General features: G+C 68.7%; 54 protein-coding genes and 7 pseudogenes (2 of these 61 running past the window's edge). 16 read left to right on the plus strand and 45 right to left on the minus strand.

What is annotated here, in order from left to right; translation table 11 throughout:
• The 13 genes and pseudogenes from ACH4U7_RS46405 to ACH4U7_RS46465 form a co-directional block, all read right to left on the minus strand.
• Positions 1-294 (minus strand): annotated as a pseudogene (locus tag ACH4U7_RS46405) (SpoIIE family protein phosphatase) (it extends 2,187 nt beyond the left edge of the window).
• A 102-nt stretch (positions 295-396) separates the two neighbouring features.
• On the minus strand, positions 397-1,533 hold the full coding sequence (locus ACH4U7_RS46410; protein WP_398533802.1) for an XdhC family protein: 1,137 nt from the start codon (positions 1,531-1,533) through the stop codon (positions 397-399).
• Between the two features lie 39 nt (positions 1,534-1,572).
• Positions 1,573-2,343 (minus strand): Asp/Glu racemase, encoded by a 771-nt coding sequence (locus tag ACH4U7_RS46415; RefSeq protein ID WP_398533803.1) that lies wholly within the window; start codon positions 2,341-2,343, stop codon positions 1,573-1,575.
• A gap of 299 nt (positions 2,344-2,642) precedes the next feature.
• The gene (locus tag ACH4U7_RS46420; RefSeq protein WP_398533804.1) at positions 2,643-2,912 is read right to left on the minus strand and encodes a hypothetical protein; all 270 of its coding nucleotides are present in this window, start codon (positions 2,910-2,912) and stop codon (positions 2,643-2,645) included.
• 8 nt (positions 2,913-2,920) lie between these two features.
• The gene (locus ACH4U7_RS46425; protein ID WP_398533805.1) at positions 2,921-3,793 is read right to left on the minus strand and encodes an alpha/beta fold hydrolase; all 873 of its coding nucleotides are present in this window, start codon (positions 3,791-3,793) and stop codon (positions 2,921-2,923) included.
• Between the two features lie 17 nt (positions 3,794-3,810).
• Positions 3,811-4,485 (minus strand): isochorismatase family protein, encoded by a 675-nt coding sequence (locus ACH4U7_RS46430; RefSeq protein WP_398533806.1) that lies wholly within the window; start codon positions 4,483-4,485, stop codon positions 3,811-3,813.
• A complete protein-coding gene (locus ACH4U7_RS46435) occupies positions 4,482-5,120 on the minus strand; it encodes an SRPBCC family protein (protein WP_398533807.1) in 639 nt (212 codons plus the stop codon). The genes ACH4U7_RS46430 and ACH4U7_RS46435 overlap by 4 nt, the downstream gene beginning before the upstream one ends.
• On the minus strand, positions 5,111-5,650 hold the full coding sequence (locus ACH4U7_RS46440; protein WP_398533808.1) for a (2Fe-2S)-binding protein: 540 nt from the start codon (positions 5,648-5,650) through the stop codon (positions 5,111-5,113). The genes ACH4U7_RS46435 and ACH4U7_RS46440 overlap by 10 nt, the downstream gene beginning before the upstream one ends.
• Positions 5,647-8,019 carry a xanthine dehydrogenase family protein molybdopterin-binding subunit gene (locus tag ACH4U7_RS46445; protein ID WP_398533809.1) on the minus strand — a complete coding sequence of 791 codons (2,373 nt, stop codon included), beginning with the start codon at positions 8,017-8,019 and terminating at the stop codon, positions 5,647-5,649. Before ACH4U7_RS46445 ends, ACH4U7_RS46440 begins: the two co-directional genes overlap by 4 nt.
• Complete coding sequence (locus tag ACH4U7_RS46450; protein WP_398533810.1) at positions 8,016-8,864, minus strand: FAD binding domain-containing protein; 849 nt, start codon at positions 8,862-8,864, stop codon at positions 8,016-8,018. Before ACH4U7_RS46450 ends, ACH4U7_RS46445 begins: the two co-directional genes overlap by 4 nt.
• A 59-nt stretch (positions 8,865-8,923) precedes the next feature.
• Entirely contained in the window at positions 8,924-10,327 is a 1,404-nt protein-coding gene (locus ACH4U7_RS46455; protein WP_398533811.1) for an MFS transporter, read from the minus strand.
• Between the two features lie 119 nt (positions 10,328-10,446).
• Positions 10,447-11,718, minus strand: a complete 1,272-nt coding sequence (locus ACH4U7_RS46460) for an FAD-dependent monooxygenase (protein ID WP_398533812.1) — start codon at positions 11,716-11,718, stop codon at positions 10,447-10,449.
• A gap of 32 nt (positions 11,719-11,750) precedes the next feature.
• Positions 11,751-12,782, minus strand: coding sequence for a hypothetical protein (locus ACH4U7_RS46465; RefSeq protein WP_398533813.1), 1,032 nt, complete (start codon positions 12,780-12,782; stop codon positions 11,751-11,753).
• 663 nt (positions 12,783-13,445) lie between these two features.
• On the opposite strand from ACH4U7_RS46465, the gene ACH4U7_RS46470 reads away from it, so the two are divergent.
• The 3 genes and pseudogenes from ACH4U7_RS46470 to ACH4U7_RS46480 all read left to right on the plus strand — a co-directional run.
• Positions 13,446-13,745: a nitrilase-related carbon-nitrogen hydrolase gene (locus ACH4U7_RS46470; RefSeq protein WP_398533814.1), complete on the plus strand. Its 300-nt coding sequence runs from the start codon at positions 13,446-13,448 to the stop codon at positions 13,743-13,745.
• Positions 13,706-14,764, plus strand: a complete 1,059-nt coding sequence (locus tag ACH4U7_RS46475; RefSeq protein WP_398533815.1) for an integrase core domain-containing protein — start codon at positions 13,706-13,708, stop codon at positions 14,762-14,764. Before ACH4U7_RS46470 ends, ACH4U7_RS46475 begins: the two co-directional genes overlap by 40 nt.
• 83 nt (positions 14,765-14,847) lie before the next feature.
• Positions 14,848-15,361, plus strand: a pseudogene (locus ACH4U7_RS46480) (integrase); the annotation flags it as partial.
• A 307-nt stretch (positions 15,362-15,668) separates the two neighbouring features.
• On the opposite strand, the gene ACH4U7_RS46485 reads toward ACH4U7_RS46480, so the two are convergent.
• The 4 genes and pseudogenes from ACH4U7_RS46485 to ACH4U7_RS46500 all read right to left on the minus strand — a co-directional run.
• Positions 15,669-16,127, minus strand: a complete 459-nt coding sequence (locus ACH4U7_RS46485; protein ID WP_398533816.1) for a DUF4279 domain-containing protein — start codon at positions 16,125-16,127, stop codon at positions 15,669-15,671.
• Between the two features lie 57 nt (positions 16,128-16,184).
• Positions 16,185-17,381, minus strand: coding sequence for an IS110 family transposase (locus ACH4U7_RS46490; RefSeq protein WP_398533817.1), 1,197 nt, complete (start codon positions 17,379-17,381; stop codon positions 16,185-16,187).
• A gap of 206 nt (positions 17,382-17,587) precedes the next feature.
• On the minus strand, positions 17,588-17,848 hold the full coding sequence (locus ACH4U7_RS46495) for a hypothetical protein (RefSeq protein WP_398533873.1): 261 nt from the start codon (positions 17,846-17,848) through the stop codon (positions 17,588-17,590).
• Between the two features lie 49 nt (positions 17,849-17,897).
• A pseudogene (locus tag ACH4U7_RS46500) lies at positions 17,898-18,578 on the minus strand (integrase); the annotation flags it as partial.
• Between ACH4U7_RS46500 and ACH4U7_RS46505 the strand changes: the two are divergent.
• Positions 18,495-18,725, plus strand: coding sequence for a hypothetical protein (locus tag ACH4U7_RS46505; protein WP_398533874.1), 231 nt, complete (start codon positions 18,495-18,497; stop codon positions 18,723-18,725). The pseudogene ACH4U7_RS46500 and the gene ACH4U7_RS46505 overlap by 84 nt on opposite strands.
• Before the next feature lie 190 nt (positions 18,726-18,915).
• On the plus strand, positions 18,916-19,161 hold the full coding sequence (locus ACH4U7_RS46510) for a hypothetical protein (protein WP_398533818.1): 246 nt from the start codon (positions 18,916-18,918) through the stop codon (positions 19,159-19,161).
• Positions 19,162-19,223: 62 nt separating this feature from the next.
• On the opposite strand, the gene ACH4U7_RS46515 is transcribed toward ACH4U7_RS46510, so the two are convergent.
• The 8 genes and pseudogenes from ACH4U7_RS46515 to ACH4U7_RS46550 all read right to left on the minus strand — a co-directional run bounded on the left by ACH4U7_RS46515 (position 19,224) and on the right by ACH4U7_RS46550 (position 25,248).
• Positions 19,224-19,760: a hypothetical protein gene (locus tag ACH4U7_RS46515; RefSeq protein WP_398533819.1), complete on the minus strand. Its 537-nt coding sequence runs from the start codon at positions 19,758-19,760 to the stop codon at positions 19,224-19,226.
• 22 nt (positions 19,761-19,782) lie between these two features.
• Entirely contained in the window at positions 19,783-20,046 is a 264-nt protein-coding gene (locus ACH4U7_RS46520; RefSeq protein WP_398533820.1) for a hypothetical protein, read from the minus strand.
• A 258-nt stretch (positions 20,047-20,304) separates the two neighbouring features.
• Positions 20,305-20,748, minus strand: coding sequence for a hypothetical protein (locus tag ACH4U7_RS46525; RefSeq protein WP_398533867.1), 444 nt, complete (start codon positions 20,746-20,748; stop codon positions 20,305-20,307).
• Positions 20,749-20,917: 169 nt separating this feature from the next.
• Positions 20,918-21,747 (minus strand): annotated as a pseudogene (locus tag ACH4U7_RS46530) (integrase); the annotation flags it as partial.
• Positions 21,748-21,914: 167 nt separating this feature from the next.
• Positions 21,915-22,376, minus strand: coding sequence for a hypothetical protein (locus ACH4U7_RS46535; protein WP_398533821.1), 462 nt, complete (start codon positions 22,374-22,376; stop codon positions 21,915-21,917).
• Positions 22,377-22,558: 182 nt separating this feature from the next.
• Positions 22,559-23,650, minus strand: a pseudogene (locus ACH4U7_RS46540) (integrase core domain-containing protein).
• A 114-nt stretch (positions 23,651-23,764) separates the two neighbouring features.
• Complete coding sequence (locus ACH4U7_RS46545) at positions 23,765-24,379, minus strand: TetR/AcrR family transcriptional regulator (protein WP_398533822.1); 615 nt, start codon at positions 24,377-24,379, stop codon at positions 23,765-23,767.
• 20 nt (positions 24,380-24,399) lie between these two features.
• A complete protein-coding gene (locus tag ACH4U7_RS46550) occupies positions 24,400-25,248 on the minus strand; it encodes an oxidoreductase (protein WP_398533823.1) in 849 nt (282 codons plus the stop codon).
• A gap of 267 nt (positions 25,249-25,515) precedes the next feature.
• On the opposite strand from ACH4U7_RS46550, the gene ACH4U7_RS46555 reads away from it, so the two are divergent.
• A complete protein-coding gene (locus ACH4U7_RS46555; protein WP_398533824.1) occupies positions 25,516-26,607 on the plus strand; it encodes an integrase core domain-containing protein in 1,092 nt (363 codons plus the stop codon).
• 9 nt (positions 26,608-26,616) lie between these two features.
• On the plus strand, positions 26,617-27,255 hold the full coding sequence (locus tag ACH4U7_RS46560) for a Tn3 family transposase (RefSeq protein WP_398533825.1): 639 nt from the start codon (positions 26,617-26,619) through the stop codon (positions 27,253-27,255).
• Positions 27,256-27,349: 94 nt separating this feature from the next.
• Here ACH4U7_RS46560 and ACH4U7_RS46565 read toward each other — a convergent pair whose 3' ends face one another.
• The 4 genes from ACH4U7_RS46565 to ACH4U7_RS46580 all read right to left on the minus strand — a co-directional run bounded on the left by ACH4U7_RS46565 (position 27,350) and on the right by ACH4U7_RS46580 (position 30,046).
• Positions 27,350-27,643, minus strand: a complete 294-nt coding sequence (locus tag ACH4U7_RS46565) for a DUF1330 domain-containing protein (RefSeq protein ID WP_060897481.1) — start codon at positions 27,641-27,643, stop codon at positions 27,350-27,352.
• Positions 27,644-27,676: 33 nt separating this feature from the next.
• Positions 27,677-29,110 (minus strand): MFS transporter, encoded by a 1,434-nt coding sequence (locus tag ACH4U7_RS46570; protein WP_398533826.1) that lies wholly within the window; start codon positions 29,108-29,110, stop codon positions 27,677-27,679.
• Positions 29,107-29,469 carry a MarR family winged helix-turn-helix transcriptional regulator gene (locus ACH4U7_RS46575; protein ID WP_014173936.1) on the minus strand — a complete coding sequence of 121 codons (363 nt, stop codon included), beginning with the start codon at positions 29,467-29,469 and terminating at the stop codon, positions 29,107-29,109. Before ACH4U7_RS46575 ends, ACH4U7_RS46570 begins: the two co-directional genes overlap by 4 nt.
• A gap of 127 nt (positions 29,470-29,596) precedes the next feature.
• Complete coding sequence (locus ACH4U7_RS46580) at positions 29,597-30,046, minus strand: transposase (RefSeq protein WP_398533827.1); 450 nt, start codon at positions 30,044-30,046, stop codon at positions 29,597-29,599.
• Positions 30,047-30,377: 331 nt separating this feature from the next.
• Here ACH4U7_RS46580 and ACH4U7_RS46585 point away from each other — a divergent pair, with 331 nt between their 5' ends.
• The 4 genes from ACH4U7_RS46585 (at position 30,378) to ACH4U7_RS46600 (ending at position 33,861) form a co-directional block, all read left to right on the plus strand.
• Positions 30,378-31,145, plus strand: a complete 768-nt coding sequence (locus tag ACH4U7_RS46585; RefSeq protein WP_398533828.1) for a dienelactone hydrolase family protein — start codon at positions 30,378-30,380, stop codon at positions 31,143-31,145.
• A 206-nt stretch (positions 31,146-31,351) separates the two neighbouring features.
• Entirely contained in the window at positions 31,352-31,600 is a 249-nt protein-coding gene (locus tag ACH4U7_RS46590; protein WP_398533829.1) for a hypothetical protein, read from the plus strand.
• 154 nt (positions 31,601-31,754) lie between these two features.
• Positions 31,755-32,837, plus strand: a complete 1,083-nt coding sequence (locus tag ACH4U7_RS46595) for an integrase core domain-containing protein (RefSeq protein ID WP_398533868.1) — start codon at positions 31,755-31,757, stop codon at positions 32,835-32,837.
• 61 nt (positions 32,838-32,898) lie between these two features.
• Positions 32,899-33,861 carry an IS110 family transposase gene (locus tag ACH4U7_RS46600; RefSeq protein WP_398533869.1) on the plus strand — a complete coding sequence of 321 codons (963 nt, stop codon included), beginning with the start codon at positions 32,899-32,901 and terminating at the stop codon, positions 33,859-33,861.
• Here the strand turns inward: ACH4U7_RS46600 and ACH4U7_RS46605 are convergent.
• The 3 genes from ACH4U7_RS46605 to ACH4U7_RS46615 form a co-directional block, all read right to left on the minus strand.
• Complete coding sequence (locus ACH4U7_RS46605; protein ID WP_398533830.1) at positions 33,839-34,021, minus strand: IS3 family transposase; 183 nt, start codon at positions 34,019-34,021, stop codon at positions 33,839-33,841. The two genes, ACH4U7_RS46600 and ACH4U7_RS46605, sit on opposite strands and share 23 nt — an antisense overlap.
• Before the next feature lie 435 nt (positions 34,022-34,456).
• A complete protein-coding gene (locus ACH4U7_RS46610) occupies positions 34,457-34,588 on the minus strand; it encodes a hypothetical protein (RefSeq protein WP_398533831.1) in 132 nt (43 codons plus the stop codon).
• A 454-nt stretch (positions 34,589-35,042) separates the two neighbouring features.
• The gene (locus tag ACH4U7_RS46615) at positions 35,043-35,882 is read right to left on the minus strand and encodes an endonuclease/exonuclease/phosphatase family protein (RefSeq protein ID WP_398533870.1); all 840 of its coding nucleotides are present in this window, start codon (positions 35,880-35,882) and stop codon (positions 35,043-35,045) included.
• Between the two features lie 438 nt (positions 35,883-36,320).
• Between ACH4U7_RS46615 and ACH4U7_RS46620 the strand changes: the two genes are divergently transcribed.
• Positions 36,321-37,343, plus strand: coding sequence for an LD-carboxypeptidase (locus ACH4U7_RS46620; RefSeq protein WP_398533832.1), 1,023 nt, complete (start codon positions 36,321-36,323; stop codon positions 37,341-37,343).
• 83 nt (positions 37,344-37,426) lie between these two features.
• On the opposite strand, the pseudogene ACH4U7_RS46625 reads toward ACH4U7_RS46620, so the two are convergent.
• Positions 37,427-37,570, minus strand: a pseudogene (locus ACH4U7_RS46625) (ATP-binding protein); the annotation flags it as partial.
• Between the two features lie 42 nt (positions 37,571-37,612).
• On the minus strand, positions 37,613-38,440 hold the full coding sequence (locus ACH4U7_RS46630; RefSeq protein WP_398533833.1) for a transposase: 828 nt from the start codon (positions 38,438-38,440) through the stop codon (positions 37,613-37,615).
• Here ACH4U7_RS46630 and ACH4U7_RS46635 point away from each other — a divergent pair.
• The 3 genes from ACH4U7_RS46635 to ACH4U7_RS46645 all read left to right on the plus strand — a co-directional run bounded on the left by ACH4U7_RS46635 (position 38,378) and on the right by ACH4U7_RS46645 (position 41,387).
• Positions 38,378-39,430: an integrase core domain-containing protein gene (locus tag ACH4U7_RS46635; protein WP_398533834.1), complete on the plus strand. Its 1,053-nt coding sequence runs from the start codon at positions 38,378-38,380 to the stop codon at positions 39,428-39,430. The two genes, ACH4U7_RS46630 and ACH4U7_RS46635, sit on opposite strands and share 63 nt — an antisense overlap.
• Positions 39,431-40,095: 665 nt before the next feature.
• On the plus strand, positions 40,096-40,455 hold the full coding sequence (locus ACH4U7_RS46640; RefSeq protein ID WP_398533835.1) for a hypothetical protein: 360 nt from the start codon (positions 40,096-40,098) through the stop codon (positions 40,453-40,455).
• Between the two features lie 419 nt (positions 40,456-40,874).
• A complete protein-coding gene (locus ACH4U7_RS46645) occupies positions 40,875-41,387 on the plus strand; it encodes an NUDIX hydrolase (RefSeq protein ID WP_398533836.1) in 513 nt (170 codons plus the stop codon).
• Positions 41,388-41,392: 5 nt separating this feature from the next.
• Here the strand turns inward: ACH4U7_RS46645 and ACH4U7_RS46650 are convergent, their stop codons facing one another.
• The 6 genes and pseudogenes from ACH4U7_RS46650 to ACH4U7_RS46675 form a co-directional block, all read right to left on the minus strand.
• Positions 41,393-41,845, minus strand: a complete 453-nt coding sequence (locus ACH4U7_RS46650; RefSeq protein ID WP_398533837.1) for a hypothetical protein — start codon at positions 41,843-41,845, stop codon at positions 41,393-41,395.
• A gap of 893 nt (positions 41,846-42,738) precedes the next feature.
• A pseudogene (locus ACH4U7_RS46655) lies at positions 42,739-43,116 on the minus strand (formate dehydrogenase accessory sulfurtransferase FdhD); the annotation flags it as partial.
• Positions 43,117-43,177: 61 nt separating this feature from the next.
• On the minus strand, positions 43,178-44,560 hold the full coding sequence (locus tag ACH4U7_RS46660) for an L-serine ammonia-lyase (protein ID WP_398533838.1): 1,383 nt from the start codon (positions 44,558-44,560) through the stop codon (positions 43,178-43,180).
• A gap of 80 nt (positions 44,561-44,640) precedes the next feature.
• The gene (locus ACH4U7_RS46665; RefSeq protein ID WP_398533839.1) at positions 44,641-45,774 is read right to left on the minus strand and encodes an aromatic ring-hydroxylating dioxygenase subunit alpha; all 1,134 of its coding nucleotides are present in this window, start codon (positions 45,772-45,774) and stop codon (positions 44,641-44,643) included.
• A 19-nt stretch (positions 45,775-45,793) separates the two neighbouring features.
• Complete coding sequence (locus ACH4U7_RS46670) at positions 45,794-46,069, minus strand: hypothetical protein (protein WP_398533840.1); 276 nt, start codon at positions 46,067-46,069, stop codon at positions 45,794-45,796.
• Entirely contained in the window at positions 46,066-47,151 is a 1,086-nt protein-coding gene (locus tag ACH4U7_RS46675) for an S-(hydroxymethyl)mycothiol dehydrogenase (protein WP_398533841.1), read from the minus strand. The genes ACH4U7_RS46670 and ACH4U7_RS46675 overlap by 4 nt, the downstream gene beginning before the upstream one ends.
• Before the next feature lie 265 nt (positions 47,152-47,416).
• On the opposite strand from ACH4U7_RS46675, the gene ACH4U7_RS46680 reads away from it, so the two are divergent.
• Positions 47,417-48,214 (plus strand): IclR family transcriptional regulator, encoded by a 798-nt coding sequence (locus tag ACH4U7_RS46680; RefSeq protein ID WP_398533842.1) that lies wholly within the window; start codon positions 47,417-47,419, stop codon positions 48,212-48,214.
• Here the strand turns inward: ACH4U7_RS46680 and ACH4U7_RS46685 are convergent.
• The 5 genes from ACH4U7_RS46685 to ACH4U7_RS46705 all read right to left on the minus strand — a co-directional run.
• Complete coding sequence (locus ACH4U7_RS46685) at positions 48,202-50,532, minus strand: FdhF/YdeP family oxidoreductase (protein ID WP_398533843.1); 2,331 nt, start codon at positions 50,530-50,532, stop codon at positions 48,202-48,204. The two genes, ACH4U7_RS46680 and ACH4U7_RS46685, sit on opposite strands and share 13 nt — an antisense overlap.
• 40 nt (positions 50,533-50,572) lie before the next feature.
• Positions 50,573-51,403 carry a dihydropteroate synthase gene (gene folP / locus ACH4U7_RS46690; RefSeq protein WP_398533871.1) on the minus strand — a complete coding sequence of 277 codons (831 nt, stop codon included), beginning with the start codon at positions 51,401-51,403 and terminating at the stop codon, positions 50,573-50,575.
• A gap of 133 nt (positions 51,404-51,536) precedes the next feature.
• A complete protein-coding gene (locus tag ACH4U7_RS46695) occupies positions 51,537-52,139 on the minus strand; it encodes a sarcosine oxidase subunit gamma (RefSeq protein ID WP_398533844.1) in 603 nt (200 codons plus the stop codon).
• Positions 52,132-55,416 carry a sarcosine oxidase subunit alpha family protein gene (locus ACH4U7_RS46700; RefSeq protein WP_398533845.1) on the minus strand — a complete coding sequence of 1,095 codons (3,285 nt, stop codon included), beginning with the start codon at positions 55,414-55,416 and terminating at the stop codon, positions 52,132-52,134. Before ACH4U7_RS46700 ends, ACH4U7_RS46695 begins: the two co-directional genes overlap by 8 nt.
• Positions 55,417-55,427: 11 nt before the next feature.
• Positions 55,428-55,750, minus strand: the end of a protein-coding gene (locus ACH4U7_RS46705; protein WP_398533846.1) for a sarcosine oxidase subunit beta family protein. Its footprint extends 910 nt past the window's final position; only the last 323 of its 1,233 coding nucleotides appear in the window; its start codon lies beyond the right edge, outside the window; its stop codon occupies positions 55,428-55,430.

The raw sequence follows: 55,750 nt of genomic DNA on the forward strand, positions 1-55,750 counted from the left end.
GATCCGCACCATCAGCCTGACCGGATGTCCGTTCCGGTGCCGGGCCGTCAGCAGTCCCGTCCAGCCTCCGTTCGCCCGGCACCGCTCGGCCAGCTCCGGTACCCGCGCCGCTTCCTCAGGGATCAGGAGATCCGCCGCGGCTCGGCCGACCACGTCCGGGGCGGGATAGCCGAGAAGCCGCTCGGCGTCGGGGGTCCAGCTGGTCACCACGGAGTGAGCGTCCAGCAGCAACGGTGCGGCATTGGCCACGTCGGACCGTTGCCGGGTGGTGTCGACATCCTCGTATCTCCCCACAGTGGCACTCTCCGTCCCTGTGAGCGTTCGGTCCCTCGTGTCATATTTTTCCACCGAGCACGGCTTCAGTCCGGTTCTGCGGGTATACACGACGCCCGCGCGTCAACCGACGTGGATCGGGCCCGGACGGTCGGCCAGCCGCAAGCCGCTGCCCCCGCCCTTCAAGGCGATGATCTCCGCCGCGATGGACACGGCGGTCTCTTCCGGAGTGCGAGCGCCCAGGTCCAGGCCGATCGGACTGGACAGCCGCTTCAGCTCCGCCTCGGTAACCCCCGTCTCCGTCAACCGGTTCCATCGGTCCTCGTGGGTGCGGCGGGATCCCATCGCGCCTATGTAGCCGACGTCGGGCAAGCGCAGCGCGACCTCCAGCAGCGGGACGTCGAACTTCGGGTCATGGGTCAGCACACAGATCACGGTGCGCCCGTCGATGCGCCCGGCCTCGGCCTCGGACCTGAGATACCGGTGCGGCCACGCCACGACCACCTCGTCCGCACCGGGCAGCCGGGCGGTGGTGGCGAACACCGGGCGTGCGTCGCACACCGTCACCCGGTAGCCGAGGAACGCTCCCGTCCGGGCCAGAGCCGCCGCGAAGTCGATGGCGCCGAACACCAGCATCCGGGGCGGCGGCGCGAAGGTCTCGGCGAAGACCTCCAGCCCTTGGCCGAACACGGCTGGGGCCTCGTCTCGGCATGGTCCGTCGAGGCCGTACCGCAGTACATCGGTTCGTCCGACGTCCAGCAGGCCGCGCATGTCCCGACGCAGAAGGTCGTCCAGCCGGTCCGAGCCGGTGCCGCCCGCCGCCCGGTCCGGCCAGACCACCAGACGTCGGCCGAGCCGTTCCGGCAGCCCTGCGATGACCGTGCCCACCGCGACCGGACGGCCGGCCCGGATCGTCTCGGCCACCTCGCCAAGCTGGGGAAACGTCATGGGGTCGATCTTCTCCACGAATACGTCCAGGGTGCCGCCGCAGGTCAGCCCGATCGCGAAGGTGTCCTCGTCGGACACTCCGTACCGCTGGAGCTGCGGCCGGCCCTCGGCGAGCACCTCCTGACCAAGGTCGTAGACGGCGCCTTCGACGCAGCCGCCCGAGACGCTGCCGACCGCCTCGCCGCCGGGGCCCACCAGCATGGCGGCCCCCGGTCGACGGGGCGCGGAGTGGTGGGTGGCCACCACGGTGGCCAGCGCCGACGCCTTGCCCTCGGCCCACCAGGACAGCAGCGGGTCCAGCACGTCACGCATGATCCACTCCTCTCGGGACCGGCTGAGCCGTGGGTGAGCTCAGCTCGCGGCCGGGCTCGCCACACGGCCGCCGAGCAGGCTTCCGGCGCCGGGGACGACGGGAGGCAAGCCGAGCTCCTGCAGGATGCGGAAGGCGGTCGAAGTGGCCGCCGACAGCACGGGCAGACCTGCTTCGTCCTCCACCGGCTGGATCGACGCGAGGGACGGCATCTGCACGCAGGCAGACAGCACCAGGGCGTCGGCCCGTCGCAGGTCGAGGCGCTTCCAGTGCTCGCGCAGATCGGCGGGGTCGAGGCGGGCGACCGCGAGGTTGTCGGGCACTTCGAGGCTGAGCGCGTCGACCACCTCGATGCCGGCGTCCTCGATGTACTCGATGACCTTGGCGGTGAGATCCTTCATGTACGGCGTGATGATGGCCACCCGCCGGGCACCGAGGGCCCCGATACCGCTGAGCAGGGCCCCGGCGCTGGAGACCACCGGTGCCTGGGCGCCTTCGGAGCGCAGGACGGAGGTGATCTCCGCCTCGGCCACGCAGTGGTGCCCCGGGCCCTGGGCCATGATGGCGACCAGGCAGGCAGTGGCGACGACGTCGGGCCGGGCGTCGGCGAGTTCGAGGGCGGCCCGCTCGGTCTGCGCGTTCATGCCGCGCAGTTCCTCGGGGGTGACGTGCTTCATCCGCATCCTGCTGCTGTGGAACACGAAACGGTCGTCGGGCTCGACGGCCTCGCGGGCGTTGAGCATCCGCGGCAGTTCGGTTTCCATCGTCAGGTTGGAGCTGGGCACGATCAGGCCGATGTGATGGTCCGTCATGGGGTTGGTCCTCCGGTTTGCGGCACGGGCCGGTACCTCTCCCCCGCCCCGCAAGCGCACCTGAGCAGGGCACTTGGGTGACCGGGGAGGGCTACGAGCCCGAGGCCAGTCCCACCCAGTGGTCGGCGAGGGACGTCAGCGTGTGCAGAAGGGTTCCGCGTTGAGTCTCGCCGAGTGGCTCCAGCAGGAGCCGGTCCAGCGCCCGTGCGCGTTGGTCGGCCTCACGGAGGAGGTCCTGACCTTCCTCGGTGAGGTAGAGCAGTTTGGGCGGCCGTCGTCGGCCGCAGTGCGGCGGGTGATCAGCTGCCGGGTCTCCAGACGGCGGGCCACTCCGCCATCGTCGAGGTGTCCAGTGCCACGGCGGCTGCCAGAGAGCTCTGGTCACGGCCCGGATGTGCCTCGATGGTCTGGAGCACAGCGAACTGCGGGCCGGTGAGCACCGGGTCCACCTCGCGCAACCAGGCGGCGAGATATGCCTGGTAGAGGCGGCGCACCTGGTAGCCGGCGGCAGCGGTCAGGGAGACCGGAGCGCGGGGGGTGGTCGCGGAGGGTGGCGTCTCATCAGGCATGACCACACTTAAACACGCTGATCAGAGTGGCCGGCGGGCAGGGAGAGGATCGTGCCCAGCGCCGCACGCAGGGCCGCCAGGCCGGTCTCCGGGGCGTCCCAGAAGATCATGTGGCCGGACTTGGGAATGCCATACAAGGTGGCCGGGGGGTTCGCGCACGCCGCCTCCTCAACTCCGGCGGCGGTGACCACCGGGCTGTCGGCCCCATAGAGCATGGCAGCGGGTGCGGGGACCAGGCGCCACCAGTCGAAGAAGTCCTCGTACTCGAAACCGTGGTGCGTGGCCGCGATGGCCTCCCCGGCACAGCTGGACAGCCAGCGCGCCCGCAATTCCTGTTCGCGCCGCGGCCAGGTGGGCCAGAACGCGGCCACCTCGTCGGCGTCCGTGCCGCGTAGGGCCTCGGACAGCTGTCGCTGAAACGCCTCCAGGGTAGTGGGATACGGTGCCCGGCCCGGCCCGCTCATGGGTGGGTCGGCGAGAACGGCCCCGCGCAGGGACACCTTGGCCCGCACCGCGGTGACAGCCGCGATCCGCGCACCCATGGAGTGGCCGAACAGCAGCGGGCGGTCCAGTCCCAGACCAGTGATGAGGGCCTCGGTGTCCTCGGCGTACTCCTTGAGTCCGTAGCTGTCGCCCTCGTCGGACAGTCCCCGGCCGCGTACGTCGAGCACCACGGGCCTGACCAGGTCGGTCAGTTCGCGGGCGATGAAGTCCATGGTGATCGCGGGACTCGTGATGCCGGGCAGGACGACCAGCGGGGGCAGGTCCCCGCCGTAGTCGAGGGCGTGCAGTCGGATGCCGCCGGAGCGGACCCACCGGCTGATGGCCGGCGCGTCGGCGAGGTCGGCGAGCGCGGCCTGCGGTATCGATCGCTGGGACATGTCACTTCTCCTCATGATCAGGCGCGCCGGGCTGAGGTGGCCGGCACGGAGCTGACGTAGCGGACGGCGTCGTCCAGGCTGATGACGTCGCCGTACTTGGCCTGGATGTCGAAGAGCGCTGCCCCGGCCGGCCCCTCGGCCCGGTCGCCGACGCAGGCGCGGGGTACCAGCACCGAGAAGCCCGACTGGACGGCGTCGACGACGGTGGCCCGCACGCAGCCGCTGGTGGTGGCGCCGCAGACCACGACGGTGTCGCAGCCGAGGCCGGTGAGGGTGGCGGCGAGGCTGGTGCCGAAGAACGCGGAGGCCCCCTTCTTCACCACCAGCACGTCGTGTCCCGTCCGCATGGGCAGTCGCGGGTCGATGGCGACCGCGTCGCTGCCCTCGACGAGCCCGCGCAGGCCCGGTGCCTTGCGCAGCCAGGTGACCGAGTCACCGGTGGCCTCGGCCTCCGTGTAGGCGATGGCCGTGAAGATCACCGGCACGTCGGCAGGGCGACCCGCCTCGATCAGGCACGTGGTGGCGGCGACTGCCTCGGTCAGGTCAGCGCCCGAGGGGTAGGAAGGCTCAGTGAAGCCGCGGGTCAGATCGACCACGACGATCGCCGGACGGCTGCCGCGTCGAACCGGGGCTCCGAAGCCGGCCTGCTTGTAGGTGCGGTCGGTGCCGACACCGTAGAGTCCGGCGCTCACCGACGCCTCCCCCGCCCCAGAAGCCAGCCCTGAAGGAGACCGAGCAGGAAGGCGGCGGCAGTCGGTCCGTACTTCTTCAGCAGCGGGACGGCGACCAAGGACAGCCCGTTGAGCTCGGCGGACGCCGCGGCGGGCGCGGCGGCCACCGGAGTGGACCCGGCCGACGTGGCTGTGGGGGCCTCGGTACCGCCGCCGGCCAGCAGCAGGTTGCCGAGGTTCTGGGCGAACTGCTGGAGGATCCGGTCGGACACGGTGGCGATGGCGCCCTTGCCGAACTGGGCGATCTTGCCCCGGATCACCAGGTCGGTGTTGAGGTTCAGCTGCGCGCCGTCCGAGGTCGGCACCACCTCCACGAAAACCTCGGCCTCGGCGTCACCGCTGCCGTGCGTGTCGGCGCCGCTGGCGTGGACGCGCAGCTGCCGCTTCTCGCTGTCGACCTCCAGAAAACGCACCGTGCCGGCGTAGGCGGCCGTGATCGGGCCCACTTTGACCTTGACGGCGCCGCGCCAGTTGTCGCCGTCGCGTCCTTCGAGGGCAGCTCCCGGCATACAGGACGCCACTCGCTGTACGTCGTTGATCAGGGCGAACACCGCGTCGGGCGCGGCTTTGACGGGAACGGTGTTGATCAGTTGCATGTTGTCTCCTCGGTGCCCTTGGCGCACTGGGCACGCCGGGCGGTCGCGCAGGCGTCGATCGCCTCCACGATGGTCTGGTAGCCGGTGCACCGGCACAGGTTGGCGGCGACGACCTCTTTGATCTCCCCCTTGGTCGCGTCCGGTTGCTCCGCGAGGAAGCCCTGGGCGAGCATGAGGAAGCCGGGGGTGCAGAAGCCGCACTGCAGACCGTGGTGTTCGGTGAAGGACCGCTGCAGATCGCTGAGTTCGCCGGTCTCGGGGTCGGCGAGGGACTCGACGGTGGTGATCCGCGATCCCTCCGCCTGTGCGGCGAACATCAGGCAGGCCCTCACCGGGAGCCCGTCGGCGAGCACGGTGCAGGCTCCGCAGATGCCGTGCTCGCAGCCGACGTGGGTGCCGGTGAGCCGCAGGTCGTGGCGGAGCACGTCCACCAGGGTGCGGCGCGCCGCGGTGACCACCTCGTACGAGGTGCCGTTGACGTCGAGGGTGATGAGCTGGACGTCGTCGCCCAGACCGGTGGTGTCGGTCATGATGTCTGCTCCAGTGCGGATGGGGTCAGGGCACGGTGGACGGTCTCCGGTGTGATGGGGGTGTTGTCGAGTTCGACGCCGGTGGCGCGCAGCGCGTCGTTGACGGCGTTGAGTACGGCGGCGGGGGCCCCGATGGTGCCGCCCTCCCCGGCGCCCTTGGCACCGGTCTCGGTGAAGGCGCAGGGGGTCTCCAGGTGGTGGATGGAGACTTCGGGGATCTCATGGGCGGTGGGGACCTTGTAGTCCATGAAGCTGGTGGCCGACGGCTCGCCCTGCGCGTCGTAGGTCACCTGCTCGAAGAGCGCCCCGGCGATGCCCTGGGCGATGCCGCCGCGGGCCTGGCCCTCCACCACTTGGGGGTTGATCGCCACACCGCAGTCCTCGACGCAGACGTAGGCGAGGATCTCCACCTGGCCGGTGCCCTCGTGCAGTTCGACGACCACTCCGTGGGTGGCGTTGGAGAAGGTGCCGTCGTTGTGGACGTCGAAGACGGCGGTGGCGGTGAGGCCGGGATCGATGCCCTTGGGCAGCAGGTGCGACCTGAGGTACGCGGTGTCGGCCAGATGCTCGTGAGTGAGGAAGGCGTCCGGATCGTCACGTCGGCGCACCCCGCCCCGGTCGAGTTCGGTCTCCTCCGGGGAGATGCCCCACTCCGCGGCCGCGATCGCACGGAGCTTGTCGCCCAGCTTGACCGCCGCCAGGCGTACGGCACTGCCGCCGACCGTGATCGAGCGGCTGGCGAACGAGCCCCAGCCGTAGGTGATCCGGTCGGTGTCGCCCTGGTGGAGCTTGACCCTGGCGATGTTGACACCGAGCGCGTCGGCGACGATCTGCGCCATGGTCGTCTCGTGACTCTGCCCGTGGCTCATGGTGCCGGTGGTCACGGTGACCGCACCGCTGGTGTCCATGCGGACCTCGGAGAGGTCGAAGCCCGGGACGACCTCCATCTTGCGCGCGGCGAAGGCCTTCGAGCCGTAGCCGGTGCGTTCGCTGAAGCAGCTGTAGCCGATCCCGATGTGGCGTCCCTCGGCCCGGGCCGCGGCCTGGCGGTCGTACCAGCCGGCCTCCTTCAGCGCCTGCTCGCACAGGTTGAGCGACTCCAGGTACGAACCGGGGTCGTAGGTCATGTTGTTGACACCGGTGTAGGGGAACTCCGTGATGATGTTGCGGCGTCGGATCTCGAGCGGGTCCAGGCCGAGTTCGCGGGCGGCGCGTTCCATGAGCCGCTCCATGACCATGACGTACTGCGGGCGGCTCACGCCTCGGTAGGGGGCGGTCGGCGCCTTGTTGGTGGTGATGGCCCGGCCGCGTACCCGGTAGGCGGGCAGCTTGTAGACACCGGGCATCTCGGCGGCGGCCATCAGCGGCTCGATGCCGGCCGTGAACGGGTAGCAGGAGTAGGCGCCCATGTCGCAGACCACGTCGGCGTCCAGGGCGAGGATCCGGCCGTCGGCGGCGAAGGCGGCGCGTGCGGTGTAGTGCTGTTCACGGGCGAGGAAGGACGCGGACAGGGCGTCCTTGCGGTCCTCGATCCATTTGACGGGCCGCCGCAGCCGCAGCGCGGCCGCGGCGGCGGCGATCTCCTCGCGTCCGACGACGCACTTGAGGCCGAAGCCACCGCCCATGTCCGGGACGATCACCCGCACCGCCCGCTCGTCGAGCCGCATGCAGCGTGAGGCCACCGTCCGTACCTGGTGCGGGACTTGGGTACAGGTGTGCAGGACCAGCTGTTCCTCCCGGTCGTCCCAGTGCGCCACCACACCGCGGGTCTCCAGCGGCAGCGCGTTCTGCCGGCCGGTCCTCGCGTCCACGTGGACCACGCAGGCGGCCTTGGTCAAGATGCGGTCGATGCCTCTGGTGGCGAACGGGGTGACGTCGACGAGGGTGTTGTGCGCGGCTTCCTCGTGCACCAGCGGGGCGTCGGCGGCGAAGGCCTGTTCCTCACTGGTGACGGGCGGGAGGGATTCGTACGTCACCTTGGCGGCCTCCAGGCCGTCCTCGGCGGTGTACGGGTCACGGGCGACGACGACGGCGATGGGTTCGCCGACGTAGCGGACGCGGTCGCGGGCGAGTACGGGCATGGCGGTAGGGACGAACTCGGAGAGTGGTCGGCCGAGTTGGGCGGTGATATCGCCCAGCTCCAGGTCGGCGGCAGTGAAGGCCGCCACGACGCCCGGGACTTTGCGTACCTCGGTGAGGTCGACTCCGGTAATCACTCCGTGGGCGACGGTGCTGCGGACGAACTGCGCGTGCAGTTGGCCGGGCAGCTCGATGTCGTCGACAAAACGGCCGTGTCCGCTCAGCAGCCGGGGGTCCTCGCGGCGTGCGACCGACCTGCCGACCAGCAGGTCGTCCTTGGCGGGCTTCATCGGGACATCGCCTCCTCACAGGCTCGTTCGACCAGGGTGCGGATGAGGTGCTTGCGGTACTCGGTGCTGCCGTTGGCGTCGCCCGGTGGGTCCACCGCGGCGGCGGCCGCTTCCGCGCAATCGCGGAACGAGCCGCCGGCGGCCAGTACCGCCTCCGCCTCGGGGACCCGGACCGGCATCGCGGCAACCCCGCCGAGGGCCACCCGACCGCCGTTGACCGCGCGGCTGTCGGTGTCCAGGTCGACGGCGGCGGCCACAATGGCGAAGTCGCCTCGGCGCTCGGCGAACTCGGCGAGCGCCGCGCGGGGTGCGGGGCGCGGGAAGACGATCTCGACGAGGATCTCGTCGGGGTCCAGCGCGGTCGTGTAGTAGCCGAAGAAGAACTCCCCGGCAGGGATGTGGCGCCGGCCGCGCGGGCTCTGGGCCACGAGCTCGGCGTCCAGCAGGACGGCGAGCAGGCACCACTCGGCGGTGGAGTCACCGTGCGCCATGCTGCCGCCGACCGTTCCACGCGTGCGGATCGGCAGATGGCCGATCCACGCCATGGCGTCACGGATGACGTCGAAGCCCGCTCCCAGCTGGTGCGGCGGGGCGGTCTCCACCATGTGGTGGGTGGTGAGTGCCCCGATGTGCAGTCCGCCGTCGGTGTCGACACCGAGATGACCCAGCTCACGCAGACCGGCGATGTCGACCAGGTGTCCGGGCCGGGCCAGCCGGAAGTTCATCATCGCGACCAGGCTCTGGCCGCCTGCGATGACCTTGGCGTCGTCACCCAGCTCGGCGAGGAGCGTTGTGGCGTCCTCGACGTCGCGCGCCCGGTGGTAGCGGAAGGGAGCGGGCTTCATGTCTCTCCTGTCGTACGGAGCCTGGCGGGGAGGTATGCCCGATCAGCCGGGGCAAACCCTCAGAGCACCGCCTGACCGGGTGTCGGTGCGGGAGCCAGATGGCCCCCCGGAACGACCTCGATGTCGTCGTCGAGCGCCCGTCCCTTCGTCTCGGGAGCCGCGACCGCGGTCCAGACGACGGCTCCGACGACAGCGAGGGCCAGCACTGCGAAGGTCAACGGCAGCCCCAGCAGCGGCCACAGCACCGAGCCGAACAGCAGCGGCGCGAAGCCGGTCAGCACACGGCTGAAGGAGGACGCCCAGCCGAAGCCGCTGGCCCGCAGCAGGGTCGGATACAACTCGGAGACGTAGGCGTACATCGCCGGGATGGCCAGCTGCATCAGGAAACCGAAGACCGCGATGGCCACGACCGACCCGGTCGGCATGTCCAGTAGCAGGGCGAACGCCACCAGCGCGACCGCGGCGAACGGGGCCGTGGCACCGATCAGCCACTTCCGGCCGACGAGGTCGACCAACACGGTGGATGTCAGGACGGCGACGATGCCGACCCCACTCATGAGTGTGGTGCTCATGAAGGCGGCCCTGTCGCCGAGGCCCTGCTCCTTGAGGATGGACGGCATCCAGCTCAGCGCCGCGTAGTACACCAGCATGACGGTGGCGAACAGCAGCCAGGCAGCGGAGGTGATGCGTGCGCTGAACTTCCATATGTCACGCAGCTGCTCCAGCGCGGCCCGGGGGCCGTTCGCCTTCACCTGCCGAGGCGGTGCCGGGATGACATACGGCTCGGCCGGCGCACCGGTGCGGGCCACGAGGTCGTCGATGACAACTCGTGCCTCGGCCTCCCTGCCTTTCTTGCTGAGGTAGACCGGGGACTCGGGGACACCGCGGCGCACCCAGAAGAGCAGCAGGGCCGGGAGGCTCATCACGGTGAGCATCCACCGCCAGTTGTTGTCGAGCGTCAGCATGGCCGTCGACACGACACCGCACAGGGTCACGCCGACCGGCCACCACACGTCCAGTGCGGTCAGGATGCGCCCGCGGTACTTCCTCGGCGAGAACTCCGCCACCAGGGCGTAGTCGACGGGGATACAGCCGCCCAGCCCGACGCCGGCCACGAAGCGCAGGGCCAGGAAGATGGGGTAGTTCGGGGCGAGGGCACCGAGCACCGAGCACAGCGCGAAGATCAGCAGCGTGATACTGAAGGCCTTCTTGCGGCCGATGCGGTCCGCGACGGCCCCCCAGGCCACCGCACCCACGGCCATGCCGATCAGGTTGGCGGTGGCCACAAGGCCGCGCTGGGAGAGCGCCAGGTCGAAGTGCTCACCCAGCAGCGGCATGAGGAAGCCGTTGAGGGCGATGTCGTAGGCATCGAACAGGTAGCCGAGGCCGCCGATGATGAAGATCTTGCCCTGGACCCCCCATCTCCATGGGAGGTCCTGAACTATCTGGTCGCCTGTTTTCATGGTCACTCCACGGGTGTTCGAGGGGGACGCGCCCGCGTGGGGCGGACACCGGGGGTCGAAAAGCGGGGAAGCCGTGGGGCCGGGAAGGGGGTTGAGCGGACGGAGACCGGGGGATTCGGTCAGCGGGCGAAGCTGTAGTCGTAGGCGCCCAGATCGGGGTCGTTGAGCGGGGAGCCGCTCCACAGCCAGTCGTAGGACACGTCGGACTCGCCGTCGAAGCCGCGCCCGAGCAGCTCGTCGCGGGCTTCCTGCTGAGGACCGTCCTCGTAGTGGTAGAAGGACTTGTTCTGCAGCGAGGCGTCCTGGACCATGCCGGCGTGCTTGGCTCGCCGGTCGACGTACCGGCGCAGCGCGACGTCGATGCCGTCGCCGGTGACCCGGCCGAGTTCCTCGGCAAGAACGGCTGCGTCCTCCATGGCCTGGGAGGCGCCCTGTGCCTGGTAGGGCAGCATGGCGTGGCAGGAGTCACCCAGGAGGGCGACGCGGCCGTCCACCCAGACCGGGTCGCGGCGGCGGTGGTAGAGAGCGAAGGCGAGAACATCGTCCTTGGCCTTGGACAGCATCGACGCGACGCGGTCGTCCCAGCCCTGGTAGGCGTTCACGAGGTCCTCGGCGCTGACCGTGGCGGTCCACTTCTCGGCCACCTCATCGGGGCACGGGACGCAGCCGACGACGTTCAGGTACTCGCCGCCGCGGATCATGTAGTGGACCAGGTGCCGGCCGGGGCCGTACCAGATGGTGCTCTGGAAGCGGTCCATCAGGAAGCGGGTGGACGGGTCGGCTGCGATGAGGTCGCCGGGGATCAGCGCCCGAAAGGCCATCTCGCCGGAGAAGAGCAGCGTATCGGGCAGGCCCATCAGATCGCGGACCCGGGAACGGATGCCGTCGGCGCCGATCAGCACGTCCGCCTCAAAGCGACGGCCGTCCTCGGTCACCGCGGCGGGGCGGCGGGGGTTGCTGCGGTCCAGTTCGGTGACCCGGCTCGCGGTCCGCAGTTGAACGACCGGTCCGGGACCGTTCGGGTCGATGCAGGCGTCCGTGAGAACGCCGTGCAGGTCGGCGCGGTGGTAGTGCCAGTACGGGGCGTTGTACTCCTGCTTGCAGCGGTCGCCGAGCGGGGTCAGCCCGATGATGCTGCCGTCCTTCCACCGGCGCCGCACCTGGTCCTGAGGCTCGGTACGGATGGCTTCCAGTTGCTTGCGCAGCCCCAGCCCGAGCAGGATGCGACTGGCGTTGGGCGCTGTCTGGATGCCCGCGCCGATCTCGCCGATCTGTGGTGCCTGCTCCAGCACGGTGACCATGAGTCCCCGCTGCCGCAGTGAGAGCGCGGCGGTCATCCCACCGAGTCCGCCGCCAACGATGACGACTTCGAGAGATTGGGTGGATGCCATGTGTTACTCCGATGCAGGTGCGGCGGGCGGGATCAGGACTCGACAAGTCGGCCTGCGGTGACGACGTCCTGGCCGTCGATCGAGACGGTGCAGCCCCGCATGGCGATATCGAGGTGCGCGTACGACTCACGGCGCAGCACGGGGTGCGGGCCGGTGGACCACAGGAAGTTGCCGGCGAACGCCCGCGCGTCCATGCCCATCAGCTCGTCCTTGCCGTACAGGGCGGTGGCGAACCAGTCGGCACTGCGCATGAGACCCCACCCCATGTGGGACAGGCTGCGCGCCCACTGGTCGTTGGCGTCCTCGAAGAAGGTCTCCAGCAGCTTGGCCTCGGCGCCGCCCGACACCTTCTCGATGTTGCCGTTCGTGATCTCCAGGGTGACCGGCTGGCGCACGTACTCCTTGAACGGCAGCAGGATGTCGTTCTCGGCGAGCACGATCCGGCCGTCGGAGAACTTCGGCCAGCACAGCACCATCGTGCTGGGCCAGTGGTCCCAGCGGCCCGGGTCGTCCGCGAAGCCCACCTGGAACTCCGGCTTGGAGCCCGGCAGTTCGACGGTCAGGTCGGTGCCGGCCTCCGAGGTCACCCGCATCACCGAGGCGTTCTGGACCAGCTCCACGCCCTTGAGGACCTCCGCCTTGTCCTGTTCCTTGGGCAGGTTGCGGATCAGGACGTCCGGGGCGTCGCAGACGAACAGGATGCGGGTGCCCGTGCGAAGGATCTCCTGCTGCAGCGGGGCGTGGATGAAACCCTCCCTCGTCAGATCCACCACCAGGTCCGCCGACTTGAGCAGGTCCTGTGCGGTGGAGTCGTTCAGCACCGCGGTCAGGCCCGGTCCGGCACCGGTGTGGGTGCTGTCAGTGGGCGAGGGATTCCCACCCGGCACGGTGGCGGCGACGACGTGCGCGCCGCAGGCCTTCGCGGCACCGAAGGCAGCCGCCACATAGTCGCCGCGGCTGCTCGGCTCGGACAGGACGACGACGTGCTCATCGGGCTGGAGCTTGCACAGCTTCAGCTCCTGAGTGAACGCGTCGAGCAGGTCAACGGAGGTGAGATCGAACATGTCTCGCTCCTAGAGAGGGGAGGGTGAGAGACCGTGGGCTCCGGGTCGGCGCACGAAGGAGGAAATGAATCCAGCCATGCGAGAGGCATCTGATGCCTAGGTTGCGACGCTGGAGGGCGCCATCGACTGAGTTAATCCGAGCACGGACGATCTCGATCCGGCAAGTACTCGAAGCTGTTTTTTGAGAGGTTTTTTCAGTGACCCGCGACACACCTCGGCGCCAAGCTGGCCTGAACTGGTACTTTCGGGCACTTTAGCCTGCACCGTCGGCCGGTGAAGCCGAACAAGAGATGGATGCAGGCAGCACGGGACCTTGCAGAGAGAAGGTCGTACGTGCTCGGATCTAATCCATCCGCATCCGGACTATGCGCCATGGACGGCTCTCCGTGGCTGATTCCAGCTGGTGCACGCTGCCTCTGAGGAGGGCTCCGATGTCATCTCCTGCTTCCACCAAGCGAACCGTCGCCGCGGTGCACGCCGCCCCGGTGTTCATGGACACGGAGGCGACCGTCGACAAGATCATCGGCTTCATCGAATAGGCCGGCCGTGAAGGCATCGACCTGCTCGTCTTCCCCGAGACCTAAGTACCGGGATACCCGTACCGGATCGAGGCCTACGCCCCGCTCGACCAGCAGGGCGCACGCCGCCTATGCCGAGGCGGCCGTGGAGGTGCCCGGCCCGCAGATCACCCGGGTCCAGGGCGCGTGTGCGCGCGCCGGGGTCGGCGCGGTGCTCGGGGTCAACGAACGGCTCGCGGGCACCCGCACCTGTTTCAACAGTCAGGTATTCATCGACCCGGACGGCACCCTGCTGCGCGTCCACCGCAAACTTCAGCCCTGTCCCGCTCGGAAATACGATTCTGTTCTGGCCTGCAACTTCTCTGCGCAGGGTGGCGGCCTGCGTGGCACCTGGGTGATCTGCCGATGCCGCTTTCAATCGTCACCACGCTGGTCCGGAACCTGATCAAGGTGCCCGCAGCGGTGCTGCGCAGCCGCGTGGCCAAGGATGCGGAGGTCCTGGCGTTGCGGCACGAGAACGCGGTGTTACGCCGCCAGATCGCCCGAGTCCGCTACGAGCCCGCCGACCGAATCTGGCTCGCCGTCCTTTCCCGACTGGTCCCGCGGGAACGCTGGCGCCGCGTATTCGCAGTCACCCCCACCACACTGCTGGCCTGGCATCGACAACTCATTGTGCGGAAGTGGACGTTCCCCCAGCACCGCCGCCCCGGCAGGCCGTCCACCGCGCCCACCGTCAAACAGCTCATCCTGGGCCTGGCCAAGGAAAACGGAACGTGGGGCCACCGCCGCATACAGGGCGAACTCGCACGTCTCGGCTACCCGATTGCCCCGTCCACAGTCTGGGAGATCCTGCACGCGGCTGGCATCGATCCCGCTCCCCAGCGCTCCGGCCCGACCTGGCGTGAATTCCTCACCACCCAGGCCCACGGCATCCTCGCCGCCGACTTCCTCCACCTCGACACCATCACCCTCAAGCGCCTGTACGCCCTGGTCTTCATCGAACACGACACCCGGCGCGTTCACCTCGCCGGCGTCACCGAACGCCCCACCACCCAGTGGACCGTCCAACAGGCCAGGAACCTCACCATGATGCTGGGGTGCCGGATGGACTCCCTGCGCTTTCCCCTCCGGGACCGGGGCAGCAAGTACACCAGCGCCTTCGACGCCGTCTTCCAGGCCGACGACATGGAGATCCTGCTCAGCCCGCCCCGGGCACCGAAGGCGAACGCAGTCTGCGAGCGAGCCGTGGGTACCCTACGCCGCGAAGTCCTCGACCGGCTCTTGATCTACAACGAAGCCCATGCCGTGGAGGTGCTGACCGAGTACATCCGGCACTACAACCAGCACCGCCCCCACCAGTCGCGGCAGCAACTCCCCCGGACAGTGCCGAACTACCCGCCCTGGCCAACGTCAACGACCTCACGCCCCATCGAGTCGAACGACGGCCCGTTCTCGGTGGCCTGATCAACGAGTACCGCCAGGCTGCCTGACCGAACGGCATCGCCGCAGTACACAGCATCGAATCGTATTTCCGAGCGGCACAGGGTGCGGTGAAGGCTCTGGTGCTGCGGCTCGCCAGGGAGAATCCGCATGGGGGCTGTCGACGAATTCAGGGCGAACTGGTCCGGCTCGGACACCCGGTCGGCTCGACGACGATCTGGGAGATCATCACCGCGGCGGGCATCGACCCAGCCCCACGCCGCAGCCGTCCGACATGGCGCGATTTCCTGACCGCGCAAGCCGAGTCCATCATCGCCTGCAACTTCGTCCACATCGACTTGGTCGATCTGCGCCGGGTGTACGCGCTGGGTGTTCCTCGAGCACGGCACACGCCGGCTGCACATCGCGGGAGTGACCGCCCATCCCTCCGGGCCCTGGACGGTGCAGCAAGCGAGGAACCCCGCCGTCGAGTCGGGTGTTCTGGTGGACTCTCTGCGTTTCTTGCTCCGCGACCGGGACGCGAAGTACACCGAGTCCTTCGATGCGGTCTTCAAAGCCGACGACATCCAGGTCATGAGGACCGCGCCACGGTCCCCACGGATGAACGCGCACTGCGAACGTTGCGGGTGCCGGTAAATCATCCACGCAGGTGAGAACTTGTTCAGAGAACTTCGGCTTTGGCCGACGCTCACCCCGGCGTCTTCACCTGTACAAGGCCCCGACGGCATCATGATCTGTCGTGCCGCTGCGCCTGGCCTACCTCGCCGCGACCAACACCCATCACCCAACAAGCCCAGCTCACCCACCTGGAAGTCAGCCGACGAGACCGACTCGGCGGAACGCTCCACCAGTACCAGCACGCTTCCTAATGCTGTTGTCAAGCCGTCGGAGTGCGACGCATGTGCGAGGTGAGTACGGGGTCATGTGGTCACGTGGTGTCCTCGGCTCCGGCCATGTCGTACTCGTCGATGTCGAGCTCGGCTCCGGTGGCGTTGAGGAAGTCCAGGACCTTGCGGTCCAGGTGCCAGCCGAAGAGGTTGGGGGCGTCCGCTGCGCCTGGCTGGGCTTGGTCGGTGTCGTTGAAGTAGCGCACGATTTGAAGCACTGCTCCGCCGCCGGTGCGGGCCAGATGTCTGGTGAGGTCGCAGATGCGGTCCGTGTGGGGCTGAAGTCTGTCGAGAATGCAGGTGATCTGCTCGTCGACGCGCAGACCCGACTCCCGGCAGACAACCATCCACGAGTGGTCGACCGGAACCACCGCCGGCTCGGTGAACCGGCTGCCGCGAACAGTCACCTCGTCAGGGGGGATGCCCAGCCCGGAGGCCATGTCGTCTGCCGTGGTGTGCCGGCTGAACAGTGCGAAGTAGGCGTGCTGGCGAAGTGGCATCCCGTGGAGGATAGCCACGCGGGAAATGGGCCGACTGTGATTATGCGTGCCCAGCAGTCAGGCAGCCTCGGTGACCGGAGGTGTGACCTCATAGCACCGTCGGTCACGGATCAGGGCCCAGATGACGTTGACGCGTCGGCGGGCGAGCGCGAGCACGGCCTGGACGTGCTTCTTGCCTTCGGCGCGTTTGCGGTCGTAGAACATCCGCGAGTTCGGGTCGTAGCGGACGCTGACCAGCGCGGAGGTGTAGAAGACCCGCTGGAGTCTGCGGTGGTAGGTGACCGGCCGGTGGAGGTTGCCGCTGACCTTGCCCGAGTCGCGGGGCGCCGGGGCGACGCCGGCGAAGGCCGCCAGCGCGTCCGGGGAGTCGAACTCGTCCAGGCCGCCGCCGACAGCGGCCAGGAACTCCGCGCCGAGCACGGCGCCGATGCCCGGGACGCTCAGGACGATCTCGGCGAGCTCGTGCTCGTGAAACCCGCCCTCGATGAGCTTGTCCACCTCGGAGATCTGCTCGTTGAGGGCCATCACCTCCTCGGCCAGGGTGTGGACCAGCTTCGCGATGGTCTTCTCCCCGGGGATCGCGGTGTGCTGCCGCTCGGCCGCCTCGACGGCCGCTTCGGCCAGGGCTCGGGCGTTGCGGACCTTGCGGTTGGCCAGCCACTTCGTCAGCCGTATGACGCCGGCCCGGCGGATCGCGGCCGGGGTCTGGTAGCCCGTCAGCAGCCTGAGAGGCCCGGTGTTGGTGACGTCCAGGGCCCGCTCCAGAGCGGGGAACATGCTCAGCAGGGTGCCGCGCAGGCAGTTGACCACGCGGGTGCGGTCCTCGACCAGGTCGGCGCGGCGTGCGGTCAGCAGCTTGAGCTCGATGACCGCTTCATCGCCGGGGCGGATGGGCCGCAGGTCGCGGCGCATCCTGGCCTGGTCGGCGATGACGTAGGCGTCGCGGGCGTCGGTCTTGCCCTCACCGCGGTAACCGTCGGACGCCCGGTTCACCAGGCGGCCAGGGATGTAGAGGACCTCCTGGCCGTGGTTGACCAGCAGGGCCAGCAGCAGCGCAGGTTCCCCGCCCGTCATGTCGATGGCCCAGGTGACCTGACGACCGTCGGCCAGGTCAAGGACGTCCCCGATGAGTTTCAGCAACTCGGGTTCGTCGTTGGCGACCCGTCGCGACAGCAAGGTCTTTCCGTCTGTGTCCAGTGCGAGGCCGTGATGGTGGCCCTTGCCGCTGTCGATCCCCGCCCATATCCGGCTCATCGTGCTCCTGACGTGCTGGTTCGTGCTGTTCGTGCCACGGACGACCTCGCCGGCATTGCTCTACACAGCGACTTGTTCGCGCTTCCTAATCGGCGGCCGAGTCGTCGTGGGGCGCCGGGCGGCAAAGCTTGCTCAGCCATGGATCGGCAGCCGCCTGATAGCCACACCCAGCGCCCCTGGGCGACCCAACCCTACGAATGGCTCGGTCAACCCGACCAAGAAGGTAGAGCCGCCTGAGCTGCGCGGATGATGTATCGGAACCCGCAGAGCTGGTTGTCGATGCGGGCGTCGTGGTACTTGCTCAGGTCGGTGACCAGGTGCAGCTCGACGTCCGGGAACTGCTGCCGGAACGCGGCGGCCAGGCTGTCCCACTGGCCGGGGGCGTTGCCGCCCATGTAGACGGTGACCTTGCCGCCCTCGGCCTTGGCCGCCTTGTAGAGCGATTGCAGTTGCTCCTGCTCGCTCACGGTTGCACGGTGGTGCGTGTGGGTGTCGGCCATGGCCGCCGTGGTTATGGCGGTCAAGGCCAGGGCGGTGGCGACGGCGGCCCTGCGCTTGCCGATAAGAGTTCATTCTCGGCATCTGAACGCCGCTGAGCACGACCTCGATCCCCGCATCCGCCAGGATGGCATCGAACAGGTCGGAGAACTTCCCGTCCCGGTCCCTGATCATGAATCGTGCCCGGCAGTCGAGGTCCTCAAGATCCATGGCGAGGTTCTTCGCAGCCTGCGCCACCCATGAAGAGGTTGGGTGCGCGGTGGCACCCAGGACCCGGATCCGTCGGCTGGCATGCTCGATGACGGCAAGCACGTACATCCGAGCCCCGGACAGGGTGACCGTTTCGAAGAAGTCACAGGCCAGCAGGGCATCGGCCTGGGAGCGCAGAAAGTCCGCCCACGTGCTGGAGAACCGCTCGGGTGCTGGATCGATGCCGGCCTCTTGCAGGATCTCCCAGACGGTGGAAGCGGCCACCTTCACGCCCAGGACGAGCAGTTCACCGTGCAGGCGCCGATACTCCCAGCCGGGATTCTCCCGCGCCAGGCGCAACACCAGGGCCCGCACGCAGTGCACGGTCCGAGGCCGTCCCGAACGCCTGGGCCGGGAGGCGACAGCATGGCGGCGGGCGAGAAGGTCACGGTGCCGGCGGAGCACCGTGACCGGACGCACCAGCAGCCGCACTCCGCGGAGCACGTCCATGGGAAGCCGGTGCAGCAGCGCCGCCAGAAATGCCCGGTCGCTCGGGGCGAACCGCACCCGCTCCTTGCCGAGTTGGCGCTCCAGCACCATGATCTGATGGCGCAAGGCGAGTATCTCGACAGTCTTGTCCCGATCGCCCATCGGTAGCAGGCGCAGCATGGCGAACGCATTCGCCACGCCCAAGCAGGCCAGTCACAGCAACACGGTCGATCATCTTGCCCCCGCGAGCGCCAGCCTCGCGAGAGCGCCCGCTCGGGCGACTACGCCGGTCGACCCCCGGTACACCGCGCACACCGCATCCCACCAGGGCGGATGATATTTTCGGCAAGCGCAGGGCTTGAGCGCGGAGGAACGAGCGCCAGGTCTGCTGGGAGGCACGCTGCGGTGCGGGCGGCAGACCGGATCGGCACAGAACGCGGCGGACCGTGGCGGCGGCAACCCGCACCGACCCCACCAGGCCCGTAACCAGCTACCACCCGACGTCCACGAGCAACCCGCCGCGGCGCATAGCCTCAGCACCGGCAAAGTCCTGCGCACCCGGATCCTCGGCGGCCTCATCAACGAGTACAGATATGCAGCATGACATGCAGCGACGACTTTTCGAGCGGCACCCGCTACCGACTCATTAGGGCCAAGAAGAAGTTCTCATTTCGTTCTCAGGTCGCGGCTTCCGGCTCGGTTCTGCGCGATGTTTCGTGTCTTCCTGGTTCTGCCCGACTCGGCGAGCAGGGTGAGTACCGCCGGCGACATCGAATGCTCGGCGAGGCGGCGCTGCATCCAGTCCGTGACCTTCGCCAACTCGGCTGGTGTCGGCGTATGGCCGTCCTTGATGGACAGGTGGTACAGCCAGTCGTGGATGCGGCGGCGGATGAACTCGCGGTACCCCTCTGCCTTGAGCTGGTCGATCTCTGGCAGTAGTTCGGCCGACCACTGCCGGAACTCGGCGGAACCGGTCACCTTCATCGCGATTTTGTCCACGAGGGCGACCACCGCCGTCTTGGACACGATGTCGATGGGGTCGCGCAGGATCGTGGCCACAATCGCGCGGTCTCGGTCGCGGCTCCGCGAGGAAGCGGTTACCGAGACGACGCGTTGGTAGGCGGACGATCGGATGTGCTCGTCCGCGACGGCATCGTCGACGTCCACGTCGACGATGCCGGCCCCCGCCAGCAACTCGGCCACATCGGAATGCAATGTCATCGCTTTATCCCTTGCCGCACGTTTGGTCCTTGGCGGCCTTACGCCGCTCTTCTTCCTGCTCCGCAAGATTTCGCCTGCCGAGCTTCTTGACGGCTCTCCTGATCTCAGACTTGTAATGTTCCACCACCTGTCGCTGTCGACTGTTCAGCTCCGGTTGGTTGTGCAGAAGGTGGCCGTTCGGCCCGATCCGCACCTCGCGGCCCCCGCCACCGGTGACATGAGCGTGCGCTGGCTTGTCGACGTCGTACTCGTGCACGACGGTGCGCACGCCGTTCTTGCTGACGTCGAGGAGGGACAGTCCGAGAGGGTCAAGCCACATGAACGGGTTGGGAACGTAACTGTGCGGCGCGTAGCCACCGGCGAGACCGATCGGATCTGAGGTGAGGTAGCGGGCAGTTTCGGGATCTTAGTAGCGGAAGTGGGTGTAGTTCAGGCCGGTTTCGAGGTCGGCGTATTGGCCGGGGAAGCGCAGGGGGCAGTCGACGCTCCTCCCATCATCGACGGGTCGGGTGGGGAGCGGGGTGCCTCAGAGGGTGGTGCGGTGCTGCCAGGCCAAACGACCGTCGGCGGAGAGGAGTTCAGTGGGGGTGCCGACAGCGTCGGTGATGATGGCGTAGTGGCGGGTGGCGCCCAGTTCGCGGTGAGTTTGGGTCAGCGGGCAGTGGGTGCCAGGGCTGTAGTTCCAGGTGGTGGTGGCACCATCGCAGGTGGCTTGCTCGGCGAGACGGGTGCCGTCCCAGGTGAAGGTCAGGGGTTTTCCGTCCGGGCTGGTTTTCGTGATGCGGCGCCCCAGAGGGTCGTAGGCGTACGTCCACTCCTCGCCAAGCGGATTGGTGGCTTTGGTGAGCTGGTCCTGGGCGTTCCAGGCGTAGGTCCAAGAGCGGGTTTGACCGCTCGGGAGTTTGCAGGCTTTGCGGATGAGCCGGCCGGCGGCGTCGTGTTCGTAGGTGGTACGGCCCGCACGGCGGATGAGGGTGCCGCTGTATGCCCGGTCGCCCCCTGAGCCATGTGCCGGGGCTGTGGCGTGGGTTTGGTTGCCGGCTGTGTCGTAGGCGTAGGTCTCGGACCATCCGTGAGCTTGTACGCCGGTGACGCGACCTGTCGATCCGACGGCGAAGTGTCGGGTGCTGGTGGCATCACGAGTTCATCCGTCGTATCCGAATGCTGGTGGTGACGATCTTGAGACCGGCATCGGTCATCAGGGCGTCGAAGGCGGCGGTGAACTTGGAATCGCGGTCGCGGATGAGGAACTTTGCCTTGCCGTCCGCGTCCTCGAGGTCCATGAGGAGGTTGCGTCCGAGCTGCACGATCCACTCCGCAGTGGGGTGTGCCGTGGCGCCGAGGACCCGGATGCGACGGGTGGCGTGCTCGATGACAGCGAAGACGTACAGGCGCGCCCCCGTCAGCGTGCGGACTTCGAACAGATCGTAGGCGAGAATGGCCTTGGCCTGGCTGCGGAGGAAGTCGGCCCAGGTGGTGCTCTGCCGCTTGGGTGCGGGTGGGATGCCGTGCTCGCGGAGGATCTCCCAGACGGTGGAGGCGGCGACCTTGATCCCCAGTGCCGCGAGTTCGCCGTGGATACGACGATACCCCCACGAGGCATTCTCCCTGACCAGGCGCAGGACCAGGGCGCGGATCGACCGTAGGGTGCGCGGGCGTCCGCGTCGCTTGGGCACGCAGGTTGCGGCATGGCGCCGCCGAAGTAGTTCACGATGCCAGCGCAACACTGTGTCGGGGCGGACCAGGAGCAGAAGGCGCCGCAGTCTGTCTTTGGGGAGGTGGTGGAGCAGGCCCGCGAGGATGGCACGGTCGCTGTCGGTGAGGGTCGGCTTGCCGACCTGACGCTGCACGACCAGCAGTTGGTGCGGAGTACGAGGATCTCGATGGCCTTGTCTCTGTCGCTCATCGGCAGGAGGCGTAAGAACGCCAGGGCGTTGGTCGCGGCGAGGTAGGCCAGGCGCAGCAGCACGACAGATCATGATGCCGCCGGGGCCCTTTGCGGGTGAAGGCACTTGGGCGAATGACAAGGAGAGCCGAAGATCCATGATCAGGCTCCCGACCTGCGTGGACGATTTATTGGCACCCGCAGTGTCCGCCTCTGACACGCTCAGCCGCGGTCCTCGTGCGGGAAGCCGCTCAGATCTGGTCGGCGACCAGGACGTAGTCGTAGTAGATCGGGTCGCCCTCTTCGTCCATCGGGTACTCGTAGCTGCTCTGGTTCGCGAGGATCACCTTCAGCTCCGGCAGGGCGTCGAAGCCCAGGTCGTTCTCCTCGATGGTGTGGCCCTGTTCCGCGAGCTGTTCGAAGAGGCCCTCGCTCGGGGTGCGGAAGACGTCGAGCCCGTCGAGCAGCACCCGCACGTCGGCGTCCTCGTTCCGGAACCGGAACAGCTCCACACCGCTCAGCGCGCCCTTGGTGAACCCGAGCACGATGCCCAGCCGGGACGCGTCGTGCGTGAGCGTGATCTGTCCCGGGTCCGCGTCACTCGCGACCACCCGGAAGAGCCCCCACTCGTCCAACGCGCCGCGCGCTTCCTCGACCGACATGCCGAGCCGGAATCGCGCGACGCCGACATGCGGCAGCAGTTCCAGTTCCATGCTCACTCCCTCGGTTTGCCCCGGACTCTCACGCCAGCAGGGCGTTCTCGTCGATGCTCCATCCTCGTTTCTTGAGCATCGCCTGGAGGAGCTTGTTGTGCTTCAGGCTGGCCACCATGTCCTTGATGTGCTGATCGTACTTGTCGGGGAACCTGTGCCGTTCAGAAATCCGTCGTGGCTGGTCAGGCCGCGTGCCTGTACTCGTTGATCAGGCCGCCGAGGACGCGAGTCTGGAGTAGTCGTCGCGGAGTGCTCGAGTCGGTCAATGGTGCGGTCCGGCTGTCGGTAAGGGGCGGACGTTGTCCTCGGGCCTGATGGGGGCGATGGCCGTTGTAGTGCCGGGCGTAGCCGTCGAGGATGTGGCGAGCGTGGGTGTCGTTCCAGATCAGCACGTGATCGAGGAGTTCATGCCGCAGTGTCCCAATCACCCTCTCGCAGTGCGCGTTCATCCGCGGGGCCCGCGGGGCGGTCCTGACGGTTTCGATGCCCTCAGCTTCGAAGACCGCTTCGAAGGATTCGGTGTACTTGCTGTCCCGGTCGCGGACCACAAAGCGCAGCGACTCGAGGCGCACGCCCACCTCAAGAGCGAGGTTGCGGGCCTGCTGGGCCGTCCACTGCGCAGTCGGATGAGCGGTGACGCCGGCGATGTGGAGGCGGCGCGTGCCGTGCTCGAGGAAGACCAGCGCGTAGATGCGGCGAAGATCCACCAGGTCGATGTGCAGGAAGTCGCAGGCGATGACGGCCTCGGCCTGGGATGTCAGGAACTCGCGCCATGTCGGCCCGCTGCGGCGGGGAGCCGGGTCGACACCGGCTGCCGTCAAGATCTTCCAGACCGTGGAGGCGCCGATCCTGTGGCCCAGCCGGGCGAGTTCCCCCTGAATCCTGCGGCAACCCAGCGCGGGTTCTCCCGCGCCAGCCGCAGCACCGCCTTCTTCACGGCTTCCGCTGTCGCCGGCCGGCCCGGCCTGCTGCGGCACTCGCTGTAGTCCCACCTGCGTGCAACGAGACGCCGATGCCAGCGGAGCAACGTCCCTGGCGTCACAGGGAACGCCTGCGCGCAGCGACGCCGGGGTATCAGCGAGGACAGTGCCGCGAACCACAACCGGACCGGCCGCCCACTGGTACCGCTCCGGACTCGCAAGTTGCCTGTGCAGCACCGCGTTCTCGTGCCGGAGCACGAGCAATTCAGCGTCTTGGGCCGTCTGCCGACGCAGCAACACCGCTGGAACCGAGAGCAGCTTCCGTGTGACCTGATACACCAGTGAGACGATCACCTGGACATGGCCCCAGCGCGCCCGCAGACCCCGCCAGACCGCCTACGACCTGCAGCGACGCATTCCTGAACGGCACAGGTTCGGTTTCGCGCCTCACCGTCCACACCAGATGCATCAGGTGATCAGGCCGGCGCTGATCAGCCAGATGTGTTCGCAGGTCGAAGATGCCTTTTGCAACTCCTCGCGGGACTCTTGCGAGGCGTGGTAGAAAGTCCGCTCGATCATCCAGCACAGGGCGCGTGCCATCGCCGTCGCTTGCTCTGGTTCAGTGCCGGCCTCAACGCCGGCTCGTTCCAGGACGGCGGTGATGGCCGTGATGAACAAGTCAGCTGTGTGGCTCCACAGCTCGCCGATCTCCGGCACGGTCAATGACAGGTCGATCGCCGTGCGCATGACCAGACCGTGCTCGTTCCACAGCTCGACCGTGCGCCGCATGGCTGCTGCGATGGCCTGGCGTGGCTCGTCGGTCTGCGCGGTGGCCCTGGACCGCTCCCACAGGTGCGCCACGGTCCGGGCCACGAGTGCCGTGACCACTTCTTGTTTGGAGCCGAAGTAGAAGTACAGGGCGCCGCGTGTGATGCCGGCGCCCTGCGCGATGTCGCCAACGGTCATGGCGTCATAGCCCTGTTGCGCCAGCAGAGCTTCACAGGTGTCGAGGATGGCCCGCTCCCGGACGTCACCCTTGCGTTCGGTGGTGCGTCGGCTCCGCGCGGGGTGGTGGCCGGGCATCGCGGGGTGGTGGGCGGGCATCAGAGCTGAGCGCCCTCGGCGAAATCGGTGGTACGGGAGAGCGTCTCCCACGCGCGGATGTCCTCGTCCACTGCCGTGCGCGCGGCGGTGACCAGTCGCAGTGCGTCCGAGCCCAGGACGAGGTGGGCCGGCGGCTGGTCGACCGACGCGATGTGCACGACGGCGTCCCCGGCCTTGGCCGGATTGCCCAGCTGGTTCCCGCTGGCCTTCTGCCGCGCTTCACGGATGGGGGTGAACAGCTCGTCGTAGTCGTCGATGGACCGCGCGGTGCGTGTCATGGACCGTCCGGCCCAGTCGGTGCGGAAGGATCCGGGCTCGATCGCCGTCACGTGGATCCCGAACTGTGCGACCTCCTTGCCCAGTGCCTCAAGGATGCCTTCCAGGGCGAACTTGCTGCCGCAGTAGGCGGACATGCCGGGCACGGCCATCAGCCCGCCCATGGAGGTGACGGCCATCAGGTGTCCGCGGCGGCGCCGGCGCATGTGGGGCAGGGCCGCCTGCAGCGTGGCCACTGTCCCGAATACGTTGACCTCGAACTGCCGCCGCACGTCGGCCAGCGGCGTCTCCTCGAAGGTGCCCTCCAGGCCGTAGCCCGCGTTGGCGACGACGACATCCAGGGGGCCGACGCTCTGCTCCACCTCCGTGATCACACTCGAGACGGCGGCGTCGTCGGTCACATCCAGGATGCGGCCGTGAGCGTACCCGGGTGCGAGCCCTTCGAAGGCCCGCAGGTCCTCCTCGGAGCGGACCGTGCCGACGACGGTGTGCCCGGCGGTCAAGGCGGCTTGGGCGAAGGCACGTCCAAGGCCCGTGCTGACGCCGGTGATGAGCCACTTCTGCTGCTGCACTGCTCCTCCAGAAAGGTCTCGCGAGGAGCTGGACTGCCCCCCTCACCCAGAAAGTCTACACAACGTCGAGTTTTATGGACGTGATGTTGATTCTGTCGCCCCAACGGCATCATGCTCAGCCGAGGTCAATCCGGTCCCTCACCGACCCTGCGGGTGCCGATAAATCATCCACGCAGGTCGGGAGCCTGATCACGGATCTTCGGCTCTCCTTGTCATTCGCCCAAGTGCCTTCACCCGCAAAGGGCCGGGGCGGCATCATGATCTGTCGTGCTGCTGCGCCTGGCCTACCTCGCCGCGACCAACGCCCTGGCGTTCTTGCGCCTCCTGCCGATGAGCGACAGAGACAAGGACATCGAGATCCTCGTACTCCGGCACCAGCTGCTGGTCCTGCAGCGCCAGGTCGGCAAGCCGAGCTTCACCGACAGCGACCGTGCCGTCCTCGCCGGCCTTCTGCGCCACCTGCCCAAAGACAGACTGCGGCACCTTCTGCTGCTGGTCCGCCCCGAGACGGTGTTGCGCCGGCATCGTGAACTGCTCAGGCGGCGCCATGCCGCGACCTGCGTACCCAGGCGACGCGGACGCCCGCGCACCCTACGGTCGATCCGCGCCCTGGTCCTGCGCCTGGTCAGGGAGAATGCCTCGTGGGGGTATCGTCGTATCCACGGCGAACTCGCGGCACTGGGGATCAAGGTCGCCGCCTCCACCGTCTGGGAGATCCTCCGCGAGCACGGCATCCCACCCGCACCCGAACGGCAGAGCACCACCTGGGCCGACTTCCTCCGCAGCCAGGCCAAGACCCTTCTCGCCTGCGATCTCTTCGAAGTCCACACTCTGACGGGGGCGCGCCTGTACGTCTGCGCCGTCATCGAGCACACCACCCGCCGCATCCGGATCCTCGCCACCACCGCACACCCCACCGCGGAGTGGATCGTGCAGCTCGGACGCAACCTCCTCATGGATCTCGAAGACGCGGGCAGCAAGGCGAAGTTCCTCATCCGCGACCGCGACGCGAAGTTCACCGCCGCCTTCGACGCCCTGATGACCTACGCCGGTCTCAAGGTCGTCACCACCGGCATTCGGATACCCCGGATGAACTCGCTCATGGAGCGCTGGATACAGACCTGCCGCACAGAACTCCTGGACCGGACCCTGATCTGGAACCAGAGCCACCTCCTCCACGCCCTGCGCGAGTACGAATACTTCTACAACGAGCACCGCCCGCACAGGGCCCTGGAACAAGCCGCTCCATGCCGCCCACTACCCGAACCCATCACCCAACAAGCCCAGCTCGCCCACCTGAACATCGACCGAAGAGACCGACTCGGCGGAACCCTCCACGCATACCAGCATGCGGCCTGAGCTGCGTGGATGATTTATCGGCACCCGCAGGTGTGGGAGGCCGTCTACATCATCGAGGGACTGCTGAAGAACACCAGCGAGGTGCAGCCGACCACGGTGCACGCGGATACGCAGGGCCAGAGCTTCCCTGTCTTTGCGCTCGCCCACCTGCTGGGCTTCGACTTGCTGCCCAGGATCAGGAACTGGAAGGAACTGACCTTCTACCGGCCCTCCAAGCAGAGCGAGTACGTGCACATCGACGCCCTGTTCGGCGAGCCGGGCAAGCACGTCATTGACTTCGACCTGATCGAGTCCCAGTTCCGTCACCTGATGCGGGTGGCCGTCTCCGTACGCGAGGGCACCATCTCCTCCTCCACACTGCTCAAGCGCCTGCGCTCGGGGTCGAGGAAGAACGCCACCTACGCCGCCTTCCGCGAGGTCGGCCGCGTGATCCGCACCGTCCAGCTCCTGCGCTACCTCTCGGACGCGCCGCTTCGCCGACGGGTGACCGCGGCGACCAACAAGGTCGAGTCGTTCAACCGGTTCGGCGAGTACAGCACCCACGAACTCGGCATCCAGCCCGAGGCGTACGACCCGAAACTCGACGTCGACTTCACCCCGCTGCGCGAGCAGGACCTGACCGCCGCCGGTCTCGGCCAGGCTGCCTGAGCCGTGAGGGAACTAGCTGGTGACGCCCTTCACGGGAGCGAGCCGGTATACCCCAGAATCCTGCTGCTTCAGTGAAGATCCGACTGGACCTCGGTCAGTCGATGCCTTCGACGATGCGGAAGTCGCGCTCGACGCCGTCGGAGAGGGCGACCAGCGCCTCTTGGTAGGCCGCACTCTCGTGCGCCGCGACGGCCTGCTCGAAGCTGTCGAACTCGATCAGGACGGTGCGCTCGGCGATTCCGGCGTCATGCGCCACGACCCGACCGCCACGGACGAAGGTCCGACCGCCCCCGGCCTTGACGGCCGGAGCGGCCAGCTTGTTGTAAGCAGCCAGTTTCTCAGGGTCTGAAATGGTGCGGTAGACGCTGACCCAGTAGCCCTTGGGCATGGAACCTCCAGTGTTGGGATGAGTGCATCTGACTTACGGGTTGGTCTCGGACGAGCGTCGGCGGGCGAGAGCGAGGCTTGTCAGCGTCGTGATCGCCATGGCGCCGATGCCGACCAGTGCCGCGGTGGTGTAGGCGCTGTCGTCGGGGAAGAGGTGGCCGGGGCCGGTGCTCGCGGCGAGGATCAGGCCGCCGATGGCGCTGCCCAGGGAGTACCCGACGCTGCGGACGACGTAGTTGAAGCTCATGGCGCTCGACGTCTCGCTCTTGGGGGTGACGGCCAGGATGACGCCGGGCATCGCGGCCGAGAAGCCGCCGACGCCGAAGCCGAGCACGCCCATCGCCGCGAACAGTTCGGCCAGGTCCGACCGGGCCGCCGCGAACAGGGCGAACCCGCCGCCGACCACGACGGCGCTGCCGGCCAGGAGCAGGGGGTCGGCGATCCGCGTCCGGACCCGCGGCGTGAGCTTGCCGGCGACGAACCCCAGCACCGAGAACGGGATGAGGACCAGCCCGGCGACGAAGGTCGTCAGCCCGAAGCCGTAGCCGGCGCCGTGCGGCGTCTGCGCGTACCGGGTGATGAGCGTGAGCAGGAGGTACATGCCGATCCCGCCGACGAACATGGCGAGGTTCGCCCCGGCGACCGCCGGGTGCCGCACCGCCCGCACATCGACCAGGGGCGTCGTGCTGCGCAGCTCGATGACGGCCCAGACGCAGAGCAGCACCACCGCGACGATGGCGAGGCCCGCCGCCACGGCGAGGTGCCGGCTCCACAGATTCCGTTCGCCGGCGAGGAACAGCACCAGGAGCAGCGCAGCGGCCAGGACGACCGCGCCTGCCACGTCCACGTGGGCGGAGCGGCCTTCGGGGGCTTCGGGCATGGAGCGCCACGCGGTCAGGAGGGCGGCGGCGGTGACGACCAGGCCGAGGCCGTAGGCGGCCCGTACCCCGCCGAGCTCGGCGAGCAGTGCGGCCAGCGGGTAGCCGACGCCGGCCCCGATGATCGAGACCACCGAGATCAGGGCGATCACGGCCGCGCTGCGCTCCTCGGGGAGGTGGTCCCGGGCCACGCCCATCATCAGCGCCGTCAGCCCGAGCCCGACGCCCTGGGCCGCCCTGCCGGCCAGCAGCCACGCGAACGGCAGCGGCAGCACGGTGAGCGCGCTGCCGGCGACGACGACCGCCAGCGTGGCGAGGATCGTGGCCCGCCGGTGCCGACCGGCTCCGAGCCGGCCCAGGACCGGCGTGGCGACGGCGCCGCTGAGCAGCGCGACGGTCAGCGTCCACTGCGCGCTGCCGAGCGAGACGTGGAACGAGGTCGCCACGCTGGTGATGAGCGGCGTCCCGAGGCTGGCGACCGCCGCCACGACCAGAGCGATGAACATCAGGGCGGGGACCAGCAGCCGCGCCTCGGAACGCGCCACCGGGAACGCCTTCACCGAGACCCCGCCGACCGGCTGCCCGGTCACTGCTTCGGCCCTTCGCGGTCCTGGCTTTCGAGCTCTGCCAGATGCTTCAGCGCCGGAAGGGCCGCCACCAGCGCCTCGACCTCGTCGCCGGTGAGCTCGCCGATCAACCGCTCGAACGCGTGGACGCCCGCCTGGCGCCGCGTTCGGACATAGGAGGCGCCGGCCTCGGTCAGGCACACCAGCGTGACCCGCTTGTCGGACGCGTCGCCCCGCCGCTCGACCAGGCCGGACTCCTCCATCACCCGGACCAGGGCGGTCATCGCGGGCTGGGTGACGCCCTCGACCGCGGCCAGATCGGTGATGCGCCGCGGGCCGGTCCGGTCCAGGGTGGCCAGGGTGGCGGCGGACGTCAGGCTCATGTCCCGAGGCAGGCGTCTCGCGGCCCTGGTGGCCAGGCCGTAGAGGGCTGCCCCGATGGCGGCGGACGCGCCAGGAGCGGTGTCTTGACGACTCATGCTCGAAGCATAGCATTTTTATATTCATAGTTTATGGAAATGGTCGACTGGCGCGGGCGGCGCGCCCCTTGAGCAGGCCGGCCCGCCGGATCCGGGTCAGTGCCAGGCCCAGCAGCCGGTCGGCGCGGTCGCCCTCGGCGAGCCGGTCGCGGAAGTCGGACAGCACGCTGTGGTGGAAGCCGGGGTCTTCCAGCTCCAGGCCGAGGGCGTACTTGAAGTCGATGCGGCAGCGCACCGCCTCGGCGGCCTGGCGGTCCGACAGGTTCAGCGCGTACCGCAGCACGCAGACGGTGGCCAGCTGCGCGGGCGAGAGCCCGGGGCGGCCGTCGCGCGGGTACCAGGCGGTGAAGTCCTCGTCGCTGAACAGGCCGTCGAGGCGGTCTCGGATCCACATCGCAGTGGTGCCGTGGGGGCTGCTGGCCCGGGCGACCCGCGCGGTCAGCGCCGGGATCTCGGCCCCGGGACGGGGCTGGAGGGACATGTCAGGCTCCTGGGGGACATGGGCAGAACGCTCCCACAATCCTGACGCAACGTCACGATCATTGACTGTCCGTCCTCAAGATTCCCGACAGGGTCCGACCCGGAAGACCTGGCGCACATCTCGCCGTACCTGACCGAGCACATCAACCGGTTCGGCGAGTACAGCACCCACGAACTCGGCATCCAGCCCGAGGCGTACGACCCGAAACTCGACGTCGACTTCACCCCGCTGCGCGAGCAGGACCTGACCGCCGCCGGTCTCGGCCCGCGCTGTTCTGCCAGCGGCAGAACACCGGCCGGACCGGGCTCGACGATCACTACAGTCCAGTCTCATGACGGCGATTACGACGCGTACGGTCGAGTATCCGGCCGACGGTTTGACGATGATCGGGCACCTCGCGCTCCCGGCCGGTGTCGACCGCCGGCCCGCGGTGCTGCTCGGACCAGAGGGCATGGGGCTCAGCGACGTCGAGCGCCGCCGGGCCGATGCTCTCGCCGAGCTGGGATATATAGCGCTGGCCTTCGACCTTCATGGCGGGCGCTATTTGGGCGACCCCGAGGAGATGCTGGCCCGTTGCCTGCCGCTGCTCGCCGATCCCGAGCGGATGCGAGGCATCGGCCATGCGGCGCTCGATGTGTTGTGCACCGAACCGCGGACCGACCCCGACCGGATCGCCGCCGTCGGCTATGGCACGGGAGGTGCCGTCGGGCTGGAACTCGGGCGCGGCGGCGTCAGCCTGCGCGCGATCGGGACAGTCAACGCACTGACCACGGGCCGACCGGGCGAGGCGGCGCGCATTCGCTGCCCGGTGTGGGCCGGGGTCGGGTCGGAAGACCCGATCATGCCGCCCGCGCAACGGAACGCGTTCACCGCTGAGATGCAGGCCGCGGGCGTCGACTGGCGCCTCACGGTCTACGGCGGCGCCTTGCACGCCTTCCACCACCCGCCGGTCGGCCACCCCGTGGTCCCCGGCGTCGGCTACCACCCACGGCACGCGCAGCGAGCCTGGCGCGACGTCGTCGACCTGCTCGCCGAGTGCCTGCCCGTGACGGAGGATCTGGGGCATGACCCAGGTAAGCATGCTGGCCCCGGGCACTGACAGTCCACTCCCCTCAAGTCCGCACAGCAGAAACGCAATTCGGGCGGTTACTCGACCGCGGAGACGCATTCACAACTATCGCAGTAAATAACGGATTTACTGCGACAGAGCCCCTACCGTGATCACCGCGACCTGCGGCGGACCAATCCGGCCGCCGGGGCGAGGTGTACGCATTTACTGCGGCAGTACCGGAAGGGCGGGACGGCGTGACGATCGAACCGGTGACCGAACTCGGGAGCGGGGGCGCACTTCAGTTGCCGCGCGCTCGGGTCGCACCTCTGTCCGCCCCGCCGTCGTCGTACACCGCGGCGGTCGAGCGGTACCTCACCGGCGCGGGCATCGCGAAGTCCTCCGCGCGGATCTACCGGATCTCCCTCACGACGTGGGGATGGATGCTCGCCGGCGAACCGCCGCCGACCGGACCCTGTGGGGCTCTGTCGCCCGATTCGTGGTGAGACCTGATTCGATCAGCCTCAGCTGCGTGTTCATCGTGAGCGGCCCACCGGTTTCACCAGGTCGACCGAATCGGGCGAGAGAGTCCTGTGCCGCTCGAAAAGTCATCGTCGCAGGTGGGAGTGGTACGGCCAGTCCGCTGGGATCATGTCCTCCGTGATCGTGCCCTTGCTGTACAGGGTGACCCGAAAGCTGCTGACGGTTCCATCGGTGCTCCTACGTCGCGGGACAGCGAAGGACGCGGAACTGCTGGTCCTGCGGCACGAGAACGCGCTCCTGCGCCGCCAGTTGGCCGAACCGGTCCGCTACGGGTCCACCGACCGGTTCTGGTTCGCCGCCCTGTCCGGGCTGATACCCCGGCGCCACTGGCGCGAGATCTTCCCTGTCACTCCCGGCACCCTGCTGGCCTGGCATCGCAGGTTCATCGCCGCGAAGTGGGACTACACCGCGCGCCGGCGCACCGGACGCCCACCCACCACGGCAGCGATCAAGAAGCTCGTCCTACGGCTAGCCCGGGAGAATCCGAGGTGGGGGCACCGGCGGATCCAGGGGGAACTGACCCGACTCGGCCATCGGATGGCTGCATCGACGGTCTGGGAGATCCTGCATGCCGCGGGCGTCGATCCGGCACCGCGCCGCGCAGGCCCCACCTGGCGCGAGTTCCTGACCACGCAAGCCGAGGGCATCATCGCGGCAGACTTCTTCCACATCGACACCGCCCTCGGCAAGCGGCTGTACGCGCTGGTGTCCCTCGAGCACGGCACCCGGCGACTGCACATCACCGGGGTCACCGCCCGCCCGACACAGGACTGGGCAGTGCAGCAGGCAAGGAATCTCACCGTCGACCTGGCCACACGCAACGATTCCCCGCACTTCTTGCTGCGCGACCGCGATGGCAAGTACAGCCAGGCATTCGACTCCGTCTTCCAAGCCGAGGACATGGAGATCCTCAAAAGTGCGCCACAAGCTCCCCGGATGAACGCGCACTGCGAACGCATCATCGGCACCATCCGACGCGAAGCCCTCGACCACGTCCTCATCATGAACCAGGCCCACGCCCGCCACATCCTCGCGGCCTACGAGCGGCACTACAACCAGCACCGACCCCACCAAGCCCGCAACCAGCTACCACCCGACGCTCACGAACAACCCGCCGCAGCGCATGACCTCCACACCCACAAAGTCGAGCGCACCCGGATCCTCGGCGGCATCATCAACGAGTACAGACATGCGGCATGACGCGCCGCGATGACTTTTCGAGCGGCACACCGTCCGCCCAGAGGAGAACAACCGCGTGACCATGCTCGCAGAACACGTCGACGGCGTCATTGGGGTCGACACCCACCGCGACACACTCGCCGCAGCCGCCATCAGCCCCATCGGGGCCGTCCTGGAGACCACCGACGCACCCGCTCACACCCGCGGCTACCAGCGCCTGCTTGCGTTCGCCCGCCAGCACGTGCCCGGCCGCCGCTGCTGGGCACTCGAAGGAACCGGCAGCTACGGCGCCGGCCTCGCCGCCTTTCTCGAGGACGCCGGTGAACGCGTCGTCGAGGTCTGCCGCCCCAAGCGCCCGCCGGTCCGTGGAGGCCGCAAGACGGACATGCTCGACGCCATCCGCGCGGCGCGTGAGGCCCTGGCCACCGAGCACGTGATCCAGCCCCGAAGCCGCGGGGAACGCGAGGCGATGCGCGTCCTGCTGGCCACCCGGCAGGGCGCCGTGCACGCCTCCACCGCAGCCATCAACCAGCTCAAGGCGCTGATCGTCTCCGCGCCGGATGACCTCCGTGCCGAACTGCGTCGCCTCAGCCGACCGCAGCAGGTCACGCGCTGTGCCGGCCTCCGCGACCGCCTCGCGCTGTCCGCCGAGCACCGGATGACCATCCGCGCCCTGCGTTCCACTGCCCAGCGCATCCGGCACCTCCAGGCCGAGGCCCGCGAGCTGGAGAACGAGCTCCTCCAGCTCATCCGCCAACAGGCCCCTGAACTTTTGGAGTTGCTCGGCGTCGGGCCGATCACCGCAGCGCAGATCCTGGTCAGTTGGTCGCATCCGGGCCGGTTCCGTTCCGAGGCCGCCTTCGCCTCCTTCGCCGGCGTCGCGCCGATCCCGGTTTCGTCGCCCGCCGCATCGGCGAGGGCAAGAGCCCCCGCGACGCGCAGCGATGCCTCAAGCGCAACATCTGCCGCCAAATCTTCAAGATCCTCGAACGAAGGAACCAGCCGGCCCTCGAAGAGCTACCTCAAGCGGCTTGACACGACATAGCAGCCTCGGGGGGTAGACCGGAGCGGCGCAGAACGCGTCGGACAGTCGCAGCGGCTACCCGATGACCAAGCCGACGCAACTCCCCCTGGATCCTCACGTACCCCCAGGTCGGGTTCTCTCTGGCCAGGCGCTGGATCAGCGCAAACCTCTCTTGCGGCAATGGTGGACGACCCGGATCTGACCGCCGTCTGGCGCCACTTCCAGCGCACCAGACGGCGGTGCCAGGTCAGCAGTATGCCTGGGGTGACCAGTCGATGGCGGCGTAAGACGGGTGGCAGATGCCGTGCGAGAGCGGAGAGCACGGCACGATCAGCCTATGAGAGCCGCGGCCGCTGTACCTGCCGACGAAGCACAGCGACCTCATGACGAAGAGCAAGGATCTCGGCGTTGCTCGCGGCGGGCGATCGGCCCAGCAACAGGAAGCAGCCCAGTAGTCGACAGAAGATCAGGTGAAGCAGTCGCAGACCCACGATCACTGATCATGCCCACACTTGAGCGACGGCGGATGAACCGCACAGAGGAGAAGGTAGCCCAGTAGTCGGCAGAAGATCAGATAGAGCAGTCGCAGGCCCACGATCAGTGATCACGCCCATCCTCAAAGGATCACAAAGCCCCAGGTCAGCCACTGTACCGCGATAAAGACACCCTTCAGGCATCCTCCACGAATACCAACATGCAGCGTGACCTGCACGGATGAGATTTCCGGCAAGGGCAGCTGCGCTGCCACCGTGAGCTACTGCCCCGCCGCCACGCGAAGGCCTCCCGCCCCAAACGGCCGGGACAACCCCGCACTGCACGATCCGTGCGCGCCCTGGTATTACGGCCGGCACGAGAGAAACCCAGCCGGGGGTACCGGCGTATCCACGGCGAACTCACCGCCCGCAGCACAGCGGGGTGCCGCCGGCACCGTGTGGAACATCCTCAAGGACCACAGCATCGACCCCGCACCCGAACACGCCAACGCACCACCCGACCAACCTTCCTACGCTCCCAGGCCATCCTCTCCACGGACCTCTTCGAGATCGAAACCCTGACCGGAGCGACGCTGTACGTCCTCGCGGTGATCGAGCACGCCACCCGCCGCGTGCGGATCCTCGACACAACCGCACCCCCCACCGCGGCCTGAGTCACCCAGGCCGCCCCGCAATATGGCCATGGACCTCCAAGCCGCAGGCGCCCACTCAAGTTGGGTCCAGGTCGGTGTGCAACAGGTGGTGGTCCGAGTACGGGGTCGGAAGCACACGGTGCTCGAGCGAGACGATGCCTCGCAGGAAAATGTAGTCAAACTTGCTCTGCCAGTCGGTGGTCGGCTTGCAGGTTCCGGTAGACGAGGGATGACACTGGGGGTCTGTGTCCGCGGCCAGTGCCCACATCCCGGTGAGCTCGGGAGCGTCCGGCACAGCGTTGAAGTCGCCGAGAACGATCGCGCGGTCGTGCCGGGCGACGTCTGCGGCGAGTACGTCGGTCTGGTCTGCTCGGACTGCCTCCTGACGTCGTTCAGCGAGGTGTGTGTTGAAGACCCGGACGGACCGGCCGCCCACACTGGTGGTGACTGCCATGTACCCACGGTCCTCGGATCCGCCGTCGGGGTACTCCACGTCGACCGGGTTCGTCATCGGCGCCACCGAGAGGACCGCTTGGCCGAATGCCCCCGGACTCCACGGCGCTCCCCCGCAGCGGCCCCAATTCCGAAGAACCATCCCGTACTCGACGTGGTAAACCAGCCCGTAAAAGCCCTCCAGATAGTCCCGCATCCTCTCGACGTCACGCACGCACGCTTCTTGTAGGCCGATCACCTGGGGCGCATACGTGGCGATCTCCGCTGCGCGGTCGACGTTGCTTTCCTCACAGGGGTTGCAGATGTTCCACGTCATGACCCGGTTCGGCACGACACCCCTGACGGCATCGGCGGGCAGTGACCTGGCGAGGGGCGCGCCGCTTGGTGCGCTGGGGCCGACGAGCACCATGCAGGCCACGAACACGGCGCCCGCGAACAACCGCGTGTCCCTTCCGAGCACCATCGCCTCCTCAGAGTTGGATACACGTGGCATCCGACGTCTCCATGCACGAGGTTATGGGACGGAGTTGTGAGCAACATACGCGGTGTGCCGGATCTCATTGCGCTCGGACGAAGCCGCCGCCTCGCCCAGGTCGACCTGAATCGTACCGCCGCACGTGCACACCGGTCGCCGTGCCATCCGTGCAGCGCGAATGACCATCCGACCACGGAACATGGCGCAGGCTGCTCGTGCTGGGCGTGAAGGTGGCCACCTTGGCCAGGGCGGCGCTATTTGGCTCCACCCGGGGTGACTCCAACTGCCCCTATTTTGGGGAGGATTCGCGAAGATCAGGCGTCGCGAAGTGGCCCCGGAAGGCGGCTTGCTCTGGGCCCGGGGGCTTCGTGGATAGACGCCGGTAAATGTGTCGCGTGGTGCTTAGGGTGCCGGGATACTGCCTCGGTGATCCTTACTGCGCTGCCTGAACTGCTTCGTCCTCGTGCGCTGAGGCCCGGAGATCTCGTCGTTGTCGCATCGCTGTCCGGGCCGCTCCATGCCGTTTACGAGCCCGACCTTGAGCAGGCGGTGGTCGTGCTGGAGCGGATGGGGTTCCGCGTGCGTCGGGCGCCGCTCCTCGAAGTGGGACGGCACCGTTGGTGGAGTGCGGCTCGGCCGGCGGAGATCGCAGAAGAGCTCAATGCTCTTCTGCGGGATCCCGAAGTGCGCGCGATCATCGCGCATGACGGCGGCCAGACGGTGCTCGGTTACCTCGACCTGATCGATGTCGAGGCGATCGTGGCCGACCCCAAGCCGATCCTCGGCTACAGCGACATCTCGCTGCTGCATCTGGTGCTCTACGCGCGCACGGGTCTGGTCGGCTTCCATACTGACGTGGCCACCCCTGGACTTGGCGGGCATTGGCAGCGCGTGAGCGCAGCACGCGGGGTGGAACTCGAAAAGCTCTACTCGACGCTGCTGACCGGTACGGAGCCGATCGGTGCGCTGCCGGCCACTCCGTCGTGGGAGTGCTGGCGTGCCGGTCGCACCGAAGGCCGGCTGATCGGAGGGGTGATCAACCGCATCGTGCTGGCGCAGGCGACGCCCTACGCGCTGCCGCTCGAATGGTTCGACGGCGCGGTGCTGTTCTGGGAGGAGATCGGCGGCCAGGCAGCGTATGTGTGGAGCTATCTGCAGGTACTGCGGCACGCGGGCATCCTCGATCGGATCTCCGGCATGGTCGTGGGCATCCCGGAGGCGATCGACGGACTCGACTCGCCCGACGGGTCCCCGACCCTGCGCGAGATCGTCCTCGACGTCCTCGGCGACCGTGACATCCCGGTCCTGGGCAACGTCGAGTTCGGACACGCCGGACCGAATCTGCCGATGCCGGTCGGCATCCGCGTCGCCCTCGACGCGCAGCAGCGAACGTTGTCGCTGCTCGAACCGGCGGTACGCCCGTTCACGGTGACCGGACCGGGCGGCTGAGCAACGTAGACCAGCGGGCCGACAGCCTCGGCAGCACGCGCCGCAATGCGAGTACGGCGACAGTATTGGGGAACGGCTCAGGGCTATTTCATCCCGTTGCTCTTGTGCGCCCTGGTGCGGGCCAGTCGATAGGACTCGGTGCCGGTCTCGATGAGGGTGGCGTTGAAGGTGAGCCGGTCCACGATCGCCGCGCAGAGCCGGGGATCGATGAAGGTCTTTGACCAGCCATCTGGGGCTGGCACTTTGCCCGATCCTGTTGCCCATTGTGGTTATGCGGTGAGGGTGTGCTCGAGTCGGGTGAGGTGGCTGGTGCGGGTGCGGTCCAGGGGGCGGTCGTTCCACCAGGCATTGAGGCGGATCAGGTTGAGTGCGACGGCGGAGTAGATGTGTTCGAGATGGGTCTTGGTCAGGCCGCGGTAGCGAGCGCGGCGTGTGCCGGTGACGGCGGTGGCTTGCCGGATGGTGCCCTCGATGCCGGCGCGTAGGGCATAGTCGGTGTTCCAGTCCTCGGTCTTCTGCCAGGTTCGGGTGTGCCGGAGTGTCTCGGTCATCTGTCTGGAGTGGAGGGAGAGTTGGCGGCGGTTCTTCTTCGCGGTGGTGCACTGGGGTTTGAAGGGGCAGGGGATGCGGTCGAGGGCGGCGAAGCTGACCACGGTCTTGGGGATACCTTCGCTTACGACGGGGTTCCAGGTGGCGCTGGTATGTCCGGCGGGGCAGGTGGCCTTCTTGGCTTCCCAGTCGATGGTGAAGTCGGTGGCGGCGAAGCCTGCCTGGGCTTTGGCCTGGCGGGAGGTGTCCAGCAGGACCGGGGTGATCAGTGCGATTCCGTAGGTCTTCACCGAGCCGTGGATGAGTTCGGCGGTGGCGTAGCCGGAGTCGAGATAGTGCTCATCGGGCAGCAGCCCGCGTTGCTGGAGCGCGTGGTGGACGGCGTCGAGAGCCTTGCTGTCGGGAAGTGTGGAGTGGGTGGTGGCGATGTTCGTGATCAGGTTCGGGTGCGACTGGCTTACTTGGGTGTATCGAACGCGTTCGCGATGCTTCGCCTGCTGCCGATGACCGGCCGGGACAAGGGCGCTGAGATCCTCGCCCTGCGCCACCAGATCACCGTGCTGGAACGCCAACTCGGCAAGGACAAGATTCGGTTCACCCCGAGCGATCGAGCATTCCTGGCAGCGCTCCTGCACCGGCTGCCACGGCACGTCCTGCGACAGTTACGGCTACTCGTACGCCCCGACACGGTACTGCGTTGGCACCGCAACCTCGTCGCACGCCGCCATGCCGCCTCCTGCCGGCCCAAACGCCCGGGACGACCGCGCACCGTGCGCTCCATCCGCACCCTGGTGCTGCGCCTGGCGAAGGAGAACCCGAGCTGGGGGTACAGACGCCTGCACGGCGAGCTGCTCGTACTGGGGGTGAAGGTAGGCGCGTCCACCGTCTGGGAAATCCTGAAGGAGGCCGGCATCGACCCAGCACCCGAGCGGAACTCCAGTACCTGGGCCAGTTTTCTGCGCTCCCAGGCTGATGCGCTGCTGGCCTGCGATTTCATGGAAACAGTCACCCTGTCGGGGGTTCGGATGTACGTGCTCGTGGTGATCGAACACGGCAGTCGCCGGATCCGGGCGCTGGGCGCCACCACGCATCCGATCGCATCCTGGGTAGCGCAAGCGGCGAAGAACCTGGTCATGGACCTCGAAGACCTCGGCTGCCGGGCACGGTTCATGATCCGGGACTGGGACGGGAAGTTCCCCGAACTGTTCGATGCCGTCCTCAAGGACGCGGGAATCGAAGTCGTGCTCAGCGGCATCCAGATTCCGAGGATGAACTCGATCGTGGAAAGGTGGATACAGACCTGTCGCCGCGAGCTCCTGGACCGGACGTTGATCTGGAACCAGCGACATCTCCTCCACACCCTGCGCGAGTTCGAGCAGTTCTACAACGGACACCGACCACACCAGGGCATCGCGAACGGCAGACCGCTGCACCCATTGCCCCCGCCGATCGACGATCCAGACACGTTAGCCCACCTCGACATACGCCGACACGATCGCCTCGGCGGCCTCCTCCACGAATATCAGCACGCGGCGTGACCTGCACGGATGAGGTTTCTGGCAAGGGCAGCACCGAACTGGTACTGCCCCGGCGCACGATCTGCTGCAGCTTCTGGCCCTCCTGATCGGTCAGTCTGCGCACCCGTACAGGCTCAGCCACCACACCTCCAGCGGTCGGAACGGACGTCACCGCCCATCCAATCGCCCCAACCACCAACCCGGCTGGCTCTGACGTCGTCATTCGGCCCCGCCCGGACGGCTAGAGCTGGCCCCGATTCGTGAAGATCCGTGACGGCTTCAAGTGGCTCCTCCTGGTGACCGCCGCCTGGTCAAGGCCAGTTCCGAATGGGGCCGTTCAAGCCGTCACTTCACATTTTGGGGCCGGCTGGGACGTCTTGGTGGGGCCGCTGAACAACGTCGAAGCCAGGTGAGGTGATCGAGCCTGGTGCTGACGGCGGCCGCACGTGGGTCGCCGATGTCCGTCAGGACCGCAAGGGCCCGCCGCAGACGGGACTGCGCCGCGGTGGGCCGCAAGCCTCAAGCGTTAGGCGTACGTGGGCGCAGCGCTGCCACAAGGCCCAGCGTGCCCGATCGTGGTACGCACCGCCGACCACCGGCACAATCAAGATTCGCCCCAGGTTCTCCCACACCCGTTCCAGCACGCTGCCACCACAGCGACCGGACCCACACGAAAGCAGGCACACATGCGCAAGACACGCACCGCCCTCACCGTCCTCGCCCTCTCGGCCGCTGCGCTGACAGGCACGACCACCGGCGCCGCCGCCACCGACAGCTTCTCAACCAGCCGTGCGGCCGCGGCTCCGTGCACCGTGCCCGACGGGTTCTGCGCCACCAGCGGCAGCGGCGACCAGCTCGTCCTGCACTGCGGCGAGTCCGCATTAGTGCCTTGGAGCGGCGTCGGATACTGGGACAACCGCCTTCCCGGAGGCGGCATAGTCAAGATGTTCGACTACTACGGCTCCGTGAACCATGTCGCGCCCGCCGACTCCGGTCCCACCGAGATCAACTGGAGTCTCGTCTGGGGGCTGCGCGCCTACTGCTGACACCTGCTCGACGCGCGGCGCGTGCGAGAGCACTGCGAAGTCAGCAGGAGCTGCGTCAGAACCCTGCGACATGGGCCGGAGGCGGCGCCGAAGCCTTCGAAACACAGGGCGCCGCCTCACGGTGCGAGCCCGGTGGCTTCGACGTTGTTCAGCGGCCCCGCCAAGACGTCCCAGTCGGCCCCAAAATGTGAAGTGACGGCTTGAACGGCCCCATTCGGACCTGGCCTTGACCAGGCGGCGGTCACCAGGAGGAGCCACTTGAAGCCGTCACGGATCTTCACGAATCGGGGCCAGCTCTAGCCGTCCGGGCGGGGCCGAATGACGACGTCAGAGCCAAACCCGGCGAACGTATGTGGTCACAGCGCTAGCGCGAGGACCTGTTGGCTCTGCCGCGAGCAACCCCTGGCATCGTGTGTCCCATGGGTGAACTGGTTGACCGCGTCGACGAGCAGGACCAGGTTCTGGGAGTCGTTGACCGAGCCGAAGCGATTCGCAAGGGCTGGCTGCACCGCATCGCCACGATCGTGTGCCGCGACGAAGACGGACGGTTCCTTGTCCACCGCCGCCCCGACGGTTCGTCCCGCTTCCCAGGTCAGTACAACTGGATGCTCGGCGGTGCCGCTGATGTCGGCGAGTCGTACGAAGAGGCGGCAGCCCGGGAACTGTCGGAGGAACTGGGCGTTCATGCCGCCCCGCGCTTTGTGCTCAAATTCCTTTGCGCGGGCGTGATCAGCCCCTACTGGCTCGGACTGCACGAGGTCGTCATCACGACGCCCATCCGGCCGAGTGTCGAGGAAGTCGCCTGGCACGACTGGCTCACCGAGACGGAGCTCGAATCCCTCGTACAACAGCAGGAGTTCGTCCCGGATGCGCGCGAGGCATTCGATTGGTACCGCAACCTGAGTCGGGCGGACCGGCGACCCTTGAGTTAGGGTCCTCATCGGCCTATCAACCTTCGGTTCATAGAGATCAGCACGTCAGCATTCGTGAACTCACTGACTTTTTTGGGCATGTTGACGACGGTAAGTGTCGGAGATGACTCGTGGTTCGTGCCGATCCGCCGTTGGAACAGGAACGGCATGGGCGCGCTGCTGCGGCGCTCGTGAGGGTCGTAGCGCGGCAGCAGTGGGATCGTACGGCCGTCCCGCGTGTGACGCCGGATGATGGCCGCGATGACGCCGAACAATTCTGCGGACTTGGAGACGATCTGCGTTCCCGGCCACTTTTGGATGGTGCGACCACGAGTAGGGCAATGACTTCCGCACCTGGCCGCTGGTACTGCCGGATGCTGAGATGAGTGAGAGCGCAGACGCAGCCACAGGCCAACCAGCAGACAAACCTTGTCAGAGACAATCGAGACGATGGCCAGGATCACGGTTGCCGTATTCATCCAGTTCCGCTCACGAAAGGCCGGGCCACCGCGACCCGGCACAAGTTGAGAGGCTCAACCGGCCGTCACCGTGTAACGGCGACACCAGATTTGTCGGAAATGCCATGGCCTGTGGCTCGTCACTTCGCGCGCCACCGTCCAGGCACGGCCTGGCCATCCCGCTGACCTTCCATCCCAAGGACGACCGGGCCGAAGCCCCGCCTCCTACGAAGACCCCCTACGGCCAGCCCAGCAGTCGCTTGGACACTATTTATGCGCGCGAGGGCATCTGCCGACTTTCTCGCTACGGCGCTACAGAGCCCGATAGGGCGCTCACGCCCTGGGAGTGCCCCGTCTGCCGGCGGACGCCAAGGGGCATTACCTCGTCTTGACACGGCAGGCACCTTGCGGCCGGGACACCCCAGCACCGACTGCCTGCGGAAACACACCGACCGAGGCCCTCAGCCCACAGCTTCCCCCTGTCGCATGGGGAGCACGAGATCGTGCTCCCACCTCGAAAGGGGGTCGAGAGCCGACAAGGGGTTCTTATACCTCTCGATGCAGAGAGCATCCGAATCGACCGGGTGACATCGGGGGCCTTCGGTTGACGACGGCGCGTGGGGGCGCGGTACGGCGCTGTAGGTCTACCGGATCGGGTGACGGACGAATCGGGCACCGTTGACACGTCTGCGAGTTGGGAGCACGAGGGCTCCCAGAGGGCTCCCACTTGCTCCCAGCCCGGAAACGGTTAAGGCCGCCTCCGCTACCCGCGGAAACGGCCTCCGACCTGCGATGATGCTGGTCGGGACGACAGGATTTGAACCTGCGACCCCTTGACCCCCAGCCCAGTGACAACTCTCCGCAACGATCCGTAGCACACGGTAGCAGCGGGTCTCGGAGCCGTACAGCGCCGCCACGGCCTCCAGGCCGGCCTTTCCGCACAGCCCGCGGGAGGACGTGGTGTACACGTTCCGCTTCAGCGTGATGTCGGGCATCGGCACACCGGGGCCGAGCTGTACGTCGACCACGTTGTACGTGTTCGATCCGTCCTCCGTGGCGCCGGCGCAGTACACGATGTTCGCCACGTCTTCGGCCCGGCTCAGGACGCCCTCGCTCACCAGGAACCCGGCGGCCAGCACGAAGTCGTCGCCGGGCGTGCGCATGGTGATCGCCAGTGGCTCACCGCCCAGCCGGATCTCCAGCGGCTCCTCGGCCACCAGTGTGTCCGGCCGGGTGCTCATCGCTCCGTCCCGGATGCGCAGCACCCGCCGCCGCTCGGTGACCCGTCCCATATGGCCTCACATCCCGGTGGTGCGGGTGCTGTGGGCCGGACTTCCCGCTCCGCCCGCTTCCTCAGCACTCGATGACGTTGACGGCGAGGCCGCCCCGGGCGGTCTCCTTGTACTTGACCTTCATGTCGGCGCCGGTCTCCTTCATGGTCTTGATGACCTTGTCGAGGGAGACGTGGTGGCGGCCGTCGCCCCGCAGGGCCATCCGGGCGGCGGTCACGGCCTTGACCGCCGCCATGCCGTTGCGCTCGATGCAGGGGATCTGGACCAGGCCGCCGACCGGGTCGCAGGTCAGGCCGAGGTTGTGCTCCATGCCGATCTCGGCGGCGTTCTCGACCTGTTCCGGGCTGCCGCCCAGCACCTCGGCGAGCCCCCCGGCGGCCATCGAGCAGGCCGAGCCGACCTCGCCCTGACAGCCGACCTCGGCGCCGGAGATCGACGCGTTCTCCTTGAACAGCGTGCCGATGGCGCCCGCCGCGAGCAGGAAGCGGACGACTCCCTCCTCGTCGGCGCCCGGCACGAAGTCGAGGTAGTAGTGCAGTACCGCGGGGATGATGCCCGCCGCACCGTTCGTGGGGGCGGTGACGACCCGGCCGCCTGCCGCGTTCTCCTCGTTCACCGCCATCGCGTAGAGGGTCACCCACTCCATCGCGCGCCCCGCGGGGTCGCCCTCGCCGCGCAGCGCCCGGGCCGCCGCCGCGGCCCGCCGGCGGACCTTCAGGCCGCCGGGCAGGATGCCCTCATGGGACAGGCCGCTGGAGACACAGCCCTTCATGACCCGCCAGATACCCACCAGTCCCGCGCGGATCTCCTCCTCCGTGCGCCACGCCTTCTCGTTCTCCAGCATCAGCGCGGAGATGGACAGGCCGGTCTCCCGGGAGAGCCGCAGCAGCTCGTCACCCGTGCGGAACGGGTGGGCCGGCACCGTGTCGTCGAGCTTGATCCGGTCCGCTCCGGCGGCGTCCTCGTCGACCACGAAGCCGCCGCCGACCGAGTAGTACGTCTTCTCCAGCTGGGGCAGGCCGTCGGCGCCGTACGAGAAGAGCGTCATGCCGTTGGCGTGGTACGGCAGCGAGCGCCGGCGGTGCAGGACCAACTGGGTCGAGACATCGAAGTCGATCTCGTGGGTGGGGCCGATCTCGGCACCGAGGAGGCGAATGCGCCGGGTGCTGCGAATCCGCTCCACGTCCAGCTCCGCCTGGGCGATGTCGACGGTGTGGGGCTCGTTGCCCTCCAGGCCGAGCAGCACGGCCTTGGGGGTGCCGTGGCCGTGCCCGGTGGCTCCGAGGGAGCCGAACAGCTCCGCCCGTACCGCGGAGGTCTGGGCGAGCAGACCGTCCCTCTTCAGCCGGGCGGCGAACATCGCGGCAGCGCGCATCGGGCCGACGGTGTGCGAGCTGGACGGGCCGATGCCGATGGAGAAGAGGTCGAAGACGCTGATTGCCACGCCGTACTCCGTGGGATCGAAGAGGCGTGCCCACGTGCGCCATGGGCACGCCTCCGCAGATGGGCGGGGGTGGGGAGGGATCAGTCGACGGCTCGTGTGCCGAGCTTTTCGCGCAGCCAGGTGTGGAACGCGCCGATGTGGTGTTCGCTGGGCACCAGGACACCGCCCTTGGTGTACGCCCGCGAGCTCATCCCCGGCTGAGTCCGCTCACACGCGTCGAAGTCCTGCTGGTTGACCCGGTGGAAGAGCTCCACGGACCGGCTAACGTCCTTGCCGCTCTCGACGACGTGCGGGAGGTAGAGCCAGTCGCACTCCACGACCGTGCGGTCGGGTGCCATCGGGTACATGCGGTGGAAGATCACATGGTCGGGCACCAGGTTGATGAACACCTGCGGGTTGACGGTGATCGCGTAGTAGCGGCGGTCCTGGTCCTCGGCGACACCCGGGATGCGGTCGAGGCCCTCGGATCCGTCGACGGTGAAGCCCTGGATCTCCTCACCGAACTCGGCGCCGTGGCCGACGTAGTACTGGGCGGCGTAGCCGTCGGCGAACTCGGGCAGCACCTCGGTCAGTTCGGGATGGATGGTGGCGCAGTGGTAGCACTCCATGAAGTTCTCGATGATGAGCTTCCAGTTCGCCTTCACGTCGTAGGTGATGCGGCGGCCCAGCCGCAGGTCTTCGATCCCGTAGTTCTCGATCGACTCGGCGTCGCCGAGCCGCGCGACCACCGCGCCCATCACGTCTTCCTCGAAGGACGGCGGAGTGTCGGCGAGGCACACCCACACATAGCCGAGCCACTCGCGGACATGGACGTTGATCAGGCCGTACCCGGTCCGGTCGATGTCCGGCATCGACGTCAGGTTCGGGGCCGCGATCAGCTTGCCGTCCAGGCCGTAGGTCCAGGCGTGGTAGGGGCACTGGAAGGCGCGCTTGACCTCGCCGGACTCCTCGGTGCACAGCTTGGCGCCGCGGTGCCGGCAGATGTTCAGGAACGCCTTGATCGAGCCGTCCCGGGAGCGGGAGACCAGCACGCTTTCCCGTCCGACCTGGTAGGTGCGGAACTGGCCGGGCTTGGCCAGTTCGGCGGCGCGGGCCACGCAGAACCACATGGCCTCGAAGACGCGCTCCTGCTCCGAGGCGAAGAGTCCGGGGTCGGTGTAGTACTCCCCCGGCAGCGTGGAGATCAGGCTCGGGGGCAGATCCATCATGGTCATCAGATCACCTTCGGAAGAGTCAGACCCGCACGCGGCGAGGGCCGAAAAGGGATGATGGGTGCTCGGTGGTGCCGTCAATGGCCAGGTCGGCGGGGATCTCGCCGATCACGGGCACGAACTCGGGCCCGTCGCCGGAGAACCGGTCGAGGGCGTCGGGGTCGCTGGGGACGTCCGGGGGGAAGATGGCGGCCTCGGCGCCGCCGGATGCGGTGCGGCGGACTCCTGGGGCGATTCCGGCACCGATGACGGCCACCTTCGGCTGTGCCGCACTGGCCTTCCTGGTCCGCGCCGTCACAGTGCCACCACCGAACGCAGGACCTCGCCGTGGCGCATCTTGGCGAACGCCGCCTCCACCTCGTCCAGGGCGATCTTCTCGCTGACGAAGTCGCCCAGGTCGAAACGTCCCTGCAGGTAGAGGTCGATCAGGGCGGGGAAGTCACGGGAGGGCAGGCAGTCGCCGTACCAGGAGGATTTCAGCGCCCCGCCGCGGCCGAACACGTCGAGCAGGGGCAGGTCGACGGTCAGATCCGGGGTGGGCACGCCCACCAGAACGGCGGTGCCGGCCAGGTCGCGGGCGTAGAAGGCCTGCTTGTAGGTCTCGGGACGGCCCACCGCGTCCACGACCACGTCGGCGCCGAAGCCGCCGGTGAGGCTGCGGATGGCCTCGACGGCGTCGGTCCTGGAGGAGTCGACGGTGTCGGTGGCGCCGAACTGCTCCGCCCACTTCAACTTCCGCTCATCGATGTCCACGGCGATGATGCGGCCGGCGCCGGCCACTTTGGCACCCGCGATGGCGGCCATGCCCACCCCGCCGCAGCCGATCACCGCGACGGAGTCCCCGCGGCCGACGCCGCCGGTGTTGACCGCGGCGCCGAACCCGGCCGTCACACCGCAGCCGAGCAGCCCGGCCGCGGCGGCCGAGGCGGTCGCGTCCACCTTGGTGCACTGGCCGGCGGCGACCAGGGTCTTCTCGGCGAAGGCACCGATGCCCAGGGCCGGGGACAGCGGGGTGCCGTCGGCCAGCGTCATCGGCTGGGTGGCGTTGCGGGTGGCGAAGCAGTACCACGGCTTACCCTTGCGGCAGGCCCGGCACCGGCCACAGACCGCGCGCCAGTTGAGGACGGCGAAGTCGCCGGGCGCGACCTCGGTGACCCCCTCACCGACCGCCTCGACCACACCGGCGGCCTCGTGGCCGAGCAGGAACGGGAACTCGTCGCCGATCCCGCCCTCCCGGTAGAGCAGGTCGGTGTGGCAGACACCGCAGGCCCGCACCCGCACCAGCGCCTCCCCCGGACCGGGGTCCGGCACCAGGACGGTCTCCACCGAGACCGGCGCGCCCTTCTGCCGGGCGACGACGGCGCGTACCTCGTGTGTCACTGTCGATCTCCTCGTCGCGGGAACTGCCGAACGTGAGCTTCGGCCGGATGGGCCGGGTGGCGGGGGGCATCGCCTCTTGTTGCGCAATACGCAATAATCTTCGTCATAAGCAACGATCGACCAAACTGTCTTCCCTGCGAGCGACCACTGTCAAGGGGTTGCCCGAGGAACGTTGCCTCCTGTTGGGAGTCGGCCGGGAAAGGCCGGCGCGACATGCGGCCAGGAGGGGACTGCGAGGACGCCGGCCTCCGCCTATAGTTGCGCCATGGGCAACAAGACAGCAGATGGCGAAACAACAGGTCCCGCGGCGAACGGGGTGCAGTCCGTCGACCGTGCCGTCAGCGTTCTGGAGATCCTCGCCCAGCGCGGTGAGGCGGGCGTCAGCGAGGTCGCCGCCGAGATCGACGTCCACAAGTCGACCGCGTTCCGCCTGCTCGGGGCGCTGGAGGCACGCGGCCTGGTCGAGCAGTCGGCCGACCGGGGCAAGTACCGGCTCGGCTTCGGGATCGTGCGCCTGGCAGGTGCGGTCACGAGCCGTCTCGACATCACACAGCAGGGCCGGCCGGTGTGCGAGCGCCTCGCCGAGGAGATCGGCGAGACCGTCAACATCGCCGTCCTCCAGGAGCACTACGCGGTCAACCTCTACCAGGTGCGCGGACCGGGCGCGGTCGGCACGCACAACTGGGTCGGTCAGCTCACCCCGGTCCACGCCACGTCCAGCGGCAAGATCCTGCTGGCCCACCTGCCGGCGAAGGAGCGCGCCGACGTGCTCGCGGCGGCCGGGGCGCAGAAGCTGACGCCGCACACCCTGACCGCCCGGACGAGGCTGGAGAAGAACCTCGCGGAGGCACGGAAGCGCGGGTACGCGGTGACGCTGGAGGAGTTCGAGATCGGACTGCACGCCATGGCGGCCCCGATCCGCTCCCACCACGGCGAGGTCGTCGCCGCCCTCAGCGCCTCCGGCCCCGCCTACCGCTTCACCGAGGAGCGCATCCACGAGCTCGCCCCCCTGCTGCTCGAGGGCGCGGACGAGATCAGCCACCGCATGGGCTACGTGGGCTGATCCTGCCCGCGATCCGCGGGAGGGGTACCACGGCGTTCCAGGCGTACCACGACGCTCTTGGACGTCGGCGTGTTGGAGGTGTCGGCCACGGAGTCGAGCGGGACGAGCACGTTGGCCTCGGGGAAGTAGGCCGCGCAGCAGCCGCGGGGCGTGTCGTAGGCGAGGGCGCGGAAGGCCTCCGCCCGCCGCTCCAGGCCGTCCGCCCACTCGCTGACGAGGTCGACCAGCCCGCCGTCGGTGATCCCTCGCTCCGCCAGGTCGTCGGGGTGCACGAGGACCACCCGGCGTCCGCGGTGGATCCCGCGGTAGCGGTCGTCGAGGCCGTAGATCGTGGTGTTGTACTGGTCGTGGCTGCGTAGCGTCTGGAGCAGCAGGCGGCCGGGCGGAACGCGCAGCACCTCGACCGGGTTGACCGTGAAGTTGGCCTTGCCCGTACGGGTGGGGAAGCGTCGCTGGTCGCGGGGGGCGTGCGGCAGGGTGAAGCCGCCGGGGCGCCGTACCCGGGTGTTGAAGTCGGCGAAGCCGGGCACGACTTGGGCGATGCTGTCGCGGACGGCATCGTAGTCGGCTTCGAAGGCCGCCCACGGCACGTCGCCGCCCGGGCCGAAGAGACGGTGTGCCAGCCGGCAGACGATGGCCGGCTCGGAGAGCAGGTGCGAGGAGGCGGGTGGCAGCCCGCCCCGGGAGGCGTGCACCAAGCCCATCGAGTCCTCGACGGTGACGAAGCGGTCCGTCCCGTCCGGCCCCAGGTCCCGCTCGGTGCGGCCGAGTGTGGGCAGGATGAGGGCCTCGCGGCCGCAGACCGCGTGGGAGCGGTTGAGCTTGGTGGAGACCTGGACCGTGAGCCGACAGCTTCGCAGGGCCCGCTCGGTGGCGGCCGTGTCCGGAGCGGCGGAGACGAAGTTGCCGCCCATGGCGAAGAAGACCTTCACCTTGCCAGCGCCCATCGCCCGGATGGTCTCCACCGCGTCGAGGCCGTGGTGGCGGGGCGGGGAGAATCCGAACTCCTTCCGCAGCGCGTCGAGGAACTCCGGCGGCGGCTTCTCGTAGATGCCCATCGTGCGGTCGCCCTGCACGTTGGAGTGACCGCGCACGGGGCACACCCCGGCGCCGGGGCGCCCGATGTTTCCGCGCAGCAGCAGGAAGTTCACGATCTCGCGGATGGTGGGCACGGAGTGCTTGTGCTGGGTCAGCCCCATGGCCCAGCACACCACGATCGACCGGGCGGACATGACATCGCGGGCGGTGGCCTCGATGACATCGCGCGGGAGCCCGGTCGCCTCGGCGACGTCGTCCCAGTCCAGTGCGCGAAGCTGTGCGGCGTAGGCCCCGAACCCGTCGGTGTGCGCGGTGATGAAGTCGCGGTCGAGGACGGTGCCGGGCTCGGCGTCCTCGGCGTCCAGCAGCAGCCGGGACAGCGCCTGGAAGAGCGCCAGGTCGCCCCCGAGCCGTATCTGAAGGAACCGGTCGGCCAGAGGTGTGCCGCCACCTGCGACGCCGCGGGCGTTCTGCGGGTTCTTGAAGCGCAGCAGTCCGGCCTCGGGCAGCGGGTTCACCGCCACGATGCGCGCACCCCGCCGCTTGGCCTTCTCCAGCGCGGACAGCATCCGCGGGTGGTTGGTGCCGGGATTCTGCCCCACGACGAAGATCAGCTCGGCGCGGTACAGATCGTCGAGGCGGACGCTGCCCTTCCCGATGCCGATCGTCTCGGTGAGCGCCGAGCCGCTGGACTCGTGGCACATGTTCGAACAGTCCGGCAGGTTGTTGGTACCGAATCGCCGTACGAGGAGCTGGTAGAGGTACGCCGCCTCGTTGGAGGTACGGCCCGACGTGTAGAAGGCGGCCTCGTCGGGGCTGCGCAGCGACTTCAGCGCACCGGAGACGATGTCGAAGGCGGTCTCCCAGGTGACCGGCACATAGGTCTCGGAGTCGGCCGGCTTGTACATCGGCTCGGTGAGGCGGCCCTGCTGGCCGAGCCAGTAGTCGCTGCGGCCCGCCAGCTCGCCCACCGGGTGCTCGGCGAAGAACTGTGGCGTCACCCGCCGGACGGTGGCCTCCTCGGCGACGGCCTTGGCCCCGTTCTCGCAGAACTCGGCCCTGCTCCGGTGATCGCCCTCGGGCCAGGCGCAACCGGGGCAGTCGAAGCCGTCCTTCTGGTTGACCTTCAGCAGGGTGAGCGCGGTGCGTCGCACGCCCATCTGGTCGTACCCCATGCGCAGCGCATGGGCCACCGCGGGGATCCCGGCGGCCCAGGCCTTGGGCTCGGTCACCCGCAGAGCGTCCTCGCCGGGGTCCTCGCGCGGCGCCTTGCGTGCCATGTCCGTGTCTCTCCTCGTGGATATGCCGGTGAAATTGCTGTCAGGCGCCCAGGCGGTCACGTGGCCGGGCTGCCGTCTCGACGCCCCAGCGGGCGGTCACCCGTACCGCGTCGATCGTCGAGGACACGTCGTGCACCCGCAGGCACCAGACGCCCTGCGTGGCGGCGAGAACGGATACGGCGGCGGTGGCGGCGTCCCTCGACAGCACCGGGCGCGCGCGTCCCGTCGCCGGATCCGCCAGCAGATGCCCCAGGAACGACTTGCGTGACGCGCCCACGAGGACGGGACGGCCCAGCGCGCCGACCTCGCCGAGCCGGCCCAGCAGCTCCCAGTTGTGCCCGGGCGCCTTGGCGAAGCCCAGCCCGGGGTCGATGATCAGGCAGCCGGGCGGGATCCCCGCCTCCAGCGCGGCCTCGACCCTCAGGCGCAACTCGTCGACCACGTCGGTGACGACGTCGCCATAGAGGGCGTTCGCCTGCATGCCGGCCGCGTGGCCGCGCCAGTGCGTCACCACGTACGGCATGCCCGCCCGGGCCATCAGCGGCAGCATCGCGGGGTCGGCGAGGCCACCGGAGACGTCGTTGATCAGTCGTGCGCCCGCGTCGAGCGCACGAGTGGCGACCTCGGCCCGCATGGTGTCGACGCTGACGATCCCGCCCGCCGCGGCGAGTTCCCGGACCACTGGCAGGACGCGCCGCAGCTCCTCCTCCGCCGGCGGGCGTGCCGCGCCGGGGCGGGTCGACTCGCCGCCCACGTCCACGATGTCCGCCCCCCGCTCGAGCAGGGCGAGTCCGTGCGCGACCGCCGCTTCCGGAGCGAAGGACCGCCCGCCGTCGGAGAAGGAGTCCGGGGTGACGTTCACAATCCCCATGACCAGCGTCCGGCCGGGCCGCGGGAGCCCGTACGGGTGGAGTTCCGGCGTCCCCGGGCGCGGTGGGGTGGTGGCGCCCGCCGCGCTCTTCACGTGACGCCTCCCGTGGCCGCGACTGGGCGTGGCGGGCCGTTCACACGTATTCCACGGCCGCGTCCAGCAGCCAGTCCGTCAGGTAGCCGGCGAAGGAGGAGCGCACCAGCACCCAGAGTTCCTCCCCGCTCGGGTCGCGGGCGACCAGGACGACCTGGGTGCGGGCCAGTGTGGTCTGCGCGCAGCGGCCGGGGCCGAAGGCGCGCGGGTGGAGATCCAGTGAGCAGCCATGGGACAGCAGGTCGCGGGCGCTCGGTCCGGCGACCAGGACGGTGGTGCGCTGAGCGGAGACATCGGTGACGGAGACGGGGCCGTCCCCGGCCGCCGAGCGGATCCGGCTCTCCAGGTCCCGCTGCGCGCCGGGCCGCCCCACCACGAGCCATTCGTCGGGGCCCAGCCACACCGCGGTCAGGTCCCCGGCACACACGGCCGTGTCGGGTTCCACGGGCAGTCGGAGGCCCAGGGCGAGTCCGACGGCGTCCGCCGCCGGACTCTTGGGGTCGAGGCGGACGTTCATCTGCGCCAGGAAGGGGAGTTCGGCCAGGCGGACGGCGCCCCCGGAGGAGCGCGTCGCGCCGGCCAGGCGATCGGCGGCATGCGCCAGGGGGCTGCGCTGCCGTGTGGTCAGGGCGGTGTCAGCCATCGCGGCGGGCTCCCTCGGGGTCGTGGAGGACGGGGCTTGCGACGGTCACCGGGAGCAGTCGGTCACCGACGGGCGCGTAGAGGCGTTCGCCGATGCGCTCCCGGCCGCCCTTGATCAGGGCGAGGGCGAAGGTCCGGCCGAGCGCCGCGCTGCGGTAGCTGGAGGTGACGTGGCCGAGCATGGGAACGGGTGGGGCGGGCAGTTCGCCGTCGGCGACCAGGTGGGTGCCCTCGGGGAGGAAGGCGTCCGGGTCCTCGGGGAGGAGGCCGACCAGGTGCTTGCGGTCGGGGCGGACGGTATCGGCGCGGGCGTAGGAGCGCTTGCCGATGAAGTCGGGCTTCTTCTTCGACACGGCCCAGCTCATGCCGAGGTCGTGCGGGGTGACCGTGCCGTCGGTGTCCTGGCCGATGATCGGGTAGCCCTTCTCGGCGCGCAGCACGTGCATGGTCTCGGTGCCGTAGGGGGTGATGCCATAGGGGGCACCGGCCTGGTACAGGGCCTCCCACAGGGCGAGGGCGTCCCAGGGCGACACATTGATCTCGTAGGCGAGTTCGCCGGAGAAACTGATCCGGCACACGCGCGCGTCGATGCCGGCGACGCCGGTCTCACGCCACGCCATGAACGGGAAGTCGTCGTTGCTCACTGCCAGTCGGGGCGCGAGCGAGCCCAGGACCTCGCGGGAACGTGGGCCGACCAGGGCCACGGTGGCCCACTGCTCGGTGACCGAGGTGCAGTGGACCCGCAGTTCGGGCCACTCGGTCTGCAGCCACTCCTCCATCCAGTCCAGTACGGCGGCCGCGTTGCCGGTCGTGGTGGTGGCCAGGAAGCGGTCCTCCGCGAGACGGATGACGGTGCCGTCGTCGAAGACCATGCCGTCCGGGCGGCACATCACGCCGTAGCGGATCATGCCGACCTTCAGGGTGCTCATCATGTTGGTGTAGAGCCGGTCGAGGAAGAGCGCCGCGTCCGGACCCTGGACATCGATCTTGCCGAGCGTGGAGGCGTCCATGAGGGCCACTCCCTCGCGGGCGGCGCGGCACTCGCGCAGCACGGCGGTCTCCATGTCCTCGCCGTCCCGCGGGTAGTACCAGGGCCGCTTCCACTGGCCGACGTTCTCGAACAGGGCGCCGTGCTCGACGTGCCAGTCGTGCAGGGCGGTCCTGCGGATCGGGTCGTGCAGCGCGCCGCGGTCCCGTCCGGCGAGGGCGGCGAAGGAGACGGGGGTGTACGGCGGCCGGAACGTGGGCAGGCCGAGCGCCGAGATGTCCAGGCCGAGGAGTTCGGCGACGACCCCGCTCGCCAGGACACCGGCCGTCTTGCCCTGGTCGTTCGCGGTGCCGGCCGTGGTGTAGCGCTTGGTGTGCTCCACCGAGCGCAGGCCGGCGCCGGTCGCCCGCGCCAGGTCGTCGACCGTGACGTCGCGCTGGAGGTCGACGAACCGGGGGGCGCCGGTGGAGGTGGGGACGGTGAAGACCCGCATGGGCGCGGTGTGCGGCCGCGCGGCCACGGACGGGAGGGCGGGTGCCTCGGCGGGGTAGCCCTCCGCCTCGACCGCGCGGGCGCCGGCCGCCGCGCCCTGGACGAGGGTCGTGGCGAGGTCGAAGGCCCCGTTCGCGCTGCCCGCGACCTCCACCGCCTGACGGCATCTGTCGGGAACGAAGGTGCCGAGTCCGTCGTCGTGGCGCAGCGTGCCGCCCGCCTGACTGAACAGGTGCGCGACCGGGTTCCAGCCGCCGGAGACCAGGAGCAGGTCGACGGCGAACCCACGCTGTCCGGTGGACTCCCCGTACGGGGCGATCGTCACGGCGGTGAGGCGGTCCCCGCCTTCCGTGCCGGTGACCGCGTGTCCGGCCAGCACCTCGATCCCGGCGGACCGGGCACGCTCGGCCCATTCCCCCGGATCGGGCCGGGTGTCGACGATCGCCGCGATGTCCAATCCCGCCGCCGCCAGGTCGAGTGCGGCGGCGTAGGCGCTGTCGTTGGTCGTGAACACGACCGCGTGACGGCCGGGCAGAACGGCGTACCGGTGGAGGTAGGTCCGGGCCGAGGACGCCAGCATCACGCCCGGGCGGTCGTTGTCGCCGAATGCGAGCGAGCGCTCGTGGGCGCCGGTCGCGAGGACCACGCGCCGGGCGCGGATCCGCCAGACGCGCTCGCGGGAGACGTGGTCCGGGGCCGCGGCGCCGAGGTGGTTGGTCCGGCGCTCGACGGCGAGGACGTGGTTGTCGTCGTAGTGGCCGAAGACGGTGGTGCGGCGCAGGACGCGCACCTCGGGGTCGGCTTCGAGCCGCGCGCGCGTCGCCTCCACCCAGTCGAGGTGTTCGCCGGTGCCGAGCAGGCTGCCGCCGGGTTCCGGCTGGTCGTCGGCGAGGATGACGCGTGCGCCGCTGTTCGCCGCGGCCGCCGCGGCCGCGAGGCCGGCCGGGCCCGCGCCGACGACCAGCAGCTCGCAGTGGGTGTGCACGGCGTCGTAGCGGGCGGGGTCGGGTTCGGTGGCGAGGCGGCCCTGGCCGGGGAGGCTGCTCGCGACCAGACCGCCGTAGAGCTCGACGGCCGTGGCGGGGAGCATGGGCTCGGGGAAGGGGGCCTCGATCTGGACGACCGCGTTGGGTTCTTCGACGCCGGCCGAGAAGATGCCGCGGGGGCGCCCGAGCCTGATGCTCGTCGCTGCCGCGACGACCCCTGCCGCGAGGAGCGCCGAGGCGAGGGTGTCCCCTCGGTAGCCCTGGTATTCGGTACCGTCGAAGACGAAGGTGAGGGGGGTGTTCCGATCGACTCGGCCGCCGGTGGGGAGGCGGTAGGGCTGGTTCTTGTCCCCCACCGCGCCGGTTCCCGCCGCGTCCGGTGTGCGGTGGCCGCCGCGTGGCGGCGCCTGGCCCGTGGATCCCGTCCCCTGGCGCTTGGGTCGCTCTTCGGCCTCGCCCTTGAGGGCCGGCCGGGCTGTGGGGGCCGGATGTGGCTCGGAAAGGGGCGGAGAGGCCGGATGGGCAGGCCTCGGCTCAGGAGTCGCCGGACGCGGCTCCCCCGCCTTGTAGACGGCGAGGATCTCGTTCGTCGCCGTGTCCCGCACCGCGTTGAACCACCTGCGGCAGCCGGCCGCGTGGCTCCACCGCTCGGCGAACGGTCCTTTGGGGTTGCCGCGGAAGAAGAGGTACCGAGCCCACTCCTCGTCGGTGAGGGCCGCGGGGTCCTCGGGATAGGGCACGTGTGCCTGGCCGCCGTAGTGGAACTCGGCCTCGTCGCGGGGCCCGCACCACGGGCAGGGGATGAGCAGCATGGTTCGGCTCCCTAGTGGGCCACCGCGGCCGCGCCGTGCTCGTCGACGAGCGCGCCGGTGATGAAACGGTCGAGCGAGAAGGGGGCGTTCAGGGGGTGGGGGGTGTCGTGGGCGATGGTGTGGGCGTAGACCCAGCCGACCCCCGGGGTGGCCTTGAAGCCGCCCGTTCCCCACCCGCAGTTGAGGTAGAGGTTGTCCACCGGGCTGAGGCCCACGATGGGCGAGGCGTCCGGGCTGACGTCCACGATGCCTCCCCAGGTCCGCAGCACGTGGGCACGGGCGAAGACGGGGAAGAGTTCCAGGGCGGCGGACATCTGCTCCTCGATGATGTGGA

Origin of the sequence: Streptomyces sp. NPDC020845 (assembly GCF_044334165.1) — a bacterium.
Taxonomy (GTDB): domain Bacteria; phylum Actinomycetota; class Actinomycetes; order Streptomycetales; family Streptomycetaceae; genus Streptomyces.

Excerpts from the sequence above, each read along its gene's own strand:
- ACH4U7_RS46635 (WP_398533834.1), top strand. The coding sequence starts at position 38,378 with ATGCTTCGCCTGCTGCCGATGACCGGCCGGGACAAGGGCGCTGAGATC.
- ACH4U7_RS46475 (WP_398533815.1), top strand. The coding sequence starts at position 13,706 with ATGCCGCTTTCAATCGTCACCACGCTGGTCCGGAACCTGATCAAGGTG.
- ACH4U7_RS46640 (WP_398533835.1), top strand. The coding sequence starts at position 40,096 with ATGCGCAAGACACGCACCGCCCTCACCGTCCTCGCCCTCTCGGCCGCT.
- ACH4U7_RS46585 (WP_398533828.1), top strand. The coding sequence starts at position 30,378 with ATGACGGCGATTACGACGCGTACGGTCGAGTATCCGGCCGACGGTTTG.
- ACH4U7_RS46450 (WP_398533810.1), bottom strand. The coding sequence starts at position 8,864 with ATGAAGCCCGCTCCCTTCCGCTACCACCGGGCGCGCGACGTCGAGGAC.
- ACH4U7_RS46575 (WP_014173936.1), bottom strand. The coding sequence starts at position 29,469 with ATGAGCCTGACGTCCGCCGCCACCCTGGCCACCCTGGACCGGACCGGC.
- ACH4U7_RS46645 (WP_398533836.1), top strand. The coding sequence starts at position 40,875 with ATGGGTGAACTGGTTGACCGCGTCGACGAGCAGGACCAGGTTCTGGGA.
- ACH4U7_RS46415 (WP_398533803.1), bottom strand. The coding sequence starts at position 2,343 with ATGACGGACCATCACATCGGCCTGATCGTGCCCAGCTCCAACCTGACG.
- folP (WP_398533871.1), bottom strand. The coding sequence starts at position 51,403 with ATGGGGATTGTGAACGTCACCCCGGACTCCTTCTCCGACGGCGGGCGG.
- ACH4U7_RS46650 (WP_398533837.1), bottom strand. The coding sequence starts at position 41,845 with ATGAATACGGCAACCGTGATCCTGGCCATCGTCTCGATTGTCTCTGAC.
- ACH4U7_RS46455 (WP_398533811.1), bottom strand. The coding sequence starts at position 10,327 with ATGAAAACAGGCGACCAGATAGTTCAGGACCTCCCATGGAGATGGGGG.
- ACH4U7_RS46445 (WP_398533809.1), bottom strand. The coding sequence starts at position 8,019 with ATGAAGCCCGCCAAGGACGACCTGCTGGTCGGCAGGTCGGTCGCACGC.
- ACH4U7_RS46465 (WP_398533813.1), bottom strand. The coding sequence starts at position 12,782 with ATGTTCGATCTCACCTCCGTTGACCTGCTCGACGCGTTCACTCAGGAG.
- ACH4U7_RS46485 (WP_398533816.1), bottom strand. The coding sequence starts at position 16,127 with ATGCCACTTCGCCAGCACGCCTACTTCGCACTGTTCAGCCGGCACACC.
- ACH4U7_RS46545 (WP_398533822.1), bottom strand. The coding sequence starts at position 24,379 with ATGCCCGGCCACCACCCCGCGCGGAGCCGACGCACCACCGAACGCAAG.
- ACH4U7_RS46425 (WP_398533805.1), bottom strand. The coding sequence starts at position 3,793 with ATGTCCCAGCGATCGATACCGCAGGCCGCGCTCGCCGACCTCGCCGAC.
- ACH4U7_RS46695 (WP_398533844.1), bottom strand. The coding sequence starts at position 52,139 with ATGGCTGACACCGCCCTGACCACACGGCAGCGCAGCCCCCTGGCGCAT.
- ACH4U7_RS46410 (WP_398533802.1), bottom strand. The coding sequence starts at position 1,533 with ATGCGTGACGTGCTGGACCCGCTGCTGTCCTGGTGGGCCGAGGGCAAG.
- ACH4U7_RS46440 (WP_398533808.1), bottom strand. The coding sequence starts at position 5,650 with ATGACCGACACCACCGGTCTGGGCGACGACGTCCAGCTCATCACCCTC.
- ACH4U7_RS46435 (WP_398533807.1), bottom strand. The coding sequence starts at position 5,120 with ATGCAACTGATCAACACCGTTCCCGTCAAAGCCGCGCCCGACGCGGTG.
- ACH4U7_RS46535 (WP_398533821.1), bottom strand. The coding sequence starts at position 22,376 with ATGGAACTGGAACTGCTGCCGCATGTCGGCGTCGCGCGATTCCGGCTC.
- ACH4U7_RS46565 (WP_060897481.1), bottom strand. The coding sequence starts at position 27,643 with ATGCCCAAGGGCTACTGGGTCAGCGTCTACCGCACCATTTCAGACCCT.
- ACH4U7_RS46460 (WP_398533812.1), bottom strand. The coding sequence starts at position 11,718 with ATGGCATCCACCCAATCTCTCGAAGTCGTCATCGTTGGCGGCGGACTC.
- ACH4U7_RS46560 (WP_398533825.1), top strand. The coding sequence starts at position 26,617 with ATGATTTATCGGCACCCGCAGGTGTGGGAGGCCGTCTACATCATCGAG.
- ACH4U7_RS46665 (WP_398533839.1), bottom strand. The coding sequence starts at position 45,774 with ATGACCATGATGGATCTGCCCCCGAGCCTGATCTCCACGCTGCCGGGG.
- ACH4U7_RS46580 (WP_398533827.1), bottom strand. The coding sequence starts at position 30,046 with ATGTCCCTCCAGCCCCGTCCCGGGGCCGAGATCCCGGCGCTGACCGCG.
- ACH4U7_RS46685 (WP_398533843.1), bottom strand. The coding sequence starts at position 50,532 with ATGGCACGCAAGGCGCCGCGCGAGGACCCCGGCGAGGACGCTCTGCGG.
- ACH4U7_RS46420 (WP_398533804.1), bottom strand. The coding sequence starts at position 2,912 with ATGCCTGATGAGACGCCACCCTCCGCGACCACCCCCCGCGCTCCGGTC.
- ACH4U7_RS46600 (WP_398533869.1), top strand. The coding sequence starts at position 32,899 with ATGCTCGCAGAACACGTCGACGGCGTCATTGGGGTCGACACCCACCGC.
- ACH4U7_RS46615 (WP_398533870.1), bottom strand. The coding sequence starts at position 35,882 with ATGGTGCTCGGAAGGGACACGCGGTTGTTCGCGGGCGCCGTGTTCGTG.
- ACH4U7_RS46700 (WP_398533845.1), bottom strand. The coding sequence starts at position 55,416 with ATGCTGCTCATCCCCTGCCCGTGGTGCGGGCCCCGCGACGAGGCCGAG.
- ACH4U7_RS46505 (WP_398533874.1), top strand. The coding sequence starts at position 18,495 with ATGGCGGCGGGCGAGAAGGTCACGGTGCCGGCGGAGCACCGTGACCGG.
- ACH4U7_RS46490 (WP_398533817.1), bottom strand. The coding sequence starts at position 17,381 with ATGAGCCGGATATGGGCGGGGATCGACAGCGGCAAGGGCCACCATCAC.
- ACH4U7_RS46680 (WP_398533842.1), top strand. The coding sequence starts at position 47,417 with ATGGGCAACAAGACAGCAGATGGCGAAACAACAGGTCCCGCGGCGAAC.